Origin of the sequence: Nonomuraea sp. NPDC005501 (genome assembly GCF_040605905.1) — a bacterium.
In the GTDB taxonomy this organism is placed as follows: domain Bacteria; phylum Actinomycetota; class Actinomycetes; order Streptosporangiales; family Streptosporangiaceae; genus Nonomuraea.
Genome location: NZ_JBEXDT010000020.1, coordinates 1 through 57,023, shown reverse-complemented (window position 1 = coordinate 57,023; position 57,023 = coordinate 1). Strand labels below are relative to the sequence as shown.

The following is a 57,023-nucleotide window of genomic DNA, read 5'->3' as shown; positions in this document are numbered from 1 at the left end:
AGATGGCGCTGGGCGTCCTGCGGGCGTTCTCGGAGCAGGGGGTGAAGGTGCCCCACCAGGTGAGCGTCGTCGGCTTCGACGACATCCCGGAGTCGGAGTTCTTCTCGCCTCCCCTCACCACCATCAGGCAGGACTTCGACGCGGTCGGCCGGAACAGCATCGAGGTGCTCCTCCGGCAGATCGAGGGCGAGGGCTCGCAGGCGTGCGAGCGTCTCGTCGTCCCGCCGGCCTTCGTTGCCCGGGCCAGCACGGCACGGGCCTGACCAGACACCTACGACCTAGACCATCGGGGACATCGGGGACACGGAAAGCGGGCGCTCTCGTCAGCTCGCTGATGTTAGCGCTCACATCGAGAAAGAGGGACACCACGTGTTGAAGAGGATCTCGATGCTGGCGCTCGCCGGCCTCGCCGCCGTGACGGTGGCCGGGTGCGGCGGCGGCAGCGGCGGCAGCGGCTCGGGCGGCGGCGACGGCTCGATCACCATGGGCTTCTCCCAGGTCGGCGCCGAGAGCGGCTGGCGGACCGCGAACACGAAGTCCGTGCAGGAGGCGGCCAAGACGGCCGGCATCACGCTGAAGTTCTCCGACGCCCAGCAGAAGCAGGAGAACCAGATCAAGGCGATCCGCTCCTACATCCAGCAGAAGGTGGACGTCATCGCCTTCTCGCCGGTGGTCGAGTCGGGCTGGGACACCGTGCTCAAGGAGGCCAAGAACGCCAAGATCCCGGTCATCCTCACCGACCGGGCCGTCGACTCCAAGGACACCAGCCTCTACAAGACGTTCCTCGGCTCCGACTTCGTCGAGGAGGGCCGCAAGGCCGGCAAGTGGCTGACCGAGGAGTACAAGGACGCCAAGGACACCGTCAACATCGTCGAGCTCCAGGGCACGACCGGCTCCGCTCCGGCCAACGACCGCAAGGCCGGCTTCCAGGAGGCCATCGGGGCGGATCCCAAGTTCAAGATCATCGCCTCGCAGACCGGCGACTTCACCCGCGCCAAGGGCAAGGAGGTCATGGAGGCGTTCCTCAAGGCCAACCCCGACATCGACGTCCTCTACGCCCACAACGACGACATGGGCCTCGGCGCCATCGAGGCCATCGAGGGCGCGGGCAAGGTGCCCGGCAAGGACATCAAAATCATTACGGTCGACGCGGTGCACGACGGCATGCAGGCCCTCGCCGACGGGAAGATCAACTACATCGTCGAGTGCTCCCCGCTGCTCGGCCCGCAGCTCATGGACCTCGCCAAGAAGGTCGTCAAGAATGAGAGCATCCCGGCCCGCGTGGTGACGGAGGAGACGACGTTCACCCAGGACCAGGCCAAGACGGCGCTGCCCGAGCGCAAGTACTGACCGGTGGCCGGGCCGGTCCCCCGACCGGCCCGGCCGCGCAGATCACGCGAACAGGAGGGGGCGCCGCGATGGACGTACCCGCTCCGGTCCTGCGGATGAGCGGGATCGGCAAGCAGTTCCCTGGAGTGAGGGCACTCGACGACGTGGACCTGCGGCTGCTGCCGGGCGAGGTCCACGCGCTCATGGGCGAGAACGGCGCGGGCAAGTCCACGCTGATCAAGGTCCTGACCGGTGTCCACTCCGCCGACACGGGCACGATCGAGCTGGCCGGCCGGACCGTGTCCTTCGCCGGCCCGCTGGAGGCCCAGCAGGCCGGCATCAGCACCGTCTACCAGGAGGTCAACCTCTGCGCCAACCTGTCGGTGGCGGAGAACATCTTCATCGGCCGCGAGCCGCGCCGCCGCGGCCGCATCGACTGGAAGCGGATGCGGGCCCGCGCCGCCGAGCTGCTGAACCGGCTGGAGCTCGACATCGACGTCTCGGCGCCGCTGTCGTCGTACTCCCTGGCGCTGCAGCAGATGGTGGCCATCGCCCGCGCCATCGACGTCGAGGCCCGGGTGCTCATCCTCGACGAGCCCACCTCCAGCCTCGACGCGGGCGAGGTCGGGCAGCTCTTCCGGGTGATGCGGCGGCTCAAGGAGGAGGGCATCGCCATCCTCTTCGTCTCCCACTTCCTCGACCAGATCTACGAGATCTCCGACCGGATGACGATCCTGCGCAACGGCCGGCTCGTCGGCGAGTACCTCACCAGCGAGCTCAGCCAGGTCGGGCTCGTGGCCAAGATGATCGGCCAGGAGCTGGCCGAGCTGGAGCGGCTGCACGGCGAGGCCAGGACCTTCGACCGGCCGCTGGTCGAGGCCCGCGAGCTGGGCCGGGCCGGCGCCGTCGAGCCGTTCACGCTCACCATCCACGAGGGCGAGGTCGTGGGCCTGGCCGGGCTGCTCGGCTCCGGCCGTACCGAGATCGCCCGGCTGCTGTTCGGCGCCGACCACGCGACCAGCGGCGAGGTGGCGGTCGGCGGCGAGACCGCGGCACTGCGCACGCCCCGCGCCGCCATGGCGCACCGCATCGCCTTCTGCTCCGAGAACCGCAAGCGGGACGGCCTCATCCCCGACCTCACGGTCCGCGAGAACATCGTCCTCGCCCTCCAGGCCACCCGCGGCTGGACCCGGCCGGTGCCCCGCGACCAGCAGGACGAGCTGGTGAGCCGCTACATCAAGGCGCTCAAGATCAGCCCGCCCAACCCCGACCATCTCGTGCGGAACCTCAGCGGCGGCAACCAGCAGAAGGTGGTGCTGGCCCGCTGGCTCATCCTGGAGCCGCGGCTGCTCATCCTCGACGAGCCCACCCGCGGCATCGACGTGGGCGCCAAGGCCGAGATCCAGCGGCTCGTCGCCGAGCTGTCCGGCGGCGGCATGGCCGTGCTGTTCATCTCCGCCGAGCTGGAGGAGGTGCTGCGGCTCAGCCACCGGGTCGGCGTGCTGCGTGACCGCAGGCTGGTGGCCGACCTGCCCAACGACGACACCCTCACCACGGACGTGCTCATGGAGACCATCGCGAGCGGGGGACGGGCATGAAGCGACTCCTCTGGCCGCTGCTGATCCTGGTGGCACTGCTGGCCGTCAACCTCTTCTTCACCCCCTCCTTCCTGTCCGTCGAGATGAAGGAGGGGCACCTCTACGGCAGCCTCATCGACATCCTGCGCTTCGGCGCCCCCCTCATCCTCGTCTCGCTCGGCATGACGCTGGTCATCGCCACCGGAGGCATCGACCTGTCGGTCGGCTCCGTGGTGGCGATCTCCGGCGCGCTGGCGTGCCTGCAGATCAGCGACGACGCCGGGGTGTTCACCGCCGTGGTGCTGGCGCTCGGGCTGTGCCTGCTGCTCGGCGCGTGGAACGGCTTCCTGGTGGCCGTCGTGGGCATCCAGCCGATCATCGCCACGCTGATCCTCATGGTCGCCGGGCGCGGTCTGGCCCAGCTCATCACCGACGGCCAGATCATCACGATCAACGACCCGTCCTACAAGCTCATCGGCGGCGGCTACCTGCTGACCGTGCCGTTCGGCATCCTGCTCGTGCTCGTGGTGCTCGGCGTCATGGCGTTCCTGACCCGCCGGCTGGCGCTCGGCATGCTCATCGAGTCGGTCGGCGGCAACGCCGAGGCCAGCCGGCTCGCGGGCATCCGCTCGCGCGGGATCGTCATCACGGTGTACGCGGTCGCCGCGCTCTGCGCGGGCGTCGCCGGGCTCATGATCAGCTCGAACGTGTCCAGCGCCGACGGCAACAACGCGGGCCTGTGGATCGAGCTGGACGCCATCCTGGCGGTGGTCATCGGCGGCACCTCGCTGGCGGGGGGCCGGTTCTCGCTGGGCGGCACCGTGCTGGGCGCGCTCATCATCCAGACGCTGACGACCACGATCTACTCGGTGGGCGTGCCGCCGGAGACCACGCTGCTGTTCAAGGCGCTCGTGGTGACGGCCGTCTGCCTGGTCCAGTCGCCGAAGTTCCGCGACAAGGTGTTCCGCCGTGCCGGGCCCGCGGTCCCGCCGCGCCCGGCGGCCGAGGAGAAGGTGCGGGTGACGGCATGACGACGGCCATCCTCGACCGGGTGCGCGACCGGGGCCGGTCCGTCCCGGCCAAGTACGTGCCGGTCCTCGTGACCGCCGGGCTGTTCGTGGCGATGTTCGTGGCGGGCGGCATCCGCTACGAGGGGTTCGCCAGCGGGCAGGTGATCCTCAACGTCTTCATCGACAACGCCTTCCTGCTGGTGGTCGCGGTCGGCATGACGTTCGTCATCCTGACCGGCGGCATCGACCTGTCGGTGGGGTCGGTCGTCGCGCTGTCCACGATGATCTCGGCCAGCCTCATGGCCGGGCCGGGCTGGCCGCCGTACCTCGTGGTGCCGCTGGTGCTGCTCATCGGGTCGGCGCTGGGGCTGGTGATGGGCTACATCGTGCACGCCTTCGACATCCAGCCGTTCATCGTGACGCTGGCCGGCATGTTCCTGGCCCGGGGCCTGTGCTACACGATCGGCACCGACTCGATCCCCATCGAGGACCCGACGTTCACCGCCTTCGCGCAGACCAGGATCGACCTGTTCGCCGACCTGTGGATCTCGCCGAGCGTGGTGATCGCGGCCGTGGTGGTGCTGGTGGCGGCGTACGTGCTGCACTACACCCGGCTCGGCCGCACGGTCTACGCCACCGGCGGCAGCGAGCAGTCGGCCCTGCTCATGGGCCTGCCGGTGGGGCGGACCAAGGTCGCGGTCTACACGATCAGCGGGTTCTGCTCGGCGCTCGGCGGGGTGCTGCTGTCGTTCTACATGCTCTCCGGGTACGGCCTGCACGCCGTCGGCATGGAGCTCGACGCCATCGCGGCCGTCGTCATCGGCGGCACCCTGCTGACCGGAGGCTCCGGATTCCTGCTCGGCACCGTCCTCGGCGTGCTCGTGCTGGGTCTGATCCAGACCGTGATCAGCTTCGAGGGCACGCTGAGCTCCTGGTGGACCAAAATCTTCATCGGGTTGCTGCTGTTCGTGTTCATCCTGCTGCAGCGTCTATTCTCGGCGCGGCGCCGTAGCTGACCGTTCGTGCGGCGTCTGCCGTACCCGACTGTGGGAGTGTGTGTGAGCGTTAACAATGACCGCTATGTGATCGGCGTCGATTTCGGCACGTTGTCGGGACGCGCCGTGGTGGTGCGCGTCGGGGACGGCGCCGAGCTGGGCACGGCCGTCCACGAGTACGCCCATCGCGTCATCGAGGAGCGGTTGCCCGGCAGTGACGTGCGGCTCGGGCCCGACTGGGCCCTGCAGTCGCCGCACGACTGGCTGGAGGTGCTGAGGACCGCGGTGCCCGAGGCCGTGGCCGCCGCCGGGGTCGACCCGGCCCAGGTCATCGGCATCGGCACGGACTTCACCGCCTGCACCGTGCTGCCGGCGACGGCCGCCGGCACACCACTCTGCTTCGAGACGCCCGAGCGGCCGCACGCCTGGCCCAAGCTGTGGAAGCACCACGCCGCGCAGGCCCACGCCGACCGCATCAACGCGCTGGCCGCCGAGCGCGGCGAGGCGTGGCTGCCCCGGTACGGCGGCAAGATCTCCTCCGAGTGGCAGTTCGCCAAGGGCCTCCAGGTGCTGGAGGAGGACCCCGAGGTGTACGAGCGGGCCGAGCGCTGGATCGAGGCCGCGGACTGGATCGTCTGGCAGCTCACCGGCGTCGAGAGCCGAAACGCCTGCACCGCCGGCTACAAGGGCATCTACCAGGACGGCGCCTACCCCGCCGAGGAGTTCCTGGCCGCGCTCAACCCCGGCTTCGCCGGCTTCACCGCCAAGCTGGCCCACGAGATCTCCCATCTCGGCGGGCTCGCCGGCCGGCTGACCGCCGAGGCGGCCGCCTGGACCAAGCTGCCCGAGGGCATCGCCGTCTCGGTCGGCAACGTCGACGCGCACGTCACCTCCGCCGCGGCCGACGCCGTCCGGCCCGGCCAGATGGTCGCCATCATGGGCACCTCCACCTGCCACGTCATGCCCTCCGACCAGCTCGCCGAGGTGCCGGGCATGTGCGGCGTGGTCCGCGACGGCATCGTGCCCGGCCTGTGGGGCTACGAGGCCGGACAGTCGGGCGTCGGCGACATCTTCGCCTGGTACATCGACAACTCCGTGCCCGCCTCCTACACCCGCGCCGCCGAGGAGCGCGGCCAGACGGTCCACGCGTACCTGACCGAGCTGGCCGCCGCCCAGGAGGTCGGCCGGCACGGCCTGGTCGCGCTCGACTGGCACAACGGCAACCGCTCGGTGCTGGTGGACCACAACCTGTCCGGCGTGATCGTCGGCCAGACGCTCAGCACCCGGCCCGAGGACGTGTACCGGGCGCTCATCGAGGCCACCGCGTTCGGCGCCCGCGTCATCGTCGAGACGTTCGAGGCCTCCGGCGTGCCGGTCGAGGAGTTCGTGGCAGCGGGCGGGCTGCTGAAGAACCACTTCCTCATGCAGGTCTACGCCGACGTGCTGCGCCGCCCGATCTCGGTGATCGGCTCGGAGCAGGGACCGGCGCTCGGCTCGGCCATCCACGCGGCCGTCGCCGCCGGCGCGTACGCCGACATCGAGCAGGCCGCGGCCGCCATGGGCACGCGCCGCGAGAACGTCTACGTGCCCGACGAGGGCCGGGCCGACGCCTACGACAAGCTCTACGCCGAATACCGCACACTGCACGACTACTTCGGGGACGGACGCATGCTGCACACCCTGCGGAAGATCAGGAACGAGGCCGGCGCATGATCCAGCGCATGAGGAGGACGGTCAGCGACCTGCACGCCGAGCTCGTACGCAACAACCTCGTCGCGTGGACCGCCGGCAACGTCTCCGGCCGGATCCCCGGGGAGGAGCTGTTCGTCATCAAGCCGTCCGGCGTGAGCTACGACGAGCTGGGCCCGGAGAACATGGTGCTGTGCGACCTCGACGGCAACCTCGTCGAGGGCGACCACTCGCCCTCCAGCGACACCGCCGCGCACGCCTACGTCTACCGCAACATGCCCGAGGTCGGCGGCGTGGTCCACACCCACTCCACCTACGCCACCGCGTGGGCCGCCCGCGGCGAGGCCATCCCCTGCGTGCTCACCGCGATGGCCGACGAGTTCGGCGGCGAGATCCCGGTCGGGCCGTTCGCCCTGATCGGCGACGACTCCATCGGCCAGGGCATCGTCGAGACCCTCAAGGGCCACCGCTCGCCCGCCGTGCTCATGCGCAGCCACGGCGTCTTCACCATCGGCAAGGACCCCAAGGCCGCGGTGAAGGCCGCCGTCATGTGCGAGGACGTCGCCCGCACGGTGCACGTCGCCCGCCAGCTCGGCGAGCCGCTGACCATCGCACAGGACGACATCGACCGCCTGTACGACCGCTACCAGAACGTCTATGGACAGAGGAGCCCGCGTTGACCATCTGGTTTCTGACCGGCAGCCAAGGTCTGTACGGAGAGGACACGCTTCAGCAGGTCGCCGAGCAGTCCCGGCGCATCGCCGAGGCCCTGCCGGTGCCCGTGGAGTGGAAGCCCGTGCTCACGGACGCCGCGGCCATCCGGCGCGTGATGCTGGAGGCGAGCGCCGACGACTCCTGCGCCGGCGTCATCGCCTGGATGCACACGTTCTCGCCGGCCAAGATGTGGATCGCCGGCCTGGACGCGCTGCGCAAGCCGCTGCTCCACCTGCACACGCAGGCCAACGTGGAGCTGCCGTGGAGCTCCATCGACATGGACTTCATGAACCTCAACCAGGCCGCCCACGGCGACCGCGAGTTCGGCCACATCCAGACGCGGCTCGGCGTCGCCCGCAAGACCGTCGCCGGGCACGTCAGCGACCCGCGCGTCGGCGAGCGCATCGAGGCGTGGGCGCGGGCGGCCGCCGGCCTGGCCGAGGTGCGCACCCTCAAGCTGGCCCGCTTCGGCGACAACATGCGCGACGTGGCCGTCACCGAGGGCGACAAGGTGGAGGCGCAGCTCCGCTTCGGCGTCTCCGTCAACACCTACGGCGTCAACGACCTGGTCGAGGCCGTGGACGCGGCCTCCGACGCCGCCGTGAACGCGCTGGTCAAGGAGTACGAGGAGCTCTACCACGTGGCGCCCGTGCTGCTCGGCGAGCGCAGGGAGTCGCTGCGCTACGCCGCCCGCATCGAGCTGGGCCTGCGCACCTTCCTGGAGGACGGCGGGTTCAAGGCGTTCACCACGAACTTCGAGGACCTCGGCGGCCTGCGGCAGCTTCCCGGCCTGGCCGTGCAGCGGCTCATGGCCGAGGGCTACGGCTTCGGCGGCGAGGGCGACTGGAAGACCTCGGTGCTGCTGCGCACGCTCAAGGCCATGGCGCCCGGCGGCGGCACGTCGTTCATGGAGGACTACACCTACCACCTGACGCCGGGCGAGGAGCTGATCCTCGGCGCGCACATGCTGGAGGTCTGCCCCTCGATCGCCGCGGACACCCCGTCGTGCGAGATCCACCCGCTCGGCATCGGCGGCCGCGAGGACCCGGTCCGGCTGGTGTTCGACGCGGCCCCCGGCCCGGGTGTGGTCGTGGGCCTGGCCGACATGGGTGACCGGTTCCGGCTCGTGGCCAACGAGATCGACATCGTCGCCCCGTCGGAGCCGCTGCCGGCGCTGCCGGTGGCCCGCGCCGTCTGGCGGCCCCGGCCGGACTTCCGTACCAGCACCGAGTCCTGGCTGACCGCCGGCGCGCCGCACCACACGGTGCTGTCCACGGCCGTCGGCGCCGAGGAGCTGACGGACCTCTCCGACATGCTGGGCGTGGAGCTGCTGGTCATCGACGCCGACACCACGACCCGGCAGTTCGCCAAGGAGCTGCGCTGGAACCAGGCGTACTACCGGCTGGCGCAGGGCTTCTGATGACGGCGGGGACGACCGCCGGGCCGACCAACTGGGCGGGCAACGTCGCCTTCCGCGCGCCGGAGGTGCGGCGGCCCGCCACGCTGGACGAGCTCCGGCGCCTCGTCGCCGGGAGCCCCCGGGTGCGGGCGCTGGGCAGCGGCCACTCGTTCAACGACGTCGCCGACACGCCCGGCGAGCTCGTCTCGCTGGACCGCATGCCGTACACGCTGGAGATCCACACCGGGGCGGACGGCGCGGCGCGGGCGCGGGTCGGGGCCGGCATGACCTACGCGCGGCTCGCGGCCGAGCTGCACGCGCGCGGGCTGGCGGTGGCCGCCATGGCGTCCCTGCCGCACATCTCGGTGGCCGGGTCGGTGGCGACCGGCACACACGGCTCGGGTGACGCCAACCGCAGCCTCTCGGCCGCGGTGTCCGGGCTGGAGCTGGTCACGGCCGACGGCGAGCTGGTCTCGCTGGAACGCGGCGACGACGACTTCCCGGGCGCGGTGGTCGCGCTCGGGGCGCTCGGTGTCGTCACGACGCTCACGCTCGACCTGGTGCCGGCCTTCGAGCTGCGCCAGTACGTCCGTGAGGACCTGCCCCGCGACGCCCCGTTCGACGAGGTCATGGCCGGCGGTTACAGCGTCAGCCAGTTCACCGACTGGAGCTCCACCCGGGTGTGGCTCAAGCGGCTCACCGAGCTGCCCGACGGCGACTGGCTCGGCACCCGGGCGGCGGACGGCCCGCGTCACCCGGTGCCGGGCATGCCGCCGGACAGCTGCACCGGGCAGCTCGGCGTGCCGGGGCCGTGGCACGAGCGGCTGCCGCACTTCCGGGCCGACGCGCCGCCGAGCAACGCCGGCGACGAGCTGCAGTCGGAGTTCGCGATGCCGCGGGAGCGGGCGGCCGAGGCGCTGGCCGCCCTGTACGCCGCCGGCGACCGGGTCCGGCCCGCGCTGCGGATCTCGGAGGTGCGCACGGTCGCGGCCGACGACCTGTGGCTGAGCCCGTTCCACGGGCGTGACAGCGTCGCCGTCCACTTCACCTGGATCAAGGACTGGGACGCCGTGCTCCCGGCGCTGCGGCTGGTGGAGGAGACGCTGGCGCCGTTCGACCCCCGGCCGCACTGGGGCAAGCTGTTCACCCGGTGGCCGGAGCCGTCGGAGCGCTTCGGCGCGCTGGTGCGGGCGTACGACCCGGAGGGCAAGTTCGGCAACGACTTCCTCCGGCGGGTGCTGGGGGAGTGAACTGTCGCCGGTCGTACCTGACAGGAGCTGACAGGTACGACCGGCATCCTGGTGCCATGACGGCACACGGCACCTTCGAGGCCGCCGGCTGGAATCCCCAGCCGCCCTTCTCCGAGCAGGACGGCGTCTCTCTCGCCCAGATCACGCTCACCAAGACCTTCCACGGCGACCTCGACGGCACCTCGACCGTCACCATGCTGGCCACGGGGACCGAGGTCGAGGACTCGCGCGCCTACGTGGCGGTCGAGCGGATCGAGGGCACGCTCGGCGGGCGCAAGGGCGGCTTCGTCGTCCAGCACACCGCGGTCAGCGAACGGGGAGAGCCGTCGCTGCGCGTCGCCGTCGTCCCCGACTCGGGCACGGGAGAGCTGCGCGGCATCCGGGGCGAGATGGACATCCACGTCGCGCCCGACGGATCCCACTCCTACACCTTCGACTACCGGCTCTGACCCGCGCCCGCAGTGTCGGGGTCACCTCGCCGCGGCCCCTGACGACATGACGTCCTGGCCGGTTCGGGTGGTGAAGGCACGACGGTAGGCCGACGGGGACGTGCGCATCGTCCGGGAGAAGTGCTGGCGGAACGTCACGGGGCTGTCGAACCCCACCGCCGCCCCGATCTCCTCCACCGGCGCGGCCGTGCCCTCCAGCAGGGGCAGGCTGGCCGCCACCCGCTGGGAGATCACCCACTTGAGCGGGGTCGTGCCGGTGCGCCGTCGGAAGTGCCGCAGGAACGAGCGCTCCGACATGTGCGCCACCCGCGCCAGGTCGGCCACGCTGATCGGCCGGGCCAGGTCGGCCAGCGCCCACTCCATCGCCCGCGCCACCGCGCCGTCGTCCTCCAGCGGGCGTATCGGGGCCTCGATGAACTGCGCCTGGCCGCCCTCCCGGTGCGGCGCGACGACGAGACGGCGCGCCACCGCGTTGGCGATCCCCGGGCCGTGGTCGGCGCGCACCAGGTGCAGCAGGAGGTCGAGGCCCGCGGCGCTGCCCGCGCTGGTCAGCACGTCGCCCCCGTCCACGTACAGGACCGAGGCGTTGACCCGCACCTCGGGGAAGCGCCGCTGGAGCAGGTCGGCGTACTGCCAGTGGGTGGCCGCCTCGCGCCCGTCCAGCAGGCCCGCCGCCGCCAGCGCGAACGCGCCCGAGCAGATCGACACCAGCCGCGCCCCGCGCCCGTGCGCCCTCCGCAGCGCCTCGACCAGCGGCGGCGAGACCGGCCCCCGCACGTCGGGCACGCCCGGCACGATCACCGTGTCGGCCGTGGCCAGCACGTCCAGCCCGTGCGCCGCCTGGACGGTGAACCCGCCGACCGCGCGCAGCGGCTGCGTCGTCTCGGCGCAGACCCTCAGGTCGTACCAGGGCACCCCGAGCTCCGGCCGGGACAGCCCGAAGATCTCCACGGCGCAGCCCAGCTCGAACGGCCCCATCCCGTCGAACGCCAGCACCGCAACGGTCGGCAAAGAAGGGGTGAGCGAGACCGGGATCGGCATGGGCGCATGTTAGCCCGCCCTCCAGAGCGGGAGAAACAGTGCATGCACATATCGGGGGTCCACACCGTTCTTCCTGATCACCGCTACGACCAGGCGGAGATCACCGAGGCGTTCTCCCGGTTGACCGAGGCCGACCGGGACCTCCTGGAACACTTCCAGACCGCCACCGGCGTCCAGGGCCGCAATCTCGCCCTCGCGCTGGAGGACTACGGCAAGCTCGACTCCTTCACCCGCGCCAACGAGACGCACACCGAGATCGCGCTCGACCTCGCCGAGCGGGCCGTCCTCGGCGCCCTCACCAAGGCCGGGCTCTCCCCGGACAAGGTGGACCACCTGGTGTTCTGCTCCAGCACGGGCCTGGCCACCCCGTCGCTCGACGCCCTGCTGGCCCAGCGCGCCGGGTTGCGCGACGACGTCAAACGGGTGCCGGTGTTCGGGCTCGGCTGCGCGGCCGGGGCGGCCGGCCTGGCCCGGCTCAACGACTACCTGCGCGGCTGGCCCGGCCACGTGGCGCTGCTCGTCTGCGTGGAGCTGTGCTCCCTGACCCTCCAGCGCGACGACACCTCCGTCGCCAACCTGCTGGCCGGCGCCCTGTTCGGCGACGGCGCCGCGGCGGTCGTGGCCACCGGGCACGGGGCGGGACCGGAGGTGGTGACCACCCGCAGCAAGCTGTATCCGGGCACCGGGCACCTCATGGGCTGGGAGATCGGCAGGCACGGCTTCCGCGTCGTCCTGGACGACGGGCTCGCCGGCTTCGTCCAGCAGGTGCTGGGCGGCGACGTCAAGGCGTTCCTCGCCGACAACGGCCTGACCCCCGACCAGGTCGGCACCTGGATCTGCCATCCCGGCGGCCCCAAGGTCATCGAGACGATGGTGGAGGTGCTGGGGGTGCCGCCGTCCGCGTTCGCGGTGACCCGGGAGTCGCTGCGGGAGCACGGCAACCTGTCGTCGGTGTCGGTGCTGGACGTCCTCCAGCGGACGCGCGGCCGGCCGGGGCAGTCCGGGCTGCTGATGGCCGTGGGGCCCGGCTTCTCGGCGGAGCTGCTCCTGCTGCACTGGTGATCGCGCCACTGCGGCGCTGGCATGCTGGGGTCATGAACGAGACGCTGCCGTTGATGGAACGCGCCGCCGGTCGTACGGCCGACCTGGTGGAGAGCCTCGGCGAGGAGCAGCTCACGCTGCCGACGCCGTGCGCCGAGTTCGACGTCCGGGGACTGATCGCGCACCTGGAGTGGGGGGCGTCGCTGTTCGAGTCGCTGGCCTCCGGCGGGCCCATGATCCCGCAGGGTGAGTACACCGGCGACTTCCGGGCGCGGGCCGAGCGGATGCTGGCCGTCTGGCGCCGGCCGGAGGCGTGGGAAGGCGTCAGCGCCGGCATGGGGCTGCCGATGACCACGCTCGCCGCGATGTCCCTGTGCGACCTCGTCGTCCACGGCTGGGACCTGGCCGTGGCGACCGGCAGGCCGTACGAGGTGGACGAGGAGGAGGCGGAGCGGCTGCTCGCGTTCGTCGCGGACATGGCGCCGACGGGGCGCAGGATGGGCGCGTTCGGCGAGCCGGTGGAGGTGCCCGCGGACGCGCCCGCCCTGGACCGTGCCCTGGGCGAGCTCGGCCGCGACCCCTCATGGAAGCCGTGACCTGACCCGCTCGGAAGCCTGACCTCCTGGGCCAGAGGGACGCCAGGGGGTGCGGGTGATCCGGCGGTCACGCCCGGTCGCGGCCTGCGGGAGCGGGTGGCCCGGACGACCTGCCGGCTGACCGAGGGCAGGCCGCCCGCCGGACCAATCCGGGGCACCGCCTACTGCGACCACTTCACCGCGATCTCCCGCCCGCCTGATCGGGCCGGTCGGGCGCGGGCAAGGCTTGCGCAACGGTTCCGTCACACGCGGTGGCGCGCCACCCGCCCGTGGACCGCGCCGGGTTTCACTGCGGCTGTGAGCACCACCGCGGTGAGAACCGTTCCCTTCAGCCTGCCGTACGTGAGCGAGCGCGAGCTCGACTACGTCGCGGAGGCCGTCCGCAACGGACGGACCTCCGGCGACGGGCCGTTCACCCGCCGGGCCGCCGGGCTGCTCGCCGAGCTGACCGGGGCGCGCCAGGCGCTGCTGACCACCTCGTGCACGCACGCCCTGGAGATGTCGGCGCTCCTGCTGGGCCTGCGGCCCGGCGACGAGGTGATCGTGCCCTCGTTCACGTTCATGTCGACGGCCAACGCGTACGCGCTGCGCGGCGCCGTGCCGGTGTTCGCCGACTGCCGGCCGGACACGCTGAACATCGACGAACGCCTCGTCGAGGAGGCCGTCACCGAGCGGACGCGCGCCATCGCCGTCGTCCACTACGCGGGCGTCGCCTGCGCGATGGAGGAGATCGGCAAGCTCGCCGACCAGTACGACCTCGCGCTCGTCGAGGACAACGCGCACGGCCTGGGCGGCTCCTACCGGGGCAGGCCGCTCGGGTCGTTCGGCGTCATGGCGGCGCAGAGCTTCCACGAGACCAAGAACGTCCAGTGCGGGGAGGGCGGCGCGCTGCTCGTCAATGACGAGGAGCTGGCCTCGCGGGCCGAGATCATCCGCGAGAAGGGCACCGACCGCAGCCGGTTCTTCCGCGGCCAGGTCGACAAGTACCGCTGGGTCGATCTCGGCTCCAGCTACCTGCCGTCCGACCTGCTCGCGGCGCAGCTCACCGCGCAGCTCGAGTCGTTCGAGGTGATCCAGCGCCGCCGCCTGGCGGTGTGGCGGGCCTACCACGAGGGCCTGGCCGGCTGGGCGGAGAGCAACGGGGTCCACCGGCCAGCGGTCCCCGACGGGTGCGAGCATCCCGCCCACCTCTACTACCTGCTGCTGCCCGACCTGGCCACCCGGCAGGCGTTTATCGGCCACCTCGCCGCCCGCGGCGTGGGGGCCGCCTTCCACTATCAGCCGCTGCACAACGCGCCCGCCGGGATCCGGCACGGGCGCCCGGCGCCGGGCGGCTGCCCCGTCACCGAGCGGGTCGCCGACCGGCTCGTCCGCCTGCCGCTCTTCGCCGGCCTCGGCGAGGAGGACGTGGCGTACGTCATCGACGCCGTCCGGGAATTCGAGGTGCGCTGATGGCCTGGCACGACGTGATCGAGGCGCGGGCCGTCCGGGCGCTGCCCTCGCCGCTGGAGTCGGCCCGGTTCGGCCGCTCCGTCGAGCGCCTGACCGTCGGTGCCGGGTCGGAGGACGCGCTGGACGCGCTCCGCGAGGCCGTGCTGGCGTCGGACGCGGACGTGATCGTGCTGCGTTACCCGGCCGAGCGCGTCGGCTGGTTCGCGGAGCTGACCGGGCTGGGGTCGGGAGCGACCGGCCGGACCGCTCTGTTCGCCGACTGCCTGGTGTACTGGAGCCTGCGCGCGGGGCAGGGCCGGCCTCCCGCGCCGTCGCCCGGCCTCCACACGGCGCAGCTGGGCGATCCTGACGCGGTCGGGATGCTGGTCGCCGACATCTTCGCCGCGTACGGCAACCACTACCTGGCCGATCCGCTCTTCGACGCCGCCGCGGCGTTGGAGGGCTACCAGGAGTGGGCGGTGCGCTCGGCCGCCGAGGGGAACTGCGTGGCGCTCGACGACGGCTCACACGTGCTCGGGCTCACCACGCTGGAGGACGGCGGCCCCCGGACCGAGATCCTGCTCGCCGGCGTGGTCTCCGCCGCCCAGGGCCGTGGCCTGTACGCCCACCTGCTCAAGGCCGTCGAGGACCACGCCGTGGCCCGCGGCGCGGACGAGGTCGTCATCTCCACCCAGAGCCACAACACGCGGGTGCAGCGGGCCTGGGCCAGGTACGGGTTCGCCCCGGTCCAGGCGCACATCACCGTCCACCTGGTGCGGACGGCGCTGCTGCGCCCGGCGGGGCCGTGAACGCCCTGACCCGGCCGCCGGCCGCGCCCCCCGCCGCCCGCCCGCGGCTCGGGCACCGGGTGGCCTACCTGGCGGGCGGCGGCGTGACGGCCGCCCTCTACTACGGCGTCCTCGCCGCGACGCTGCCCGCGCTCGGGGACCGGGTGCCGTACCTCGGCCTGGTGGTGGCGAGCCACCTCGTCACGGTGGTGATCGTTTACCCCTGGTACCGGCTGGTCGTCTTCCCCGGCACCCTTGACGGCTGGCTGGCCGGCTACCTGCGTTTCTACGCGGCCGGGCTGAGCATCCTGACGGCTTCGCTCGTGGGGCTGCCGATCCTCGTCGAGCTCGCCGGGCTGTCCGTGCTCCTCGCCCAGGCGCTGATCATTGCCATGACCTTCCTGCTGAGCTACGCGCTCCACCGGTCCTGGACGTTCCGCCGTCGCGGATCGTCCAGGACCGGCAACCCGCCGCACAACCTTCGGCCAAGCCGCAGCGCGGCGAAGATCCGCTGACCCCGGCCGTTCGTAGCTTCGGACCCGAAACGGTCGATCATCACGGGCCACGCGCTCGTCGCGAAAGGACTCCACGGCGATGAAGGCGCTCGTGCTGGCAGGGGGGAAGGGCACGCGGCTGCGCCCGCTCACCCACACGTCGGCGAAGCAGTTGGTGCCCGTCGCCAACAAACCGGTCCTCTTCTACGGCCTTGAGGCCATCCGCGCGGCCGGCATCACCAGCGTCGGCATCGTCGTCGGCGACACGGGGGCGGAGATGCGCGAGACCGTCGGCGACGGCTCCCGGTTCGGGCTGGAGGTGACCTACATTCCCCAGGAGGCGCCGCTGGGGCTGGCCCACTGCGTCCTCATCGCCCGCGACTTCCTCGGCGACGAGCCGTTCGTCATGTACCTGGGCGACAACTTCCTCATCGGCGGCATCGCCGACCTGGTGGACGCCTTCGGCGCGGCCAGCCACGACGCCCAGATCCTGCTCACCAAGGTCGCCGAGCCGCAGTTCTACGGCGTCGCCGAGCTCGGCCCGGACGGGCAGATCCTGCGGCTGGAGGAGAAGCCGGAGAACCCGCGCAGCGACCTCGCGATCGTCGGCGTCTACACCTTCTCCCCGGCCATCCATGAGGCGGTCCGCGCCATCGAGCCGTCGGCGCGCGGCGAGCTGGAGATCACCGACGCCATCAAGTGGCTCATCGACCACGGCTACAGCGTCCACTCGCACTTCGTCAGCGGCTACTGGAAGGACACCGGGCGGCTGCAGGACATGCTGGAGTGCAACCGGATCGTCCTGGACACGATCCGGCCGGACATCCGGGGGGCCGTGGACGGCGCCTCGGAGATCAGCGGGAACGTCGTCATCGAGCCCGGGGCGTCAGTGGAGGGCTCGGTGATCCGGGGACCCGCCGTCATCGGCGCCCACACCGTGATCCGCGACTCCTACGTCGGCCCGTACACCTCCATCGCCGAGAGCTGCCTGATCCGGGACAGCGAGGTGGAGTACGCGATCGTGCTGCGGGACTCCTCCATCACGGGGATCTCCCGGCTCACGTACTCGCTCATCGGGCGCAACGTCGAGGTGACCAGGGCCCAGGGCATGCCCAACGCCTGCCAGCTCATGGTGGGCGACCACAGCAAGGTCCAGGTGCGGGCGTGAAGGAACGGCCACCGTACCGCGTGGCCTGATCGGGGAGAGGTCATGGAGGCTACGGAGATCCGCCGCACGGTCGAGCTGGAGGACCACCACTGGTGGTACCGCGAGCGGCGTGCCATCCTCGCCCGCGAGCTGCGCAGGCTGCGCCGGCACGGCCCGCCCGGCCGGGCGCTCGACATCGGCGCGGCCGGCGGCGGCAACACGCGGGTGCTCGTGCGGCACGGATGGAACGCGCTGGTCGCCGACTACTCGGAGCTCGCGGTGGAGCTGGCCCGTGAGCGGGGCCTGCGCGCCATCCACGCCGACGCGCGCGAGCTGCCGCTGCCCGACGACGCGTTCGACCTGGTGTGCGCCTTCGACGTGCTGGAGCACATCGAGGAGGACGGCCGCGCCGCCGCCGAGATCACGCGGGTGCTCCGCCCGGGCGGCACGGCGCTGGTCACCGTGCCGTGCGACATGGCGCTGTGGTCGGCGCACGACGTGGCGTCCGGTCACGTCCGCAGGTACACCCGGCCGACCCTGCGCGCGCTGCTCGCCGGGCAGGGGCTCGTCCTGGACCGGATGTGGAGCTGGAACGTCCTGTTGCGGCCCGTGGTCGCCCGCCACCGCAAGAGCAGCTCCGGCTCGGACGTCATGGAGCTGCCACGCCTGGTCAATCTGGGGCTCATGGCGGTGATCACGGCCGAGCGGTACCTCCCGGTGAGGTCGCTCCCGGGGGTCTCGCTGATCGTCCGGGCGCACCGGCCGGCCCACGGTTAGCATGACGTGTCAGAGCCGCTCAGTTACGCAGCGCCATAGTTGCGGTGCCGCCGCGTTGACGTGATCCAAGCGAATGCCCGGTAGGTAGTCGTGCTCGAAATGGGTGAGGACAAGCGCTGCGCGGGCGATGCCACCGATTCTGCCGGGGTCGATGGTGATGTTCTGGAGGGTCCGTCAGCGGCCTTTGAGGAGGGCGAAATCTCGTTCGCCGAGACAGCGCAGGACTCGTAGGAGCCGATTGTAGGTGCGATTGTTCGGGCTGATTGGCTGAGTTCACCTCACTGGGTTGACGTATTGTTTGACATCAGTTAATCGGCCCCCCCGCACGGCAGTCCCCGATATCGCCGAGCCGCTGGTTAGAGTTCCGGAAGGCTCAGCAGAAGGGGGACTGCCGTGCAGGTCGACGCCGAGGCCCTGGACATCGGCAAGGTGCGCCATTCCACGCTGGTCGACTCCTCGGGAACGCGCTACGTGGATTTCCGCCGCTCTCTCACGCCGCGATGGGGGGTGGTCTGGACGACACTGCTCTGCGGGCATCTCGCGCTGGCCGCCTCCGCGGCGCTGGTCGTCGTCATGACCCACGCCACCGGCGCGGGGTGGGCCGCCTCGGCGCTGCTCGCCGTCGCCGGGGGAGCGCTGCTGGGGTTCTGGCTGCACTACCTGATGACGTACCTGCACGAAGGCGCCCACTACAACCTGGCGCCGGGGCGCGAGACCAGCGACAGGCTGACGAACGCGTTCGTCGGGCTGTTCGTCGGCATGAACGTCAAGGCCTACCGCAAGGTCCACTTCGAGCACCACCGGTACCTCGGCACGACCCGCGACCCGGAGCGCAGCTACTTCGCCCCCCTCGACCTCCGCTTCCTGGTCGAGGGCTTCACCGGGATCCGGTTGGTCCGTGCGCTGAAGGGCTATCGCGAGGTGGTGCGCGGCAAGTCCCGCCCGGAGGACGGGCAGGCCGGGGACGGCTCGCTGGACGGCGTGTTCCTCGTCTCGGCGCTCTTCAACTGCTCGGTCATCGCCTGCTCGCTGTGGGCCGGCGTCGTCGTCCTCGCCGCGGCGTGGGCGATGGGGCAGCTGCTGTTCCTGCCGCTGCTCAACATTGTCCGTCAGGTGCTGGAGCACCGCAGCGAGTTCGCCGACGACCTCGCCGACTACAGCGTCGTCCCGCACGGGCCGGTCAACCGGCTCTTCGGCGACGGGCTGTTCGCCACCGTCTTCGGCGCGGCGGGCTTCAACCGGCACCTGCTGCACCACTGGGATCCCAGCGTGTCGTTCAGCCGGCTGAAGGACGTGGAGCGCTTCCTCATGGACACCGACGTCGCGCCGCTGCTCCAGCGGCGGCAGACCACCTATTTCCGCACCTGGCGGCAGCTGGACAGGATATGAACGCACACACCGACATGGTCCCCGGCCGGGCGCCGGAAGCCGGATCCACCGGCACCCGCACGAGGTGCCCGGCGTGTCAGGAGACCGGGGCCGCCCCCTGGGCGTCGGCCCGCGACGTCGAATATCGCACGAGCGACGAGGAGTTCCCCTTCTACCGCTGCGCGCGGTGCGGCGCCCTCTTCCTCGACCCCATGCCGGTCGACCGGCTCGCCGAGATCTATCCGGCCAACTACTACGCCTACGCCTCGGACGAGCAGTCGTTCGCCCACCGCGTCAAGGACCGGCTCGACGCGCTGCGGCTTCGGCGCATCCTGTCGGGCCTGTCCGGCGCGGACCTGAAGGTGCTCGACGTGGGCGGGGGAGACGGCTGGCAGCTCGACGTGGTCCGCGGCCTCGACGCCCGGGTGTCGTTCACCCAGGTCGTCGACCTGGACCCGGCCGCCCGGGACCGGGCCGTGGCGCGGGGGCACCGCTTCTTCTGCGGACGCGTCGAGGACTTCTCGACCGAGGAGCGCTTCGACCTCATCCTGCTGATCAACCTGATCGAGCACGTGAGCGATCCGGGCGAGGTGCTGAGCACGCTGCGCCGCCACCTCACGCCGCAGGGCGTGATCCTCGTCAAGACTCCCAACACCGACAGCATGGACGCCCGCCTGTTCCGGCATCGCGACTGGGGCGGCTACCACTGCCCGCGGCACTGGGTGCTGTTCGACCGGGCCAACTTCACCAGCCTGGCGCACGCGTGCGGCTTCACGGTGAGCCGCTTCGCCTACACCCAGGGCGCCCCGTTCTGGAGCACCAGCATCCTGGCGGCGCTGGCCCGCCGCGGGTGGGTGACGGTCACGGCGGAGCGCCCGATGACCCGGCACCCGCTCTTCCCGTTCCTGGCCGCCGGCTTCGCCGGCTTCGACCTGGTGAGGGGGCTGCTCGGCGGGCGGCCGTCGCAGATGTTCGTCGAGCTCGTCCCGGCGCGGAAGAGCGCCGGCCGCTGACGACCGCCGGGAACGACGCGGGGACGGTACCTGGTCGGTGCCGTCCCCGCGGGCGTTGCCGGGCTAAGCCTGGCCGCTGTCCTCCTGCGCCAGCCACCAGGGGGTCGCCCGGCCCCACGTGATGGTGCGGGCCAGCCCCTCCCGGAGGTCCGTCGAGGCCCGCCAGCCGAGCACCTCGTACGCCTTGCGGGCGTCCGGGATCCGGCGGCGCAGGTCCTGGTAGCGCGGGCCGAGCCGCGCGCCGGTGTCGAGCGGCACGGCCGCCGGTCCGTCCCCGGCGAGTTCGAGGATGAGCCGTACCACCTCCCCCACCGTGGTCTCCTCCGAGCTGCCGATGTTGAAGCACTCGCCGTCGGCCTTCTCGCTAGTGCCCGCCGTCAGTGTGGCGTCGATGGCGTCGTCCACGAACGTGAAGCACCGGGTCTGGCCCCCGTCGTCGTAGACGATCGGCGGCAGCCCGCGCAGCGCCCGGTGGATCGTCCGGCTGACGACGAAGGCGGGCCGCTGGCGCGGGCCGTACACGTTGAAGTAGCGCACGATCGTCGCGCGCAGACCGCGCTGCCGCATGAAGGCGAACGCCAGGTGCTCGGCCAGAGCCTTGCTGGAGGAGTAGCTCCACCGGTCGACGGCCGTGCTGCCGAGCACCCGGTCGTCGTTCTCCGCCCACGGCACCGCCGGGTTCTTGCCGAAGACCTCGCTCGTGCTGGCCAGCACCACCTTGGCGCCGGCCCGTTCGGCCAGGTCGAGGACGTTCCTCGTGCCCATGAGGTTGACGTCGATGACGTCCAGCGGCTCGTCGAGGTAGCGGTCCACGCCCACCACGGCGGCGAGGTGGTAGACGACGTCGACGCCGGGCTCGATGGCGGCGGCCAGCTGAGCGCGGTCGCGGATGTCGCCCGTGACGTGCTGGGGCGCGTCCGGGCCGGAGATCAGGCCGGGCGGCGGGGCGCCGTGGTCGAAGACCGTGGTCTCATGGCCGTCGGCGACGAGCCGCTCAACCAGATGGCTTCCGACGAATCCGCTGCCGCCCGTGACGACCACTCGTGCCATGGCGTCTACCGTCCGATCCCGCGGTAGGCGAAGCCCAGCTCGCGCAGCCGGGCGATCGTCTCGCACGGGTAGTAGGCGCGCCCGTCGATCACCACGCAGGACGCGGCCACCTGCACGCGGATCCACGCAAGGTCCAGGTCGTGGAACGGCCTGTGCCAGGCCAGCACCGCCAGGCAGTCGGCGTCGCGCACCGCCTCCTCGACGGACGCGCACGGCCGCAGCCCGAAGATCTTCTCGGCCTCGTCCTCGTCCACCAGCGGGTCGTGCAGCGCGACCTGGGCGCCGGCCTCCCGCAGCGCCGCGACGACGGGCTGGGTGGGCGTGGCCCGCAGGTCGCCCGTGTTGTTCTTGAACGCCAGGCCGAGCACCGCGATCTTCGCCCGCTCCGGCGTGCGGCCGAGCTTGGCCAGCTCCTCCACGATGAGGCCGAAGGTGTAGTGCGGCATGCCGTCGTTCACCTCCCGCGCCGCGGGAATCGTGCGCAGCGCGAGGCCGCGCTCGCGGGCCGAGCGCCACACCATCCACGGGTCCTTCGTCAGGCACGAGCCGCCGACGCCTACGCTCGGCAGGAGGATGTTGACGCTCCCGCTGCCCTTCTTGATCGAGTTGGCGGCGCTGATCACGTCGAGCACGTCGACGCCGACCGTGGCGCACACCTGGGCGAGCTCGTTGGCCATCGCGATGTTGTGGTCGATCCACCAGTTGTCGGCCAGCTTGACCATCTCGGCCGTCTCCAGTGACGCGCACCGGATGATGTCGACGCCCAGGGCGCGCCGCCAGAACTCCGCCGCGGCGTCGGTGCTGTCGTCGCACCAGCCGCCCACGACGAGGGGGAAGGTGCGCAGCTCGTTTAGGGCGTTGCCCTCGGAGAGCCGCTCGGGGCAGAAGGCCAGGCCGAAGTCGGTTCCGCAGGTCAGGCCGGAACGCTCCAGCAGAGGGACGACGAGCTCACGCGTCATCCCGGCGGGGACGGTGCTCTTGAACACCAGCAGCTGGCCCGGGCGCAGGTGCTTGCTCAGCTCGTCGCAGGCGCCGCGGAGCTGGAGGTCCATCAGCACGCCCTGGTCGCGGACGGGTGTGCCGACCGTGACGATCACCACGTCGGCGGAGGCGAGCGCCGCGTACTCCGTGGTGGCCCGGAAGGCCCCCGTGCCGGTCAGGCGGGAGACGAGCTCGGGCAGCCCCGCTTCGCTGAGCCGGCAGTGTCCGCCGCTCAGCTCCTCGACGAGTGCGGCGTCGGTGTCCACGCCGACCACGTGGACGCCGTTGTCGGCGAGGGTCGCTGCTATACACGATCCGACATATCCCAGGCCGACGACTCCGGCCGTGATGTGTTCCTGAGCGGGCAAGAAACGCACACTCACTCCATTCGACGGGTGTTTCACCGAGCCGGTGACATTTCCTCAGCACAAACGACCCCGGCCGATATTTCTCCCTCCGTTCCTAACCCGTCGCATTTGGCGCGGGCCGTGACGGCGCGCGTCCGGCGGATTCACGGGCGATAGCTTGGCCCGTCGGTGGAGAACCGATGACGCAATGGCGCCGGTACGGCTAAGGGGCGTTGCGCGCCCCGGCGCCGCTGCTCTGCCGGGGCAGCCCGACGGGGCCGGCGAAGCCGACTCGTTCCCGGATCACGTAAGTGGGGTGTCCCATTCCGCTGCCGTGAATGCGGCCGACGTATTCGCCGAGGACGCCGATCGCGATGAGCTGCGCGGCCGAGAACAGCGAGACCATCGAGGCGATCGTGGTGAACCCGGCGACCGTCGTGCCGCCCGTCGCGAAGTGCCACAGGACGGCCACGCCCAGCGCCAGGCCGACCAGGCCGACGAAGAAGCCGAGGTAGCTGGCCAGGCGCAGCGGCGCCGCGCTGTAGCCGAGCACCATGTTCGCCGTGTGCCGCACCAGCAGGGGCAGCGAGTAGTTGGAGCGGCCGTGCCGGCGGTGGCTCATCTGGACCGACACCGAGCCGACACGGGTGGTGGCCCAGGACAGGGCCACGTCGATGGAGGCGTGCGGGCCCGACAACCGCGCGAAGCCGTCGCGCAGGTGGGTGCGGAAGGCGCGGAAGGCGCTGATCTTGCGGGCGCCGCGAAAGCCCAGCGTGGCCGACATGCAGGCCTTCACCGAGCGGGAGGCGAAGCTGCGCAGGACCCCGTGCTCCTCCACGTGCGGCACGCCGTAGACCAGGTCGAGGCGGTCCCCCTCCAGCGCGGCCAGCAGGTTCGGGATCTGCTCGGGCAGGTGCTGCAGGTCGTCGTCCATCGTGACGACGACCTGCGAACCCGCCTCCCTGATGCCCGCGACAAGGGCGTTGTGCTGACCGTAGTTGCGCGACAGGTGGATCGCCCGGACACCCTCGACCCGCTCGGCCAGGTCCGCGGCGGCCGGCCAGGTGTCGTCCGGACTTCCGTCGACCACGAGGATCACCTCGTACCGGACGTTCAGGTCACGCAGGACCGAGACGAGCCTGGGCACCAGCACCGGGAGCGTCCGCGCTGATCGGTAACACGGGATGACCACCGACACTGACTCCGACATGGATCCTCCGATATCTCGGCGAAGGCGCCCGCAGGGGACGCGCGTTCGCGGAACGGTCCTCTGCGCCAGGGGCTCTGGCGGTCATCGCATCACACGGCCGGTACGGCCGCCATGGCGGGACGTGGCCCATTGCGTTCTTCTTGGTGCGGTATTAACCGAAGCGGGTGGCGTGGCTCAGTCGGCGTCGAAGGTTGTACGAGAAATGCCCGGCCTGTGTGTTGCAGGGCGCTGTATAGGTTGTAGAACGCTATACAGCCGGTGTTGGCGTCGACGTGGACCGATGTGTTGAATTGCAGAACACCTGGTGCCATCCGGACGCGGTCTCGCCGGTGAGGTGGTCGCCGATGTCTCCACGGCCCGCACGCGGATCGTGGTGTTCCCGGCGGTCACGCCCCGGTCGCGGTTCGCGCTCGCTTGAATCACTCACCCGGCCACGCGACGACGGGAAACCGTCGATACGCATGGAGGTGGTTGCAGTGAAATTACGCCCTTCGGTGGTGGGTGTCGGACTTGTCGCGCTGCTCGCGCTCGCGGCCTGCGGGGGTGGGCCGCCGGGCTCGCAGGCCGACTCCGCCGCGCGCGCACCCGCCCGGACGGAGGCCGGACAGCCGGCCCCCGCCAAGCCCCGCGCCACCCGCCTCGACGCGAAGCCGGAGACCGGGGCCGACACCCGGGAGGACACGGTGGAGGCCCAGATCTCGACGTTCGCCCTGGACGTCGACACCGCCTCGTACGCCTACGCCCGCCGCACCCTGGGCGAGGGGCGCCGGCCCGAGCCGGCCCGGATCCGGCCCGAGGAGTTCGTCAACGCCTTCGGCCAGGACGACTACGCCGAGCCGGCCGGCGACGGGTTCACCGTCCACGTCGACGGCGCCCGCATGCCCGGCTCCGACACCGCGGTCGTCCGGGTGGGCCTGCGCACCCGCGGGTCCGACGCCGCCTCACGCCGCCCCGCCGACCTCACGTTCGTGGTCGACGTCTCCGGGTCGATGGCCGAGCCCGGCCGCCTCGACCTGGTCAAACAGGCTCTCCACACGCTGATCGACCAGCTCGCGGCCGGCGACCGGGTGTCGGTCGTGGCGTTCAGCGACACCGCCGAGACCGTCGTCCCGATGACGCCGCTCACCGCCCGGCCGGAGCTGCACGCCGCCGTGGACCGGCTGGCCGTCCAGGGCGGCACGAACCTGGAGGCCGGGCTGGTGACCGGCTACCGGCAGGCGGCCGGGGCGTTCCGCGCCGCCGCCACCAACCGCGTCGTCCTGCTGTCCGACGGGCTGGCCAACCAGGGCGCCACCGCCTGGCAGGCCATCCTGGACCGGGTCAAGGAGTACGCGGGCCGGCAGGTCACGCTGCTCACCGTCGGCGTCGGCCGGGAGTACGGCGACGAGCTCATGGAGCAGCTCGCCGACAACGGCGACGGCGCCGCCGTGTACGTCAGCACCCGGGAGGAGGCCGAGAAGGTCTTCGCCGCCCGCCTGCCCGCCACCATCGAGCTGCGCGCCCGCGACGCCAAGGCGCAGGTCGTCTTCAACCCGTCGGTCGTGGAGAGCCAGCGGCTGCTCGGCTACGACAACCGGGCCATGTCCGCCGGGGAGTTCCGCGACGACGACCGTGACGGCGGCGAGATCGGCCCCGGCCACGCGGTGACCGCCCTCTACAGCGTGCGGCTGAAGCCGGGCGCCACGGGGCAGCTCGCCCAGGCGACCGTCCGCTGGCAGGACCCCGACACGCGTGCCCCCGCGGAGGCGGGCCGGGCGGTGGACGTGGCCGCGCTGGCCCCCTCGATCTGGGAGAAGGCGCCGGTCCGGCTGCAGGTGGACGTGACGGCCGCCGCCTTCGCCCTGTACCTGCGCGACCGGGACGCGTTCGGGCTCGACCTGCCGGTGCTGGGGGAGCACGCCAGGCGGCTGGCCGAGGCGGCGGAGGACCCGATGGTGGGCGAGCTGGCCCGCCTCATCGACCAGGCCCGGACACTCGGCTGACCGCCGCCCGTCCCCCTGGACGGGCGGATCCGCGGGCCGCCGGCCGTGCGCGGCGGCCCGGGGAGTCCGATACACTGGTGCACGCACCACGGGGCTATAGCGCAGTTGGTAGCGCGCCTCCATGGCATGGAGGAGGTCTGGGGTTCGAATCCCCATAGCTCCACCCCGGAGTGTTCACGAGATCCCGCCCGATCACCTCGATCGGGCGGGATCTCGTCGTCTCAGGGCCGAGGCGGCAGCCCTTTCCCTCAAGCCCGTCAGTAGGCCTCCACCTCGATGACCCGGCTGAAATCGTTGGCGCCGTTGGAGGCCCGGGTGAGGATGCGGACCGCGTCCGCCGAGACCGGGGCGAAGTCGGAGCGGACCACGCCCGAGGTGTTGCCCCGCACCTCCGCCACCGTCTGCCACTGCCCGCCGGTCCGGACCTGGACGTCCCAGTCGCGCAGGCCGTACGTCGAGGCGGGGTAGCGGGCGGTGTCGATGGTGTACAGGTCCACCCGCGACAGGGTCCGCTCCTGGCCGAGCGTGATGTCCAGGGTGTCCGGCCACGTCCGGGAGGTGGCGTCGTTCCAGCCGTTCCCGCCCGCCCAGCCGTCGGAGCTGCGGTCGCCGTCCACGACGCTGCACGCGGGGTAGTTGCCGCCGGTGTGGGCCGACGACGCGGTCACGGTACGGCGCAGCGCCACGTTGCCGCCGTTGTCCAGGCCGGCGAGGTCCACGACGGTGATCGGCACCGTCAGGCTTTCCGAGCCGGTCCGCAGGGTCAGCGGGTACTCGCCGAGCGGCGCCTCCGGCGGGATGCCGATGAGCAGCTTGACGCCGAGCTCGTAGCCCGCGGGCAGGTAGCTGGAGATCATCGGCCGGGAGGCGGTCAGCGGCGGCTTGATCTCGGCGAACAGGTCGGCGTAGACGGCCTTGCCGCCGCCGTTGCGCAGACCGGCCTCGATCCACGGCGCGCAGGCCGGGTCGACGCCCGCGGGCACCTGGAGGCGCTCCGCGCCGGCGACGGGCGTGATCCGGCCCGTGCGCCCGCGCTCACGGGAGGGCCGCAGGCGGACCTGCGGCTCGGGCTGGGACTGCGGGGCCAGCGCCGGCTCGGGGGTCCGCACGGCCGGCTCCGGGGGTTCGCCCGCGTCGGCGACGGCCGCCACCACGGGGCCGGACAGGAGCCCGAGCGCGAGGATCCCGGCGGCCAGTCGGTGTCTGTTCACGGTCATCTCCTTCCTCACGCCACGTTCAGGCCGGGCCGGCCGTCGACGGTGACGAAACTGGCCTTGGTCTCCACCGGCGCGCCGGGCCGGTCGATGTAGGGGACCACCCGGTAGTCGGTGCGCCAGGCTTCAGGGGTCACCTCGCAGCTCACGTAGCCGCGCTGGTAGCCGGAGAACCTGATGTGCGGGTTGACCGGGTCGGACCCGCCGGCGGGGACGCCGGTCGAGGCGCTGCCGTTGCCGCCGCTGGTGACGGAGGTGCAGACCAGCTCGACGCCGATGGTGGGGGAGGCGGGGTCGTTGAAGTCGGCCTTGAGCTCGCCGGCGAGGTTGTAGTGGATGTCGCCGGTGAGCACGACCGGGTTGGACACGCCGCGCTCGACGATGCCGTTGAGCACGCGGTCCTTGGCGGCCTTGTAGCCGTCCCACAGGTCCATGCTGAGCTTCTGCGCCGGTCCGGGGTCGAAGTCGAGCTGGCACATGGCGATCTGCTGGGCGAGGACGTTCCACTTGGCGGGCGAGCGGCCGAGGCCGTCGAGCAGCCACTTCTCCTGCTCGTCGCCGAGCATGGTGCGGGAGGGGTCGAGGCGTTCGGCGCAGTCGATCTGCTGCCCGTCGCCGCACACCTGGTCGGATCGGTACTGGCGGGTGTCGAGCACGTTGAACCGGGCCAGCCTGCCGAAGTCGAACCGCCGGTAGAGCCGGCTGTCGGGCCCGTCGGGGAGCTGCGGTAACCGCAGGGGCAGGTTCTCCCAGAAGGCGCGGTAGGCGTTGGCCCTGATCACCAGGAAGTCCTGCTCGGTGACGTTGCCGCCGGGGCCGACGTCGCCGGCGTAGTTGTCGAGCACCTCGTGGTCGTCCCAGGTGACGATCCAGGGGGCCGCGTGGTGGGCCGCCTGCAGGTCCGGGTCGCTCTTGTAGAGGCCGTACTGGATGCGGTAGCGGTCGAGGGTGTCGCACTGGACGCGGAAGGGGTCCGGCACGGGCGTGTTCCGGCGGCCGCCCGTGGGCACGATGCCGTACTCGTAGATGTAGTCGCCGAGGTGGAAGACCACGTCGGGGTTCTCCGCGGCGAGGTGCCGGTAGGCGGTGTAGAAGCCGTCGGGCCACGACGCGCACGACGCGAACGCGATCTTGAGCCGGTCGGCGGTGACGGGCGCGGTCCTGGTGCGGCCGACCGGGCTGATCTCGCCGCCGGTCCTGAACCGGTAGAAGTAGTCGCGTCCCGGTTTGAGCCCGCGCACGTCCACGTGCACGGAGTGGCCGTACTCCGGTGTCGCCCAGGCGTCGCCGTGCCGTACGCGACGCTTGAACTGGTCGTCCTCGGCCACCTCCCAGGAGACGCGAATGCGGGTGTACGGCATGCCGCCGAGCGGTTCGAGCGGGCGGGAGGCGAGGCGGGTCCAGAGCACGACGCCGTCGGGCAGCGGATCTCCCGAGGCGACGCCGAGCTGGAAGGGGTAGTCGGCCGAACGGGAGACGGTGGACTCCGCCGTCCACGGGTCGGCCAGGCGGGTGGTGAACGCCAGCGCGAACGCGGCGCCGGTCATGCCGAGGAAGCCTCGGCGGGAACGGTCGAGAAGGTGGCCGGCGAGCCGCCGATCGTCGTCCATGCGTCTCCCAGGGGGGAGGGCGGGAGAGGGGGTCTCCCACGGGGGGCGGAACGGGAGTCGATCTGCTGCAGCTCCCAATTCTTAGCAAGAGTCATGTGGTTTTAACCAGATCTTGCGTTAACTTCTCGGATGAACTAACAGTGAAAGGTGGGGGCGGGCCCGGTGCCCGCGCGGCCGCCGGGCCCGCTGCGAACCGGCGGCCTGACCCCGCGGCGTCAGCGCGCCTGGAGGCGGACCTTCGGCACCGGCTGGGCGCGGCGGGCGGCCTCGGCCTTCAGCCGGCGCCTGAGCTGCCTGCCGTGGCCGAGAAAGGAACGGGTCCGCAGGCGGCGGTCCTCGGGCAGGCTCCAGTCGGGCAGCGCGCGGTCGATCGCGACGGTCAGCCGGTCGTCGCCAGGGGCGGTGGCGGTGCCGAGCAGCACGACGTTCTCCTGCCACCGCATGCCGGGATCGTGCCGGTGGAAGGTCAGGCACACCGGTCCCGGCCCGACGGTCACACCGGCGGGGAGGCGCAACTCGTACCCGGTCGCGGTGGCGGAGAAGGCACGCGCGGGCACGGTCACGGGCAGGCCGTCGGCCACCGCCGACACGGTCGGCCGGCCCAGGTCGCGGGCCCGGCGGGCGTACGGGCGCCAGTCGGCGGGCGGAGCGGAGCGGCCGGGCAGGCGGGGGCCCGACGGGGCCGGGTCGGAGGCGGGGGCCGTGGTGCCGGGCGGGCAGGTCCAGGTCAGCGGGTCGCGGGTCAGGTCGCCGCCGGGCCACCAGGTGATCCGCTCGGGTGTCACCTCGACGTAGATCCGGGCGAAGTACCAGGTCAGGCACCTGACCAGGAACCGCGGCAGCCCCGAGAAGGCGTCCGGGACCTTGGCCTGGGAGTCGCGGACGTACCGGTCGGTGTTGGCCTGCAGGTCGGCGTCGCGGACCGTGGCCTGGCCCTGCACCAGCACCACCGGGTCACCCTCGAACAGCAGGGCGACGCGCGGATCGCGGCGCGCCCGCTCGGCCTTGTCGGGATAGGTCAGGCCGGTGCTGACGTCGATCGTGCCGCGGGGACCGGTGTACGGGGTGACCGGCCAGGTGATGGGCCGCTCGTCGCGGGTGAGCGAGGTGTAGGCGCACACCATGGAGCTCCGGAACGTCGGGGAGGGGGGCGTGAGCGTCATGACCGCACACGCTGATGACGGGTCCTTGGGCCGCTCTTGGGGCCGAGCCTCCAGAGCCGCCCAAGAGCGGGGAGCCACCATGGCGGCATCCCTCCAGGACGACAAGGAAGACGACCATGCGAACCGCCGCCCACCCGAACGTGCCGCAGATCACGCTTCCCGGCCAGGCCGCCGCCGCGCCCGGGCCGCTCGACATGAGCAACATGTACCTGGCGCACTTCGGCTTCCGCCGCGACCTCGGACACCTGATCACCGCGGTCGGCCGGGTCCGCCTCGACGACCGCCGGCGCGTCACCGCCCTGCGCGAGCACCACGCGTGGGTGCTGTTCGTGCTGCACCACCATCACACCGCCGAGGACGAGACGATCTGGCCGCTGCTGCGGGAGCGGGCGCCGCAGGCGATCGGCACGATCGACGCGCTGGAGGCCGAGCACGCGGCCTGCGACCACTGGATCCGCGAGAGCACCGAGGCCTTCCAGGCGTTCGACGCCGGCCCGTCCGAGCCGGGGCGCGAGCGGCTCATGGTCGCCCTGCGCGCGCTGGCCGACACCCTGGGCGCGCACCTGGCACACGAGGAGATCGACGGGATCCCGCTGATGATGGCCCACATCACGCCGGAGGAGGACGCGGAGACGCACAAGACGATCAGCAAGCAGTACGGCCTCCGCGGGCTGGTCACGCTGCTCGGCTGGATCACCTCCGAGCTGCCGGCCGAGGTCGAGGCCCACCTGCGCAGGACGTCCCCCAAGTCGTTGCTGCTGCTCAGCACCGTGGCCGGCGGTCGCTACCGCAGGCGCGCCGCCTACCTGTGGGGCTGAGCCAGCTCCCGCTCCACGCCCTCGGCGTGCTCGGCGTGCCGCCGCGCCGCCTCGGTGTCGCCCATGGCCTCGGCCAGTTGCGCCAATGACCGGCTGACCGGCCACATCAGCATGCTCAGCCCGGCGATCCCCATCCGGTCGGCGTACGGCGAGGCCGCCGCGTAGAGGTCGGCGCAGGCCCTGCGGTCGCCCAGCGCCGCCCAGACCTCGCAGCGGACGACCAGCCAGAACAGGTAGACGAACGTGCGGGGGATCGGCGGTTGCCGCTCCCACGGCCCGAGCACCCGCCGGGCCTCCTCCAGCCGGCCGCTGACCACCAGGTAGTGGGCGTACCCGTCCAGGTTGAACCGGTCGAGCTGATCGTGGGAGATGTCCTGCGGCGGCTGCACCGCGTCCGCCGCTCCGCGGCGCAGGCGCATGAGCGCGACCTGGTACGTGGCGCCGGCCGTGGTGGTCTCCACTCCCCACATCGAGGTGGTCCGCTGCTCGGCGGCGGTGGCCGCGAGCAGCGACTCGGCCGCCTCCAGGTCGCCGCGGTTGACGAGGACGCCGAGCCGCAGCCAGTTCAGCATGATGCGCAGGTACGGCATGTGCGTACGGCCGATCAGCCGCTCGGCCTCGGCCAGCACGTCCAGGGCCTCCCGCACCCGGCACAGCTCCAGCAGCGTGCCGCCCTGGCAGGTGAGCCCGATCGTGCGCAGCTCGTCGTCGCCCGCCTCCAGCCCGGCGCGGGCCATCTCCTCGCCCGCCCCCAGCCGCGGGAGCACCGAGTCCGGGTCGAGCAGCGCGTAGTAGCGGGCGAACAGCACCCGGCCCAGCAGCGTCGCGTCGTTCTCCTGGCGGGCCAGCCGCACCGCCTCAGCGCTCCACCGGTCCCGCTGCGCGGGGTCCCGCCCCGGCTGGTAGTACGACTGGAGCGCCAGGCAGGCCAGCACCCGGGCCCGGGCGGACGGCTCCAGCCCCTCGTCGGCGGCCAGCTCCGTCAGGTCCGCCATCAGGTCGGCGTCGTGGTCGCCGTAGACCTTCCAGGGTTGCAGGATGCGCCCGCCGTACCCGGTCGCGGCCTCGATCCAGCGCCGCCGGTCGCCCGCCTGCTTGGCCAGGCGGCGGATCCGCGTCAGCTCCGCCTCCTGCCCCAGCGAGTCGCCCGCCCCGAACCTGGCCTCGGCCAGGGCGGACAGCAGGTCCATGCGTTCGGCCTCGCCCAGCTCCGGGTCGTCCTCGGCCACCCGCTCGGCCCGTTCCAGCAGCTCGACGGCCGCGTCGTACGCGCGAAGCCGCTTGGCCTCCTCGGCCGCCCGCCACGCCGCCCGCCAGGCACGGGCGGTGTGGCCCGCGGGGATCGCCTGGAGCCAGTGGTGGGCGGCGGCGGACAGCCGGTCGGAGGACGAGCCGCCGGTTCGCGACTCGATCGCGGCGGCCACGGCGGCGTGCAGCCGGGCCCGGCGCAGTACCGGCACCACCTCGGTGAGCGCCTCCTGGACCAGCGCGTGCACGAACAGGAACCGGCCGGGCCGCCCCTCCGCGACCAGGTGGGCGGCGATGGCCGGCTCCAGCCGGTCCAGCGCCGCGTCCAGGTCGAGCCCGGCGGCCTCGGCCACGATCGCCACGTCGAACTCGCGCCCGGCCACCGCCGCCACCCGTAACAACGCGGCCGACGCCTCGGGCAGCCGGTTGACCCGGCCGAGCACGACGTCCCGCGCGCCCAGCGGCAGCGTGCCGTGGCCCGGCGATCCGGCTTCCAGGTAACGCATCAGCTCCGTGACGAAGAACGGGTTGCCGTTCGTGCGGTCCCTGAGCGCCGACACGTCCGTGCCCGCCGGGGTCAGCTCGGCCAGGTCGGCCGCCGAAAGGCCGGACAGCGGCAGCCGCACCGCCTGCCGGCGCGACAGCGCCTCGAACGCCTCGGCCAGCGCGCCCTCCGGCGGCGGCCAGTCGCGTGCCGTCCCCACCAGGGCCAGCCTGCCGTCCAGCACGTACTCGGCCAGGTAACTCAGCAGCCGCAGCGAGGACCGGTCCGCCCAGTGCAGGTCGTCCAGCACCACCAGCACCGGCCGCCGGCCCGCGGTCAGCGCCCGCGCGGCCGCCTCGTAGGTGCGAAACCGCGCGCCCTCGGGGTCGGTCCCGGTCGCGGAGCCGATTCCGGGCAGGTTGGCGCGCACGTCGGCGGGCAGGGGCGGCAGCGTTTCGGCCAGCCGCTCCAGCACCGTCACCCACGGCCAGAACGCCGGCGCGCCCTCCGTCGCCGCGCACCGTCCCACCGCGACCGTGAAGCCCCGGGCGCGGGCCCGGCTCACCAGCTCCTCGGCCAGTCGCGTCTTGCCGATCCCCGGCTCCCCGGTGACCAGCGAGAACCCCGGCCGGCCCGCCGCCGCCGCTTCCAGCAGCCCGTCCAGCGCGGCCAGCTCCTCCTTCCGGCCCGTGATCCCCTGCCCGGCCACCCGCGGCTCGGGCGGCGGCCGGTGGGGGAGCAGCGCGGGGGACTGTCCGAGGATGTCGCGTTCCAGCTCGCGCAGCTCCTCGCCCGGGTCGATGCCGAGCTCCTCGGCCAGGATCCGGCGCGCCGTGCGCAGCGTTTCCAGGGCCTCGCCCTGGCGGCCGCTCCGGTAGAGCGCCAGCGCCCGCAGCGCCCACAGCCGTTCGCGCAGCGGGTGCTCGTACGTCAGCGCCTCCAGCTCGCCCAGCAGCTCGCCGTGGCGGTCCTGCTGGATGACGGCGCTCACCCGCAGCTCGCGGGCCCGCTCCCGGGCCTCGGTGAGCCGCGCCCGGACAGCGGCCACGTGCGCCTGGTCGTCCAGGTCCTGGTACGGCTCGCCACGCCACAGCGCCTGCGCCGCGGCCGCCAGCCGCTCCGCCTCGGCGGGCTCGGCCGCCTGCTCGGCCTGCCCGACCAGGCGCAGGAAACGCGTGGTGTCCACGTGCTCCTGATCGATGGCCAGCGTGTAGCCCACCGGCCCGAACGTCAGCAGGCTCCGCGCCCTGGCGCGGCGTCCCGGCTCCAGCAGGCGGCGCAGGTTGGACACGTACGAGTGCAGCGACGCCTGCGCCTCGGCCGGCGGCTCCTCGCCCCACAACCGGTCGATCAGCGTGGCCGGGGCCACCGGCCGGCCCTCCGCCAGCACCAGCACGCTCGCCATCGCCCGCAGCTTCAGCGAGCCGATCCGAAGCGACCGCCCGTCGTCGCCGACGATCTCCAGCGGGCCCAGCACGCGGATGTCCACAGCCCTACCACTCTCCTGAAGTGCCCTGATCTTACGACACGAGAGAAGTCGGGGTTGTTCTCAGGTGGGCGCCGCTCCTCGCCCACCATGGTCACCCGCGGTGCGCCAGCGGGGCGAGGCCGGTCAGCTCCGTGTCCGCGGCCACGACCGTGCCGTCGGAGCCGGTGCGCAGGAAGGTCGGGAACGCCTTGACGCCGACCGACTCCGCGATCCGCAGGGCGTCGTCGCCGGTCACGACGCCGGCCACACCGCTCAAGAGATCCAGCAGGTCGCCCGCCTCGGCGGGATCGCCGGTGACGACGGCCAGGGCGCCGCCGTTCTCGTCGCGGGCCGTCTCGGCGAACTCCGGCGCCCGCTCGTGACACGTGTCGCACCCGACGTCGAAGAAGCCCACCAGCCGCGCACCGGCCGCGCCCTCGGGCAGCGCCCGCCCGACCAGCACCGTCGGGTCGTACGCCAGGGGGGTCATCGGCCCGCCGGCCAGGCGCTGCAGCTCGGCGGTGTGCTCGCGCAGCCGCCGGAGCACGCCCATCATGAGCAGCAGGTTCAGCAGGCACAGCACGCCGACGAGCACGACTGCGGCGATCAGGAAAGCCATGGGGTGACCTCACATCAGACGGTGGACAGCTCCATCAGGTCGCCGGCACGCGCGGCGGTGGCGCGCCGGCGGCGGGCCTGGCGCCGGTCCGGCGGCGGAGGCCCGCCGCCGGACCGGTGCGACAAGGCTCAGGCTCCGCAGGTCCTGAACACGTAGCAGGATCCGCAGGCGGTCCTGCCGTTGATGATCGTGCAGAGCTTCCTGAAGTCGGAGCGCTCCCTGCAGTAGCAGTGAACGTAGTACTCGTAGGCGGCCTTCGCGGACGTCTTCGGGACCAGCTTCTCGAGCATGCGGTCGCCGAGCCTGCCCAGGACGTTGGACATGGATCCACGCTCCTTCCGTTGCGATGCGGTCAGGCCAAAAAGCTATTTGGGGGGCATACAGCGACTCATACAGTTGCGCTACAACCGGCCCGTGAGCAGCCGCTCGAGGGCCGGATCGCGGCGCAGCGCGCGGTCCGCGAACAGCTCCCCGGCCCGGCGCGCGTCCGCATCGGCGCGCGGGTCGGCCATCGCCGAGCGGACCCGGGCGAGCTGCCGCGCCCCGGCCGCCTGGCCGTACGCGTCGCCGATCCGCGCGGTCAGCTCCAGGACGCGGACCAGGTCCGCCTCGGCCGCGGCCGGGTCGCCCTGGCGCAGCAGGATCTCGGACCTGGCCAGCAGCGCCTCCCACTCGTCCTCCCGGTTGCCCGTGTCCCGGCAGCGGGCCAGCGCCTCGTCCAGCGTCGCCAGGGCCCTGTCCCGCTGGTCCAGCAGCCCGTACGCGCGGCCGAGCGCCGCCAGCGTGATGCTCTCGCCGTACAGGTCGCCGTCGGCGCGCCGGACGGCGAGGCAGTGCTCGAACCGGTCGGCCGCCTCGGCGTGCCTGCCCAGCCGGAGCAGCACCTCGCCCAGGTCGTGGCCAACCAGCCCGAGGCGGCTGGACCCGCGGGCCTCCAGCAGCCGCAGGCTCGCGGTGATGTGGTCGAGGGCCGCGCCGAGGTCGCCGGTCCTCATGCTCAGCCAGCCCAGGTTGTGCAGGGCCAGGCCCTCGGACTCGCGGTCGTCCACCTCGCGCCAGAGGCCCAGGGCGCGGCTCATGAGGTCGCGCGCCGCCTCCGCCTGGCCGCCCCGCCACTCCAGCAGCCCCAGCGTGACGAGCGTGGCCGCCTCCGTGGCGCGGTCGCCCTCGCGTCGCGCCACGCTGATCGCCAGGCGGGAGAGGGTCTCCAGCTCCCGCCAGTGGCCGCCCTTCATCGCCGCGGACTTGACCAGCGGCATCAGCTCCGTGACGAAGCGCGCGACGTCCGGCTCACCGCGCGCGGCCTGCGCGGCCGCCGCCACCAGGCAGCGCAGCTCCGTGTCCAGCCAGCGCGCGGCCGCGACCGGGCCGGACAGCAGCGGCCCGGGTTCGCGTCCCCCGCCCCTGCGGCGCCCCCCGCCGCCGCGCAGGTGCGGTTGCAGCAGGTCGTGCGTCTGCCGGCAGAGGTCGAGGTACGCGTCGAGGGCGCGGCGCAACGCCCGTGCCCGCTCCCTCGGCGGGTCGTGGGCGGCGGCGAGCTCGGCGGCGAACAGCCGCAGCAGATCGTAGACGCGGAAGCGCCCGTCGCCCACCGGCTCCAGCAGCCGCGCCTCGGCCAGCTCGTCCAGTGCCGCCTCGGCCGCCTTGTGACCCGTGCCGGCCATCGCGGCGACCGGCTCCACGCCCATCTCCGGCACCTCCAGCACGCCGAACAGGCGGAACACGGCCTGGGCGGCGCCCGTCAGCGTGCCGTACCCCACCTCGAAGCAGGAGCGCAGGCTCAGCCCGGCCGCCTGGAGCTCGTCCAGCCTGCCCCGCTGGTCGCGCAGCCGCTCGCCGAAGCGCGCGAACGACCAGTCGGGCCGCGCCGCCAGGCGGGCGCCGGCGATGCGCAACGCCAGCGGGTGCCCGCCGCACCAGCGGGCGATCTCGGCCGCCGCCTCCGGCTCGGCCGCCAGGCGCGCCTCCCCGGCCAGCGCGGCCAGCATCCGCACGCAGTCGGCCTCGCCGAGCAGCCCGACGGCCACGGGTACGGCGTCCACGGTCGTCAGCGCCGCCCGGCTGGTGACCAGGACCGCGCAGCCGCCTCCCGCCGGCAGCAGCGGCGCCACCTGGGCCGCCCCCACGGCGTTGTCGAGCACGACCAGGACCCGCCGGCCCGCCAGCGACGACTGGTAGAGCGCCGCCGCCTCGGCCGGGGCGGCCGGGACCCCGTCCGGAGCCACCCCGAGAGCGCGCAGGAACCGGCCCAGCGCCTCGGCCGGGCTCAGCGCCGGCAGCCCGGGGGAAGAGCCCTGGAGGTCGACGTAGAGCTGGCCGTCGGGGTAGTGGTCGGCGACGGCGTGGGCGGCGCGCAGCGCGAGCGCCGACTTGCCGACCCCGCCGGGGCCGTGCAGCGCCAGCACCGCCGGGCCGGCGCCGGACTCGGGGGCGGCGGTCAGCACGGTTCGCAGGCGGGCCAGCTCCGCCGTACGGCCGACGAACACCTTGGGCGCGAGGGGAAGCTGGCGCGGCCCGAAACCGCCCGCGCACCGGGCCTGGACGCATCCGGGGCCCGCCGCCGGCTGGAGCGGGCCGGGGAGGAGCGGGCCGGGGGCAGCAGGGGAGGGCTCGGGAGGAGCGGGCGTGGCGGGCGGGGGAGGCGCCAGGAGGCTCGCGTCGCGGCGCAGCACAGCCTGGTGCAGGCGCAGCAGGTCCGGGCCCGGGTCGATGCCCAGCTCCTCGGCGAGCACCCGGCGGGCCACCGCGAACGCCTCCAGCGCCCCCACCATGTCGCCGCTGCGGTACAACGCCACCATGAGCTGCCCGTGGAGCCGCTCGCGCAGCGGGTACTGGGCGACGACCTCGCGCAGCCGTCCGACCGCCGCCGGGTACCGGCCGAGGGCGAGCTGGATCTCGGTGTGCTCCTCCACCACCCCCAGGTAGCGGTCGGTGAGGCGGGCGACGACCTCCCGCAGGGTCGGCCCGAGCGGCACGTCCTCGGCCGCCATCCCCTCCCACAGGGACAGGGCCCGGCTGTAGGCGTCCAGCGCCGCCCCCAGGTCGCGCCGGGCCAGCGCCCGGCCGCCGTGCCCGGACAGCTCCTCGAACTGGAACAGGTCGAACTCCCCCGGCCCCACCCGCAGCAGGTAGCCGGCCTCGGAGGTGACCAGCCGCTCGGCCGCCGGGTCGGCGGAGGGCGGCAGCAGCTTGCGCAGCTGCGTGAGGTACGTGCGCAGGTTCGCCACGGCCGAGCGGGGCGGACGGTCGTCCCAGACCTCCGTCACCAGCGACCGGATCGGGACGACGTGACCGGCCCGCGCCAGCAGCATGGCGAGCACGGTGCGTTGCTTGGGCGCCGTGATCCTGACGGCCGAGCCGCCGGCCTGGATCCGCATCGGGCCAAGAAGTCGGAACTCCACAGGCGTGCCCTCCGCTCCGCTCTAGAGAGAGCTCCCGCCCAGCCGGCGCAGCGCGACCCCGAGCAGGCTGCCGGCGTGGAAGAAGCCGCGCTGCCGGGAGTCGACGCTCTGGGGGCCGTTGTCGCCGAGGACCACGAGCGCGCCCGCGGGCACCCGCTCCTCGGCGTCGCCGCCGGGTACGCCGGGTGGCACGGGGTCGCCGGGCAAGGCCACGGCGCGCTTGATGTTCCAGCGCCGTCCGTCCGCCCCCGGCGGGCCGGGCAGGATCCGCCCGGCGGGATCCGGCGGCGGCTCCAGCACGACGACGTCGCCTCGGGACACCTGGTCGATCGTCCGCCGCCGTACCAGGACGCGGTCGCCGTCGTCGAGCGTCGGGGCCATGCTGGGCCCCTCGACGGTGACCACCACGTAACGCCGGCGGGCCAGGAGGGCTCCCACGACCGCCACGGCAACACCGGCGAGCAATCCGCCGTTGATCAGCTTCATCGCGCTCTTCCCCGGTCGAGCCAGAATCGATCTTTGTCAGGAACGATCTCCGTTGGTGCGCGACGCTGTCAACCGCTGAAGGGGGGACCTCGTCCGGGCCGGGCCGGAGCCCGAGGTCAGATGCGCCAGGAGCGCGCCCGCGGCCGGGTTGGCGGGGGCGGGGGAGCGGCCTGCCAGCACCACGGTCCTCGGCGGGTCGGGCTGGCGGATGCGCACGCTCGGCAGGCCGGCCCACTCGGCCACCTGCCGCGGGACGATGGCCACGCCGATGCCGGCCCGTACCAGGTCAGCCAGCAGCCGTATCTGGGTGACCTCGCAGGTGATGCGGCGGTGCAGGCCGCATCCGGCGGCCAGGCGGTGCACGCTGGTCTCCAGCCCGGTGCCGGCGCGGAAGTCCACGAACGGCTCGGCGACCAGGTCCGAGAGCAGGGTGCGTCCGGCGCCCGCCAGCCGGTGCTCGGGCGAGGTCATGAGCACCAGCTCCTCCTGCCAGGAGGCGAATCCGGTCAGCCCGCCGGGCAGGGCGGAGTCGTCCAGGGCGAGGTAGGCCAGGTCGATCTCGCGGGCCAGGAGGGCGTCCAGCAGGCCCGCGGTGGTGGCGTCGATGACGGAGATCTGGATGCCGGGCCAGACGCGGTGGAAGGCGGCCAGCTCGGCGGGCAGGTCGACGCTGGTGAGCGTCTGGATGGTGCCGATGGCCACCCGCCCGGAGGTCAGGCCGGTCACCGCCGAGACCGCCTCGCGCGCCGACGCCTCCTCGGCCAGCAGCGCCCGCGCGGCCGGCAGGAAGGCCGCGCCCGCCGGGGTGAGCACGGGGCGGCGCCCGGTCCGTTCGAACAGCTCTGCGCCCAGCTCGCGCTCCAGCTTGCGGATGGAGGCGCTGAGCGCGGACTGGACGATCACCTCGGCCCGCGCGGCGGCGGTGAAGCTGCCGTGCGTGGTGACGGCGACGAAATGACGGACCTGGCGGATCTCCACCCATCTACGATAGCGATGGCTGGTAGCGAAAGAGTGTGTTGGACCGATGGTAGGGGGCGGGGTCAGGCTGGTGGCGTGAACCGAGTTCCGCGCCTGTGGGCGCTCGCACACGCACCGGACAGCCGCCCGTGGCTGCGCCCGCCGGCCCGCGGCCTGCTGAGACTCATCTCCTTCGTCCGCATGCTCGCCCTGACCGACCACCAGGCCTTCCTGACACAGTGACCACCCGGGATCATCGGGCGATGGTGAGTCGGGAGAGCTCGGCGGGGGTCAGGGTGAGGGCCGCGGCGGCGGCCGAGTCGCGGATCGTCTCCGGGCGGCTGGCGCCCGGGATGGGGATGATCACCGGGGAGCGGGCCAGGAGCCACGCGAGGGCGACGCGCTGCGGGCTGACCCCGCGCTCGGCCGCGATCTCGTGGAACGCGGCGAACCGCGGCGCGGGCCGCTGCTCCCGGGAGGGGCCGTCCAGGGAGCTGCGCGACAGGCCGCCGAGCGGGCTCCACGGCAGGAACGCGAGCCCGAGACGTTCGCACAGCTCCAGCTCGGGCTCGCCGTCGCGGACCGCCGGGGAATAGCGGTTCTGGACGGAGACCAGGCCGTCACCGAGGATGTCGCGGGCCTCCAGGATCTGGGCGGTGTCCACGTTCGACAGCCCCGCCATGCGGATCTTGCCCTCGTCGAGGAGGTCGCGCAGCGCGCCGACGGAGTCGGCCCACGGGACGTCCGGGTCGGGCTTGTGGAGCTGGTAGAGGTCGAGGGTTTGCACGCCGAGCCGCCGCAGCGATCCCTCGCAGGCCCGTCTCAGCTGCTCCGGCGTGCCGGTCACGGTCCAGGAGCCGTCCCCGGGCCGGCCGCGCCCGCCTTTCGTGGCGACGAGCACGCGGTCGCGGTCGCCGCCGTAGGAGGCGAGGGCGCGGGCGATCAGCTCCTCGTTGTGGCCGGTCTCGCCCGCGTGCCAGTGGTACGAGTCGGCCGTGTCGATGAGCGTGACGCCCGCGTCGAGGGCGGCGTGGACGGTCGCCACGGCCCGCGCCTCGCCGGGGCGGCCCTCGATGGACAGGGGCATGGCGCCGAGGCCGATCGCGCCGACGTCCGTGTGGCCGAGGCGGCGGCTCCGCGTCGCTGCGGCGGGTGGAGGACTCGTGCTCATGTCAGGCCGCCTTCAGCTCGTGGAGGGTCGTGGCGACGGCCTCGGGAAGCCAGTCGGCGGTGGTCGTGAACGCGAAGCCGTGCCGGGAGGCCAGCCCGTTGTCCATGGCGTAGTGGCGGTCGAAGGAGAACGGCGACGCCTCCTCGCCGGGGCTCACCACGCGGTACACCGGCGTCCGGCCGGTCCGGGCCGCGACGGCGTCGCACAGCTCGGTCACGCCGAGCGGCCCGTGGGAGCAGGCGTTGAGCGCTCCGGTGTGGTCCGTGGACGCCGCCCAGGCCAGCAGCCCGGCCATCTCCTCGTCGTTGGTGAAGGAGGTGCGGAACGGGTGGCGGTGGACCGCGACGGGCCGGCCGGCGAGGATCCGCTCGGCGTAGTGCCGGAGCCGGCCGGTGAAGTCGTGCGCCCGTAGGCCGAGCACGTGGGCGGCGCGCACCGCGAGGAACGCGAACGGGCTCTCCCGGGCCAGCACCGCCTCGGCCCGCCGCTTGTCCTCGGCGTACCGGACGGCCTCGGCGGGCAGCCGGGAGCCGCGAGGCGCCGCCGGAGCACCGTCCGCCGGCCACGAGGACGGGTCCAGCGCGCTCTCCGGCACGAGGACGCCCGGTGGGGCGGGGGTGACCAGTCCGGACGTGGCCGGGTCGTACACCTCCATGGTGGAGGTCATGACGTACCGCGGCGTGCGTCCTCCGAAGACCCGCCGCGCGACCGCCGCCTGCGGCGGCGTGTAGCAGACCTGGTCCACCACCACGTCGAACGTCCGCGCCCCGAGGGCGGCGCTCAGCGCCTGCTCGTCGTCGCGGTCGGCGACGACGTGCGCGACGCCCGGAGGCGGTGGGGCCGAGCCGCGGTTGACCACCGTGACGGCGGCGCCCGCGTCGCGGAGCCGTTCGAGGAGGCGCAGTCCGAAGTAACGGCTGCCGCCGATGACGCATACGCTCTTCACGGCACAGAGCCTGCCGGGACGCGGCGGTGAGCAGAAGTGCCGATCCGCTTACCAGGCCGTTAGGAGAACTGTTGATCGACGTGCAGCGGCTCCGGGTCCTGCGCGAGGTGGCCCGGCACGGCAGCTTCAGCAGGGCCGCCGCCGCGCTGATGTTCACGCCCTCGGCGGTGTCGCAGCAGATCGCCGGCCTCGAACGCTCGATCGGCGCGCCGGTCGTCGAGCGCAGCACGCGCGGCGTGGTCCTCACCGAGTCGGGCCGCCTGCTCGTCGAGGCGGCCGAGGTGGTCTTCGCCGAGCTGCGCAGCGCGCAGGAGCGCATCGACCGGATCGCGGCCGGCCGTCCCCGGCTGACGGTCGCCACCTTCAGCAGCGGCGGCCGGCGCCTGCTGCCGGGGGCGCTCACCGCGTTCGTGGCCGCCCACCCCGACGTCGAGGTGAACGTGCTGGAGCGCGAGCCGGAGGACAGCCTGCCGCTCGTGCGCGAAGGGGTGGCCGACCTCGCCCTCGCCTACCACTTCGACGGCCCGCTGCCGCTCGTCCACGGCGACCGGCCGGCGCTGGAGTGGACGCCGCTGATGGACGACCCGCTGTCGGTGGTCCTCCCGGTGGGGCACCGGCTGGCCGGCCGCGAGACCGTCGACCTGGCCGACCTGGCCGGCGAGCGGTGGGTGCTCGGCTGCACGAAGACGGAGGCGTTCCTGCGCCGGTACGCCGCCGGGGCCGGGTTCGAGCCGGTGTTCGCCGGGAGCACCAGCGACTACTTCTTCGCCCAGGCGCTGGTGGCCGCGGGCGTGAGCGTGTCGCTGATCCCCGAGGTCGCGCTGGACCGCTCCGCCGACGGTGTCGCCGTCGTGCCGATCCGGCCGCCGGGGCCGGTCCGCCACCTGGGGGTGGTCACCTCGCGGCGCGCGGCGGACCCCGGCCCGGTCGAGGATCTCGTGAAGCTGTTGTTCCGGGCCGCGGGGCGGGGCTGACCCGGGTCAGGCGCGCTCGGGATGGCGCTGCCGCACGGGGGTGAACAGCGCGGTCAGTGCCAGCACCAGGCAGGACGCGCCCGCGAAGACGAACACCGTCGTCGCGCCGTACGTCCCGGCGCCCCAGCCGAGAACGGCCGCGCCCACCGGGCCGAGCGAGAAGTGGATCGTCCAGAACGCCGACGTGACGCGGCCCAGCAGGTGCGGGGGCGTCACCTGCTGCCGCAGCGACATGGAGCAGATGCCCGCCAGGCTGACACAGGCGAGGTAGAGCGCCATGATCGCGGCCACGCCCCACACGGAGCCCGCGAGGCCGAGTCCCAGGATGGCCAGCCCGGACACGACCTGGGCCCCGATCCAGGTCGGCCCGAACCCGAGCGAGCGCCGCACCCGTGCCACCAGCATCGAGCCGACCATCGTGCCGGCCGCCCCCACGCCGAGGACGAGGCCCACCACCGAGTCGGCCTGGCCGAGATCGTGCTTGAGCCGGAAGATCACGATGTCCGTCAGCCCGAGGGTCATGAAGATGAAGAACGACAGCAGGACGGTCAGGGTGCGCAGCACCGGCTGCCGGACGAGGAACTCCGCCCCGGCCAGCAGCTCCCGCCACGGCCGCCGCTCGGGCGCGGTCCCGGCCTCCTCGGTACCGGCGGTCCCGGCAGGCCCGGCGGTCTCGGCCGGCTCCACGGCGTAGCGGGAGGCGCCGGTCAGCAGGACGCCGAGCGCGGACAGGCCGAAGCTGGCGGCGTTGATGGCGATCGCGGCGGTCGCGCCCAGATGGCCGGCCACCACCCCCGCGAGGGTGGGCCCGAGGATGCCCGCCGCGGCGGCCGTGGCGTACAGCATGCCGTTGGCCTCGGTGACGCGCTGTTCGCCGGCCAGACTGCGGACCGAGGCCACGTACGTGACCTGGAAGACCATGCCCACGCCCGCGGCCGGCGGCAGCAGGGCGTACAGGAGCCACACGTGCTCGCCGAACGCCCAGACCACCGGGATCGTCGCGTACAGGACGAGCCGGACGACGTCGCAGATGACGAGCAGCCGGCGGCGGTCGAACCGGTCGGCCAGCACGCCCGCGAACACCCCGGCCGCCACGGACGCCGCGCCCGACACGCCGGTGAGCACGCCCATCTGCGTGACGGACCCGGTGACGTTCAGGACGAGCAGGGGCACGGCGATGAGCGCGAAGGAGTCGCCGGCCACCGACAGCGTCTGCGCGCACCAGAAGATCAGGAAGTCGCGGTCCCGCCACAGGGAACCGGTCGCCTGCCGCGTCTCAGCCCGCAACGATCATCCTCCGCCTGTCGCGCTCGGCGGTGGCCTGACGGGTCCGGGATGATCGGTACGTGCCGATCCGGAGGGAGATCACGCGGATGAGGCTATCCCTCCAGGTTGGCGGCACGCCGCTCATTTTCGGCGCTCGGGCCGCGAAGGGTCCGGGCGCCTTTCAGGCGGGCCGGAAGGTGTGGCGGTAGGCCAGGGGCGCGACCCCGACGGCGGCGTGCAGGTGCTGGCGCAGCGACACCGACGTGCCGAACCCGGAACGCCGCGCCACCTCCTCCACCGGCAGGTCGGTGGTCTCCAGCAGCCTGCGGGCGTGCTCGACCCGCTGCCGGGCCAGCCACCGGGCCGGGCTCATGCCCGTCTCCTCGCGGAAGCGCCGGGTGAAGGTCCGCACGCTCATCCGCGCGTGCTCCGCCAGCGCCTCCAGGGGCAGATCGGCGTCGAGGCTCGCGAGCATCCAGGAGCGGGTGGCGGCGGTGCCGTTGCCCGTGGCGTCGGGCAGCGGCCGGTCGACGTACTGCGCCTGGCCGCCCTCCCGCCACGGCGGGGTGACGCAGCGGCGGGCCGCGCGGTTGGCCACCTCGCTGCCGTGGTCGCGCCGCACGACGTGCAGGCACAGGTCGATCCCGGCGGCCACCCCGGCCGAGGTCAGCACGTCGCCGTCGTCCACGTACAGGACGGACGGGTCCAGCCGCACGCGGGGGAACAGCGCCGCGAACCGGGCCGCCTCCCGCCAGTGGGTGGTCGCCGGCCGGCCGTCCAGCAGCCCGGCCGCGGCCAGCACGAACGCGCCCGTGCAGATGGACATGACGCGGGACCGGCCGCGCAGCGCGTCACGCAGCTCGGCCGTGATGGTCCCGTCCTTCATGACCCGGCCGGCGTGGATGCCCGGCACCACGACCGTGTCTGCGGTGTCGAGCACGTCGAGGTCGTGGTCGGGCACGACGCTGTAGCCGGCGCTGCACCGTACGGCCCGGCGGCCGGGCGAGCAGGTCACCACCTCGTACAGCTTCTCGCCGGCCGCCGTCTCCGCGGCCCAGAACACCTGCCCCGGGACCCCGAGGTCGAGCGGCGCGAAGTGGTTGAGAACGAGGACCGCCACCCGGTGTGCCATGGCCCGATTCTTTCACATGATGGCTTTCCGGCCACTCGCGGCCATGGCGCCGGTCCCTCCAGGATGGGGCCCATGACCTTGAGCACCACCCCTGCCGGCACGCGCGGGCTCCACCGCGCGTGGTTCGTCGCGGCCGTCGCGTTCGTGGCGATTCTCGGCGCCGCCGGTTTCCGCGCCACCCCCGGCGTGCTGATCACCCCCCTCCAGCAGGAGTTCGGCTGGACCAAGGGCACGATCTCGCTCGCCGTGTCGATCAACCTGGTGCTCTACGGCCTGACCGCGCCCTTCGCCGCCGCCCTCATGGACCGCTTCGGCATGCGCCGCGTCGTGGCCGCGGCCATGCTGCTCGTCGCCGCCGGCAGCGGCCTGACCGTCCTGATGACGGCGAGCTGGCAGCTCCTGCTGCTGTGGGGCGTCCTCGTCGGCCTGGGCACCGGGTCGATGGCGCTGGTCTTCGTCGCGACCGTCACCGACCGCTGGTTCGTCCGGCACCGCGGCCTGGTCACCGGCGTGCTCACGGCCGCGGGCGCCACCGGGCAGCTGGTGTTCCTGCCCGTGCTGGCGCACCTGGCGCAGGGGCCCGGCTGGCGGGTGGCCTCGCTGACCGTGGCCGGCTCCGCCCTGGCGGTGGTGCCGTTCGTGTGGTGGCTGCTGCGCGACCGGCCCGAGGACGTGGGCACCACCGCCCTGGGCGCCGAGCCCGGCGCTCCGCTCGTCCGGCCGGCCGCGGGCAACGCGGCGCTCCGGGCGCTGTCGGTGCTGCGGTCGGCGGCGCGGACCCGGCCGTTCTGGCTGCTCGCGGGCGGCTTCGCGATCTGCGGTGCCAGCACGAACGGCCTGGTCGGCACCCACTTCATCCCCGCCGCGCACGACCATGGCATGGCCGAGCCCACCGCGGCCGGCCTGCTCGCCGTCATCGGGATCTTCGACGTCGCCGGCACGATCGCCTCCGGGTGGCTCAGCGACCGGATGAACCCCCGGGTGCTGCTCGGCGTCTACTACGGGCTGCGCGGGCTGTCGCTGATGGTGCTGCCGAGCCTGTTCGCGGCGACCACCGAGCCGAGCATGCTGATCTTCATCGTGTTCTACGGCCTCGACTGGGTGGCGACCGTGCCGCCGACCGTGGCGCTGTGCCGGCAGGTCTACGGGGCCGACGGCGCGATCGTGTTCGGCTGGGTGTTCGGCGCGCACCAGGTGGGCGCGGCCATCGCGGCCGTCGCCGCCGGCCTGACCCGGGACCACCTCGGCGCCTACGACCTCGCGTGGTACGGCTCCGGACTGCTGTGCCTGGCCGCCACCGGCATGTCTCTGGCCATCCGGCATGCTAGGGGGCGATGAACGACTCCGATCCGAACGACTCCGATCCGAACGTCTCCGATCTGATGGTCCTGCCCCTCGTCGTCAGGATCGAGCGGGCCGCGCCCCCCGAGCGCACCGACGCGCTGGAGGCGGCCGCGATGGCCGTGCTGAGCCTGCTCGACGACCCGGGGGAGTGGGCGGACGAGCTGCACGCCTGGCAGTCCACCGGCAAGATCCGCAAGGTGGTGCGCAGGGCCAGGGGCGCCGAGTGGCGCAGGGCCGAGGCGCTGCCCGGCCGTACCGTCGGGCACCGCACGGCCGAGGTGCGCGTCCACCCTCCCGTGCCGCTCGACGCGTGGCCGCGCGACCTCGCGCGGCTCCAGGTGTCCGGCACCGAGCTGACCGACACCCGCGAACTCCGGCCGGTCGAGCCGCCGGTCCTGTGGGCCAACCCCGGGCTGTCCATGTCGGCGGGCAAGGCCATGGCCCAGGCCGGGCACGCCGCCCAGCTCGCCTGGTGGGCCAGCAGCCCCGCCGAGCGCGACGCCTGGCGGGCGCGGGGCCTCACGGTGAGCGCCCGCACGGCGGCCCGCGACGACTTCGCCGCCCTGGTCGCCGCCGGGCTGCCCGTGGTCCGCGACGCCGGGTTCACCGAGATCGAGCCCGGGTCGTGCACGTTCGTGGCGGAGGCGCCGTGGCTGTACGGGCGCGTGTCCCAGCCGTAGCCGGTGGTGGTCCGCGTGTGGCTTCAGCGGGGGACGGTGTGGACGTCGGCCAGCACCCCGCCGGCCGGCGTGATCCGCGCGGGGGACGGGCTGTCGTAGACCACCATGAGCCGCCCGTCCCTGAGGACCGCGAGGCCCTCCGGATGGTCGCAGCCCACCCCGTACGGCAGGTCGGCGACCGTCTCCAGCTCGTCCGCCGGCACCACGTCGCCCGCGTGCCGCACCCGCCAGCGCACCACCCGCACCGGCCCGTCGAGGCTCATGCTCGGCCCGGTGAGCAGCAGCAGGTCGCCGTCGTCCACGGCCAGGTCGCGCACCCCGAGGCCGCCGAGGTCGAGGAAGTGCTTGCGGACCGGCCCGTCCAGCCGCAACCGCTGGTCGCCCGCCTCCACCGGCCGGATCTCCAGCACCACCGCCCAGCCGCGCAGCACCGGCCCGCGCAGGCCCAGGTACACCCGCTCGCCCACGACCGCGACGCCCTCGATGTCCAGCCCGTTGTCCTTGCCGGGCAGCGCCAGGAACGGCGCCAGGTGCGGGTCGTCCGCCAGTCGCGCCGCGAGGTTGTCGGCGCCCGACAGGACCGAGCCGGGCAGCGGGGCGTTGGCGAGCGGGTCCAGCGGCAGTTTGGCCAGGACGAACCGGTTCTCCTCCCTGACCACCGTGGCCAGCCGGCGGGCCGCCTTGGCCGGGTCCTTGGACTTGACCCGCCGCCGCTTCAGGCTGTGCGAGCCGACGGCCCACAGATGGCCGTCGGCGCGGGCCAGGCCCTCGATGTCGGCCTCGTCGTGCCGCCCCGCGGGCAGGGGCACGTAGTCGGCCAGGAAGAACGTGCGCTGTCCCGCGTACCGCTCGCCCGTCCACACCAGGTGCTCGACGGTCGCGGTCTCGTCGCCGGCCACCCAGAGGCCGGTCTCGTCCTGCAGGAGCGCCGAGAGGTTCGTGTGCGTACGGGCCTCGCGCGAGGCCGGGTCGAATCGGAGCTCCACCTGTTCCACGGGGCCATGATTTCACTTCGGTCGCTTCTCCAGCGGAATGGCGGGATATGTCGTACGCTCCCGTCGTGCTCGAAGGGGATGACGGGACCAAGCGTTCCGATGTGACTACTGTTGCGCGCTCGGGACCCCCTGCCTCTCCGCCCAGGCGCTCCCGCATCGGCGATCTGCGGATGCGGGACGTGTACCGGGGGCTGGCCGTGCTCGCCGCGGCGGCGGCCGTCGCCGCGGGGGTGGTCTTCGTGCTCCCGCAGGGGCCGGACGAGGTCGCCGCGGGGCCGGTCGCCGCGCCACCGGCCCAGCCGTCCTCGTCCGGCGCCGCCCCGCCCCAGGCCACGCCGACCCCGTCATGGACCTGTTCGGCGCAGGAGTGCTCGGCGTCGGTCCCCCCGGTCGTGGTCACCCTCGTGGTCACGCCCGAGGCCACCGCCTCCGCCCCGGACGAGCCGGACCCCGGTCCGAGCGGGGTCTCGGCGACCGGCCCCGCCACGACCACCCTGACCACGTCGCCGCTCGCGGCCACCGGCCGGCCGATCCCCACGCCCGGCACATCCCTGGCCCCCGGCTACACCGCCATGGAGGCCCTGTACGCCGACGCCCGCATACCCCGGCTGCCCGCCAAGGCCCACCGCGTCGCCCTCAAGGTCGCCCTCAAGGCCGCCGCCGGCCGTCCGGCCGAGGACCGGCGCTCCGGCCTGGCCGTGCCGAGGCTCGGCAAGCCGTGGAAGACGTACGGTGCGGCGCCGTTCACCACCCGGCAGGTGCTGCCCGTGGCGCGAGGGACGCGAGCGCGCGGCATGTTCGTGACCTGCCCGCTGCCCATCGAGACGCAGAAGGCGCCGCGCGACAGCGCCCTGCTTGCCGCCCGCTGGACGCTCAACCACCACCCCGAGGGAGCCACGATCAGCTGGCTCGCCTCCCAGCCGGTCAGGAACGGCTGGATGCTGATGTACCGGGTGAAGTACGGCAGGCACAGCTCCCGTGCGGCCGTGGTCGTGCTCGACGGGGGAATGCGGAAGCCCGGTCTGGCGTTCGTGACAGTGCCCGACACGCAGCGGAAGCGATGGGGAGATGTGACCCGGGCCATTTCCGGGGTTCGTGTCCTAGGGTAAAAGGATCATGTATGCGGCGATTTGGGGAGTGACGCCGTGGAACGCTCTGGAACGCCGCAGGCCCCCGAGAAGGGCAAGACCAAGCCGCCATGGCGGGCCGAGGGCCTGCCGGGCACGCCCGGGGGCCGTCCCAAGATCAACTGGTGGCGGTTCGCCGTCACCCTTCTGGTGGTGTACGCAGCCTTCTTCCTGGTGTCGTCGTTCTTCGACAACAGCCAGGTCGAGACCGTCTCCTACACGCAGTTCACCCAGCAGGTGACCGCGAAGAACGTCAAGGAGATCTACGCCACCGGCCTGTCCGTCGAGGGTGACCTGAGGACCCCCGCCAAGGACCCCGACAGCGACAACCAGACCTACACCCAGTTCCGCACCGAGATCCCCGCCTTCGCCGACACCGACCAGCTCTCGCAGCAGCTCCAGTCGTCCGGCGTGGAGATCAAGGCCGAGCCCATCAACGGCGGCCGCGGCTTCTTCCTCAACCTCCTGCTGTCGCTGCTGCCCGTGCTGCTCCTGGCCGGTCTGTGGATCTTCATCATGCGCCGGGGGGCCAGCATGATGGGCGGCGGCGGACTCGGCGGGCTCGGCAAGTCGAAGGCCGCCAAGCCGGTCGAGGCCGGTCAGGTGCGGGTCACGTTCGACGACGTCGCCGGCATCGACGAGGTCGAGAACGAGCTCGTCGAGATCGTCGACTACCTCAAGGACCCCGGCAAGTACCGCCGGCTCGGCGCCAAGCTGCCCAAGGGCGTGCTGCTCGCCGGCCCTCCCGGCACGGGCAAGACCCTGCTGGCGCGGGCCGTGGCCGGCGAGGCCAAGGTGCCGTTCTTCTCCGCCAGCGCCTCCGAGTTCATCGAGATGATCGTCGGTGTGGGCGCCTCGCGTGTGCGAGACCTGTTCGAGGAGGCGCGCAAGGTCGCGCCGTCGATCGTGTTCATCGACGAGATCGACGCCATCGGACGGGCCCGCGGCGGCGCGGGCGGCATCGGCGGCCACGACGAGCGCGAGCAGACGCTCAACCAGATCCTCACCGAGATGGACGGCTTCTCCGGCGCCGAGGGCGTGATCGTCATCGGCGCCACCAACCGGCCCGAGATCCTCGACGCCGCCCTGCTGCGGCCCGGCCGCTTCGACCGGACCGTCCAGGTGGGGCTGCCCGACGCCGCCGGCCGTACCGCCATCCTGGAGGTCCATACGCGGAGCGTCCCGCTCGACGGCACGGTGGTCCTGGATCAGATCGCCCGCACCACTCCGGGCATGACCGGCGCCGACCTGGCCAACCTCGTCAACGAGGCGGCGCTGCTCGCCGCCAAGCGCGGCAAGGAGAAGGTCACCAGCGGCGACTTCGCCGACGCGCTGGAGAAGCTCCAGCTCGGCGCGGCGCGCAGCATCGTGATGCCCGAGGAGGAGCGCACCCGCACCGCCTACCACGAGGCGGGCCACGCCCTGCTGGGCATGCTCCAGCCCGGCGCCGACCCCGTGCGCAAGATCTCGATCATCCCGCGCGGGCGGGCGCTCGGCGTCACGCTGTCCACTCCCGACACCGACCGCTACGCCTACGACGAGCGGTACCTGCGCGGCCGCATCGTCGGCGCGCTCGGCGGGATGGCCGCCGAGGAGGTGATCTTCGGCGTGGTCACCACCGGCGCCGAGAACGACCTGGAGCAGGTCACCATGATCGCGCGCGGCATGGTCGGCCGCTGGGGCATGTCGGAGAAGGTCGGCCCGCTGACCATCCTGCCGTCCGACGGCCAGCAGCCCCAGGCCTCGCCCGCCACGCTCGCGATGGTGGACGAGGAGGCGCGGCGCATCGTGGACGAGTGCTACATCCGGGCCCTCGACCTGCTGCGGGAGAACCGCGACAAGCTGGAGGCCATCGTCGCGGCGCTGCTGCAGCACGAGACGCTCGACGAGGCCGACGCCTACGCGGCGGCGGGCGTGGGCCGCGAGCGCCAGCCGATCGAGAGCTAGCCCGTTCAGGGCTGGTTTTTCCGAGTCTTAGCAGAAAAGGGACAGTAGCCGGGTCCGGTCAGGGGAACGCCTCCGCAGAAGGAACGGGGGACTCTCATGACCCTGACCGATGAGATCCTCGACCGGCTAGGCGACCCGGGCCTGGAGCAGTTCGCCGGGATGCTCGGCACCTGCACGGCCACGACGCGCACCGTGCTCCAGGCAGTGACCGGCACGATCGTCGGCGGCATGGCCCGCAACGCCTACGACCCCGACGGGGCCGAGGCGCTGCGCGCCGCGCTGGAGGACCATGTCGACGCCGACCCCTTCAACAGCGACATAGCGTCGCTCACGCGCGACGGCCAGAGCATCCTCGGCCACGTGCTCGGCGCGCAGGGCACCGAACAGGCCGCCGTCGAGCTGGCCCGTCTCGCGGGCGCCGACCCGGCCGTCCTCATGAAGACCCTTCCGCTCCTCGCGCCCATGGTGATGTCCGTGCTCGCCGCTCATGCCGCCGAGCACGACATGGACGCCCGGGACGTCGCCGTCGTCCTGCGCCGCGAGCAGGCCGCGCTGCCCGCTCACCTGGCCGCCTTCGTCGCGGGACTGCTCGACAGCGTCTACGGCCCTCCGGCGCCGCCCCGGGCCCGCACCAGGCCCCGGCCGCAGGTCGACTGGTGACCGGTAAGCTGGAACAGTGATCGTTCTGGCCTCAGCCTCTCCCGCCCGCCTGGCTCTTCTGCGCAGCGCCGGGCTAGACCCCAAGGTGATCGTCAGCGGGGTCGACGAGGAGGCGTACTCCGCCTACTCGCCCGCCGCGCTCGCCCTGGAGCTGGCCAAGGCCAAGGCCGCGGCCGTGGCGGGCGGGCTGGACGAGGGGCTGGTCATCGGCTGCGACTCGATCCTGGAGCTCGACGGCAGGCCGTACGGCAAGCCCGCCTCCGCGGAGGAGGCCGCCGAGCGGTGGCGCATCCTGCGCGGCCGGACGGGACGCCTGGTCACCGGCCACTGCGTGATCGACGTGGCCGCCGGCCGGGAGGTCGCCGAAGTGGGCACCACCGTCATCCGCTTCGGGCAGCCCACCGACGAGGAGGTCGCCGCCTACGTCGCCACCGGAGAGCCGCTCGGCCTGGCCGGGGCGTTCAGCATCGAGGGCCGGGGCGGCTGGTTCGTCGACAGCATCGAGGGCGACCACGGCAACGTGCTGGGCATCTCCCTGCCGCTGGTCCGGCGGCTGTTCGAGGATCTCGGCTACGCGGTGACGTCGTTCTGGCGCTAGCCTGCCGGGCATGCGATCAGTGCGCGACTTCCTGGCGGGCGTGGGCTTCTTCTTCCAGGGTGTGGGATGGGTCGCCCGGCACGGCCGGTGGTGGCTGTTCGGGCTGATCCCCGCGTTCATCGCCTTCGCCGTCTACGTGGCCGGGCTCGTCTACCTCGGCACCAACGCCGCCGGCCTGGCCGAGTGGCTGACGCCGTTCGCCGACACGTGGTCGTGGCGCGACGCGTTCCGGGTGATGGTGCAGGTGATGCTCTTCCTGGGCGGCCTCGCCCTGGCGGTGATCACCTTCACGGCGGTGACCCTCGCCATCGGCGAGCCGTTCTACGAGAAGCTCTCGGCGGCCGTGGACGAGGTGCCCGGGGAGGTGGAGCAGCCGTGGTGGCGCACGCTGCCGCGGTCCATCAGGGACAGCCTGGTGACGCTGGGCTGGGTGCTGGTGTTCAGCGTGCCGCTGTTCTTCCTGGGCTTCATCCCGGTGGTCGGGCAGACGGTGGTGCCGGTGCTGGGGGCGGCGGTGTCGGGCTTCTTCCTGTCGGCGGAGCTGACCACGCTGTCGCTGGAGCGCCGCGGATACGCCCGCAAGCAGCGCTTCGCCCTGTTGAGGGGGCGTAAGGGGCTGTCCCTGGGGTTCGGGGTGGCGGTGTTCGTGCTGTTCCTGGTGCCGTTCGTGGCGGTGGTGGCCATGCCCGCGGCAGTGGCGGGCGCCGCCCTGCTGGTACGGACGGAGCTCGCGGGGGGCGACGTGACGCGGGCCTGACCAGGGGGTCACGCGCCGGCCGCTGTCCACAGCCTCGGTCCGCCTCCTACGGCTCATCCCCAGAACACCGTTCGGCCGTTCGGCCGCCCCTCACCACCCGGCACCCTCGTCCCCATGACGACCGACACCTCCGAGCCCTGCCTCACCCTGACCGGCCCCGCCGACATCCTCGCCGCCGTCCCCTACCTCGTGGGCTTCCACCCCGACCACAGCCTCATCGTGGTCGGCCTCGTCCAGGGCCGGGCGAAGGTGGCGGTCCGCTGGAACCTCCCGTTCCCGCCGGGCACGCTGGCCCCGCTGTCGCGCCTGTGGGAGCGGGAGCACGTCGAGCGGATCATCGTCGTCGGCTACGGGCCGGGGGAGCAGGTCACCCCGGCGATCGACGAGGCGAGATCACTGGCGGCCCGGGCGGGGGTGGAGGTCGACGAGGCGCTGCGGGCCCATGAAGGGCGCTACTGGTCGTACGTGTGCGACCTGCCGCAGTGCTGCCCTCCCCAGGGCATGCCGTACGACCCGCGCGCCAGTCGCGTCGCGGCCGAGGCGACGGTGCGCGGCCTGGTGGCCCTCCCCGACCGCCGATCCCTCGAACGCACCATCGCCCCGCTCACGGGCCCCGTCCGCCTGGCGATGCGGCGCGCGACATCCGACGCGGTGGCGGAGCTGCGGGCCGGGCTCACGGTGTCCGGCGACGCGGACGCCTTCGCGGGAGCGTTCGTCTCCGCCGGCCTGGAGAGGGTCCGCGCGGCCCTGGCCACGCACGCCGCCGGGGACCGCCTCGACGACGCCGTGGCGGCCCGGCTCGGCCTCGACCTCGCCGTCGTCCGCGTGCGCGACGAAGCCTGGACCCTCATGGACGGCACCCACCTCGGCCTCTGGAAGGACCTCACCCGCCGCCTGGAGCCCCGCTTCGTGCCGCCCGCCGCGTCACTGCTCGCCATGGCCTGCTGGCGCTCGGGCGACAGCACCCTGGCCACGATCGCCCTGGAGCGAGCCCTCACCATCGACCCCGGCTACTCCATGGCCAACCTGCTCATGCACGCCCTGCAGAGCCTGCTCTCCCCGGACACGCTCCGGGGCCGCCTGCCCACCCCGGCCGAGCTCGACACCGCCATGGGCCCCGCCCACTCCGGCTGGCTCCTCCCCCTCCTGGCCGCCCTGGAGGAGGAGGAGCCTCACGCCGCCTGACCTCCCGGCGCCAGCACCTTCATCCCGGCAGCAACAGGCCCATCCCGGCAGCAGCAGGTCCATCCCGGTAGCAGCAGGTCCATCCCGGTGGCAACCGGTCCAGGACACGGCTCACGCTCGCCGGTCCGAGCGTTCTGCCGGCTCACGGTCGGGCTCGGAGGGCTCAGGCCGAGGGGGTGATCGACCGGCCCGTCCGCAGCACCAGCTCGCCGATCTCGGGAAGCACGGCGTCCGCGACCTTGATCTTCCGCTCGATCAGCCCGTTGGCGTGGAACAGGTCGGCGGCGTGCTGCTGCTCGGCCACGAACTCCTCGCCCACCGGCTGCAGTCCCCACGGACGGGTGCGCAGGGCGTGCTCCCACGCGTCGAGGTCGCCGTCGAACAGCGCCGCCGCCTCACGCGGGCGCTCCTCGGTCCAGCGGTCGGCCTCCTGCAGCGCCGTCACGATCCGGGCCAGCTCCTCCGGCTGCTCCCGCGCGAAGTCGCGGCGGGTGAACCAGAGCGAGCGGTGACTGAACAGGCCGTCCGTCTCGACGAGCGTCCTGGTGCGCGACTCGACCGGCGTCAGGTACGGGTACGAGCCCACCCAGGCGTCCACGTCGCCGTTCACCAGCAGTTCGGCGGCGTTGCCGTAGGCGTCCACGGGCACGATGTCGCCCCAGCCGAGCCCGGCCCGCTCCAGCGCGAGCAGCAGCAGCGTGGTCTGCCACGAGCCGTGGCCGAGCGCGACCCGCTTGCCCTTCAGCTCCGCCACCGAGCCGATCGGCGAGTCGTCCCGCACGACCAGGCGGCCGTTCTCGACGCGCGGCCCCGAGATCGCCACGTACACGATGTCGTGGCCCTTGGCCTGGGCGGTGACCGGGGGAGTGGAGCCGGTGCCGATGAAGTCGTACCCGCCGTCGAACAGGTGGTCCCCGTGCGCCGAGGGCAGCGCCCGGGTGGGGTCCACGCGTTCGCCCCGGCCCAGGGCGTCGAGGTCCACCCACTCCACACCGGGCAGCAGATCGCGGTGGCGGGCCACCCACAGCGTGTTGTTCTGCGGGAAGAAGCCGACTCTGGTGGTCATGACCTACGTCCTTTCAGGAGTGGCAACACATGGCGGCCCACGCGGCGGGCCTCTTCGAGATGGGGGATGCCGGCCAGGATGAAGGCGTCCACGCCGAGGTCCAGGAGCTGGTCGAGTCGCTCGGCGACCTGCCGGTAGTCCCCGACCAGGCCGAACGCCGGGCCGTCGCGGAGCGCACCGAACCCGCCCCACACGTTGGGCGCGACCTCCAGCCGGCGGTAGTCGTCACCCACGTCGGCCAGGAAGGAGCGACTACGCCGCACCCCGACAGAATCGCCCTGCTGCCGCCCGGCGGAGCCCGGCACCACAGCAGCGGAGTTGGGGCCGGCATCGGTGGAGTCCTGCCGTACGGCGGCGGGGTTCGGGCCGGCATCGGAGGAGTCCTGCCGCCCGCCGGCGGGGTTCGGGCCGGCACTGGCGGAGTCCTGCCGCGAACCGGCGGAATCCTGCGGCACGCCGGCACCGGCGGAGTGCACGGCGGCGGGGGTGCCCTGCCGGTCGTTGTGCGCCGTGCTCGGGCGGGCCTGCCAGCCCTGCCTGATCTCCTCCCATGCCTCCTCCTCGCTCTCCCGTGCGAGCAGGTCCACGCGCACGGCGAACCGGGGCGGCGTGTCGCTGTGCGCGCGCACGGCGTCGAACTTCTCCTTCAGCGCCTCGAACGGCTCCAGCCACGACAGGTAGTAGTCGGCGTGCCGACCGGCGGCGGCGATGGCGGCCGGGGAGGAGCCGGAGAAGAAGATCTCCGGGAACGGCTGGCCGGCCAGCTCCTCGGGGAGCCCGGCGTTCTCGACCTGGTAGAAGCGGCCGTGATGGGTGTGGCCGCCCGCCCAGACGCCCTTGAGCACGTCGAGGAACTCCGAGGTGCGGGCGTAGCGGTCGTCGTGGTCGACCTTGTCGCCCCACCACAGCTGCGCGGGCCCGCCGCCGCCGGAGATCACGTTGTAGACGATCCGGCCGCCGGTCGCCCGCTGCAGCGTCGCCGTCATCCTGGCGGCCTGGACCGGATGCAGGAATCCGGGCTGGAAGGCGACCATGAAGCGGTACGACGTGGTCTCGCGGGCCAGCGTCGCGGCGGCCGCCCAGGGGTCGTCGGTGTGCGGGAAGTTCGGCAGGAGCCCGCCGACGAAGCCCGACTCCTCGGCCGCCCTGGCGACCTCGGCCATGTAGTCGGCGTGGCTGTAGCCGTCGTCGCGGCCGTCCCTGACGCCCGGCGCCGTGCCGCCGGGGGCGAAGCCGCCGCGGCTGCGTACCCGGCGGCGCAGCGAGGGCTGGTCGCCTTCCATGTGGATGCGCCAGTAGATGTCAACCGGCAAGAGCCCGCTCCTTCACGTGCTCGCCGAGGCGGTAGACGTCCTCGGTGTGGACGAAGAACTCGCTGACGCCCCGCCGCGCGTAGTCCTCGACGCTGTGCTCGAAGCGGCTGTGCTCGAAGCGGCTGTGCTCGAAGCGGCTGTGCTCGAAGCGCCTGTCGTCCAAGCGACTGTCCTCCGAGCGGTCGGGCGAGGGCAGGCTCATGCCGTACCGCAGACCGGGCAGCTCGGGGACGAGGGCGTCCAGGTCGTCCTCAGGGGAGAAGACGTGCACGTCCGCGTGCCGCCGCGACAGGGCCAGCGCCTCGGGCGAGGTGCCCGACAGGTGAACCTCGGGGAAGGGCGGCACGGACAGCGGCGGCGCGAAGCCACCCGCGGCCACCTCGTAGAAGTCGCCCCGGAAGTCGAAGGGCCCGCGCCAGACGCCCTTGGCGACGGTCAGGAACTCGTCGGCACGGGCGTAGCGCTCGGCGCCGGTCAGGAAGTCGCCCTGCGCCCTGGCCACCGCCGGGTCCAGGTCCACCGCGAGCCGCCAGCCCAGCCGGCCGGCGGCGAAGCGCTGCAGGGAGGCCGAGAGCTTGGCCGCGTAGACGGGGGTGGCGACGCCGGGGTGGAACTCCGCGACGACGCGCAGGTGGCGGGTGCGGCGCAGGGCGTTCGCCGCGACGGTCAGCGACTCCTGCCCGCCGGGGTCGAACGGGACCAGCGCGCCCGCGAGC

The 57,023-nt window shown here is 73.0% G+C and carries 52 protein-coding genes and 1 tRNA gene (1 of these 53 running past the window's edge); 32 read left to right on the top strand and 21 right to left on the bottom strand.

Going from position 1 to position 57,023, the window contains the following annotated elements; translation table 11 throughout:
* The 10 genes from ABZS51_RS13390 to ABZS51_RS13345 form a co-directional block, all read left to right on the top strand.
* Positions 1-263: the 3' end of a LacI family DNA-binding transcriptional regulator gene (locus ABZS51_RS13390; RefSeq protein WP_355439735.1), read on the top strand. It extends 721 nt beyond the left edge of the window; only the last 263 of its 984 coding nucleotides appear in the window; the start codon falls outside the window, past its left edge; its stop codon occupies positions 261-263.
* Between the two features lie 106 nt (positions 264-369).
* Positions 370-1,350 carry an ABC transporter substrate-binding protein gene (locus ABZS51_RS13385; RefSeq protein WP_355439637.1) on the top strand — a complete coding sequence of 327 codons (981 nt, stop codon included), beginning with the start codon at positions 370-372 and terminating at the stop codon, positions 1,348-1,350.
* Positions 1,351-1,418: 68 nt separating this feature from the next.
* Entirely contained in the window at positions 1,419-2,927 is a 1,509-nt protein-coding gene (locus tag ABZS51_RS13380; protein ID WP_355439635.1) for a sugar ABC transporter ATP-binding protein, read from the top strand.
* Positions 2,924-3,937, top strand: a complete 1,014-nt coding sequence (locus ABZS51_RS13375) for an ABC transporter permease (protein WP_355439632.1) — start codon at positions 2,924-2,926, stop codon at positions 3,935-3,937. The genes ABZS51_RS13380 and ABZS51_RS13375 overlap by 4 nt, the downstream gene beginning before the upstream one ends.
* Complete coding sequence (gene yjfF, locus ABZS51_RS13370; RefSeq protein WP_355439629.1) at positions 3,934-4,932, top strand: galactofuranose ABC transporter, permease protein YjfF; 999 nt, start codon at positions 3,934-3,936, stop codon at positions 4,930-4,932. Before ABZS51_RS13375 ends, yjfF begins: the two co-directional genes overlap by 4 nt.
* A gap of 42 nt (positions 4,933-4,974) precedes the next feature.
* Positions 4,975-6,624 carry a ribulokinase gene (gene araB, locus ABZS51_RS13365; RefSeq protein ID WP_310711680.1) on the top strand — a complete coding sequence of 550 codons (1,650 nt, stop codon included), beginning with the start codon at positions 4,975-4,977 and terminating at the stop codon, positions 6,622-6,624.
* Complete coding sequence (locus ABZS51_RS13360) at positions 6,621-7,280, top strand: L-ribulose-5-phosphate 4-epimerase (protein ID WP_310711679.1); 660 nt, start codon at positions 6,621-6,623, stop codon at positions 7,278-7,280. Before araB ends, ABZS51_RS13360 begins: the two co-directional genes overlap by 4 nt.
* Positions 7,277-8,734: an L-arabinose isomerase gene (araA, locus tag ABZS51_RS13355; protein WP_355439624.1), complete on the top strand. Its 1,458-nt coding sequence runs from the start codon at positions 7,277-7,279 to the stop codon at positions 8,732-8,734. The genes ABZS51_RS13360 and araA overlap by 4 nt, the downstream gene beginning before the upstream one ends.
* Positions 8,734-9,963 carry an FAD-binding protein gene (locus ABZS51_RS13350; RefSeq protein WP_355439620.1) on the top strand — a complete coding sequence of 410 codons (1,230 nt, stop codon included), beginning with the start codon at positions 8,734-8,736 and terminating at the stop codon, positions 9,961-9,963. Before araA ends, ABZS51_RS13350 begins: the two co-directional genes overlap by 1 nt.
* A gap of 56 nt (positions 9,964-10,019) precedes the next feature.
* Positions 10,020-10,412 (top strand): DUF3224 domain-containing protein, encoded by a 393-nt coding sequence (locus ABZS51_RS13345; RefSeq protein ID WP_355439617.1) that lies wholly within the window; start codon positions 10,020-10,022, stop codon positions 10,410-10,412.
* Between the two features lie 21 nt (positions 10,413-10,433).
* On the opposite strand, the gene ABZS51_RS13340 is transcribed toward ABZS51_RS13345, so the two are convergent.
* On the bottom strand, positions 10,434-11,453 hold the full coding sequence (locus ABZS51_RS13340) for a helix-turn-helix domain-containing protein (protein WP_310711675.1): 1,020 nt from the start codon (positions 11,451-11,453) through the stop codon (positions 10,434-10,436).
* A gap of 42 nt (positions 11,454-11,495) precedes the next feature.
* Between ABZS51_RS13340 and ABZS51_RS13335 the strand changes: the two genes are divergently transcribed.
* The 9 genes from ABZS51_RS13335 (at position 11,496) to ABZS51_RS13295 (ending at position 20,108) form a co-directional block, all read left to right on the top strand.
* Positions 11,496-12,515, top strand: a complete 1,020-nt coding sequence (locus ABZS51_RS13335) for a 3-oxoacyl-[acyl-carrier-protein] synthase III C-terminal domain-containing protein (RefSeq protein WP_355439614.1) — start codon at positions 11,496-11,498, stop codon at positions 12,513-12,515.
* 32 nt (positions 12,516-12,547) lie between these two features.
* Complete coding sequence (locus ABZS51_RS13330) at positions 12,548-13,090, top strand: TIGR03086 family metal-binding protein (protein ID WP_355439611.1); 543 nt, start codon at positions 12,548-12,550, stop codon at positions 13,088-13,090.
* Positions 13,091-13,387: 297 nt separating this feature from the next.
* A complete protein-coding gene (gene rffA / locus ABZS51_RS13325) occupies positions 13,388-14,542 on the top strand; it encodes a dTDP-4-amino-4,6-dideoxygalactose transaminase (RefSeq protein ID WP_355439608.1) in 1,155 nt (384 codons plus the stop codon).
* Positions 14,542-15,330 carry a GNAT family N-acetyltransferase gene (locus ABZS51_RS13320; protein ID WP_355439605.1) on the top strand — a complete coding sequence of 263 codons (789 nt, stop codon included), beginning with the start codon at positions 14,542-14,544 and terminating at the stop codon, positions 15,328-15,330. Before rffA ends, ABZS51_RS13320 begins: the two co-directional genes overlap by 1 nt.
* Positions 15,327-15,824, top strand: a complete 498-nt coding sequence (locus tag ABZS51_RS13315) for a GtrA family protein (protein ID WP_355439602.1) — start codon at positions 15,327-15,329, stop codon at positions 15,822-15,824. Before ABZS51_RS13320 ends, ABZS51_RS13315 begins: the two co-directional genes overlap by 4 nt.
* A gap of 79 nt (positions 15,825-15,903) precedes the next feature.
* On the top strand, positions 15,904-16,971 hold the full coding sequence (locus ABZS51_RS13310; RefSeq protein WP_355439599.1) for a glucose-1-phosphate thymidylyltransferase: 1,068 nt from the start codon (positions 15,904-15,906) through the stop codon (positions 16,969-16,971).
* 42 nt (positions 16,972-17,013) lie between these two features.
* Entirely contained in the window at positions 17,014-17,727 is a 714-nt protein-coding gene (locus ABZS51_RS13305) for a class I SAM-dependent methyltransferase (protein ID WP_355439596.1), read from the top strand.
* A 393-nt stretch (positions 17,728-18,120) separates the two neighbouring features.
* On the top strand, positions 18,121-19,116 hold the full coding sequence (locus ABZS51_RS13300) for a fatty acid desaturase (RefSeq protein WP_355439593.1): 996 nt from the start codon (positions 18,121-18,123) through the stop codon (positions 19,114-19,116).
* Positions 19,113-20,108: a methyltransferase domain-containing protein gene (locus tag ABZS51_RS13295; RefSeq protein ID WP_355439591.1), complete on the top strand. Its 996-nt coding sequence runs from the start codon at positions 19,113-19,115 to the stop codon at positions 20,106-20,108. The genes ABZS51_RS13300 and ABZS51_RS13295 overlap by 4 nt, the downstream gene beginning before the upstream one ends.
* Before the next feature lie 63 nt (positions 20,109-20,171).
* Here ABZS51_RS13295 and ABZS51_RS13290 read toward each other — a convergent pair whose 3' ends face one another.
* From ABZS51_RS13290 to ABZS51_RS13280, 3 genes are all read right to left on the bottom strand, one after another.
* Positions 20,172-21,158: an NAD-dependent epimerase/dehydratase family protein gene (locus ABZS51_RS13290; protein ID WP_355439588.1), complete on the bottom strand. Its 987-nt coding sequence runs from the start codon at positions 21,156-21,158 to the stop codon at positions 20,172-20,174.
* 5 nt (positions 21,159-21,163) lie between these two features.
* Positions 21,164-22,516, bottom strand: coding sequence for a nucleotide sugar dehydrogenase (locus ABZS51_RS13285; RefSeq protein WP_355439585.1), 1,353 nt, complete (start codon positions 22,514-22,516; stop codon positions 21,164-21,166).
* A 193-nt stretch (positions 22,517-22,709) separates the two neighbouring features.
* Positions 22,710-23,696, bottom strand: coding sequence for a glycosyltransferase family 2 protein (locus tag ABZS51_RS13280; protein WP_355439582.1), 987 nt, complete (start codon positions 23,694-23,696; stop codon positions 22,710-22,712).
* Between the two features lie 497 nt (positions 23,697-24,193).
* Between ABZS51_RS13280 and ABZS51_RS13275 the strand changes: the two genes are divergently transcribed.
* Positions 24,194-25,678 (top strand): von Willebrand factor type A domain-containing protein, encoded by a 1,485-nt coding sequence (locus ABZS51_RS13275; protein ID WP_355439580.1) that lies wholly within the window; start codon positions 24,194-24,196, stop codon positions 25,676-25,678.
* A 90-nt stretch (positions 25,679-25,768) separates the two neighbouring features.
* Positions 25,769-25,841, top strand: a tRNA-Ala gene (locus tag ABZS51_RS13270).
* A 94-nt stretch (positions 25,842-25,935) separates the two neighbouring features.
* On the opposite strand, the gene ABZS51_RS13265 is transcribed toward ABZS51_RS13270, so the two are convergent.
* From ABZS51_RS13265 to ABZS51_RS13255, 3 genes are all read right to left on the bottom strand, one after another.
* A complete protein-coding gene (locus ABZS51_RS13265) occupies positions 25,936-26,889 on the bottom strand; it encodes a discoidin domain-containing protein (RefSeq protein WP_355439577.1) in 954 nt (317 codons plus the stop codon).
* A gap of 14 nt (positions 26,890-26,903) precedes the next feature.
* A complete protein-coding gene (locus ABZS51_RS13260; RefSeq protein WP_355439574.1) occupies positions 26,904-28,502 on the bottom strand; it encodes an alkaline phosphatase D family protein in 1,599 nt (532 codons plus the stop codon).
* A 215-nt stretch (positions 28,503-28,717) separates the two neighbouring features.
* Positions 28,718-29,665, bottom strand: coding sequence for a hypothetical protein (locus ABZS51_RS13255; protein ID WP_355439571.1), 948 nt, complete (start codon positions 29,663-29,665; stop codon positions 28,718-28,720).
* Between the two features lie 116 nt (positions 29,666-29,781).
* Between ABZS51_RS13255 and ABZS51_RS13250 the strand changes: the two genes are divergently transcribed.
* Complete coding sequence (locus ABZS51_RS13250; protein ID WP_355439568.1) at positions 29,782-30,483, top strand: hemerythrin domain-containing protein; 702 nt, start codon at positions 29,782-29,784, stop codon at positions 30,481-30,483.
* Here the strand turns inward: ABZS51_RS13250 and ABZS51_RS13245 are convergent.
* The 6 genes from ABZS51_RS13245 to ABZS51_RS13220 form a co-directional block, all read right to left on the bottom strand.
* Positions 30,468-33,704, bottom strand: coding sequence for a BTAD domain-containing putative transcriptional regulator (locus ABZS51_RS13245; protein ID WP_355439565.1), 3,237 nt, complete (start codon positions 33,702-33,704; stop codon positions 30,468-30,470). The genes ABZS51_RS13250 and ABZS51_RS13245 overlap by 16 nt on opposite strands.
* A gap of 91 nt (positions 33,705-33,795) precedes the next feature.
* A complete protein-coding gene (locus ABZS51_RS13240; protein ID WP_355439562.1) occupies positions 33,796-34,302 on the bottom strand; it encodes a hypothetical protein in 507 nt (168 codons plus the stop codon).
* Positions 34,303-34,430: 128 nt separating this feature from the next.
* Positions 34,431-34,625, bottom strand: a complete 195-nt coding sequence (locus tag ABZS51_RS13235) for a hypothetical protein (protein ID WP_355439559.1) — start codon at positions 34,623-34,625, stop codon at positions 34,431-34,433.
* Between the two features lie 78 nt (positions 34,626-34,703).
* Positions 34,704-37,679, bottom strand: a complete 2,976-nt coding sequence (locus ABZS51_RS13230; RefSeq protein WP_355439556.1) for a BTAD domain-containing putative transcriptional regulator — start codon at positions 37,677-37,679, stop codon at positions 34,704-34,706.
* 45 nt (positions 37,680-37,724) lie between these two features.
* Entirely contained in the window at positions 37,725-38,189 is a 465-nt protein-coding gene (gene lepB, locus ABZS51_RS13225; protein WP_310711662.1) for a signal peptidase I, read from the bottom strand.
* Positions 38,190-38,225: 36 nt separating this feature from the next.
* Positions 38,226-39,167 (bottom strand): LysR family transcriptional regulator, encoded by a 942-nt coding sequence (locus ABZS51_RS13220; RefSeq protein ID WP_355439552.1) that lies wholly within the window; start codon positions 39,165-39,167, stop codon positions 38,226-38,228.
* Positions 39,168-39,242: 75 nt separating this feature from the next.
* Between ABZS51_RS13220 and ABZS51_RS13215 the strand changes: the two genes are divergently transcribed.
* The gene (locus ABZS51_RS13215; RefSeq protein WP_355439549.1) at positions 39,243-39,389 is read left to right on the top strand and encodes a hypothetical protein; all 147 of its coding nucleotides are present in this window, start codon (positions 39,243-39,245) and stop codon (positions 39,387-39,389) included.
* A 10-nt stretch (positions 39,390-39,399) separates the two neighbouring features.
* Here the strand turns inward: ABZS51_RS13215 and ABZS51_RS13210 are convergent, their stop codons facing one another.
* Together ABZS51_RS13210 and ABZS51_RS13205 are read right to left on the bottom strand one after the other, a co-directional pair.
* Positions 39,400-40,317: an aldo/keto reductase gene (locus ABZS51_RS13210; RefSeq protein WP_355439546.1), complete on the bottom strand. Its 918-nt coding sequence runs from the start codon at positions 40,315-40,317 to the stop codon at positions 39,400-39,402.
* A gap of 1 nt (position 40,318) precedes the next feature.
* Positions 40,319-41,263, bottom strand: coding sequence for a reductase (locus tag ABZS51_RS13205; RefSeq protein WP_355439543.1), 945 nt, complete (start codon positions 41,261-41,263; stop codon positions 40,319-40,321).
* 80 nt (positions 41,264-41,343) lie between these two features.
* On the opposite strand from ABZS51_RS13205, the gene ABZS51_RS13200 reads away from it, so the two are divergent.
* Positions 41,344-42,237 (top strand): LysR family transcriptional regulator, encoded by an 894-nt coding sequence (locus ABZS51_RS13200; RefSeq protein ID WP_355439732.1) that lies wholly within the window; start codon positions 41,344-41,346, stop codon positions 42,235-42,237.
* A gap of 6 nt (positions 42,238-42,243) precedes the next feature.
* Here the strand turns inward: ABZS51_RS13200 and ABZS51_RS13195 are convergent, their stop codons facing one another.
* Together ABZS51_RS13195 and ABZS51_RS13190 are read right to left on the bottom strand one after the other, a co-directional pair.
* Positions 42,244-43,524 carry an MFS transporter gene (locus ABZS51_RS13195; RefSeq protein ID WP_355439540.1) on the bottom strand — a complete coding sequence of 427 codons (1,281 nt, stop codon included), beginning with the start codon at positions 43,522-43,524 and terminating at the stop codon, positions 42,244-42,246.
* Positions 43,525-43,684: 160 nt separating this feature from the next.
* Positions 43,685-44,635: a helix-turn-helix domain-containing protein gene (locus tag ABZS51_RS13190; RefSeq protein ID WP_355439537.1), complete on the bottom strand. Its 951-nt coding sequence runs from the start codon at positions 44,633-44,635 to the stop codon at positions 43,685-43,687.
* A 72-nt stretch (positions 44,636-44,707) separates the two neighbouring features.
* On the opposite strand from ABZS51_RS13190, the gene ABZS51_RS13185 reads away from it, so the two are divergent.
* Both ABZS51_RS13185 and ABZS51_RS13180 read left to right on the top strand, forming a co-directional pair.
* A complete protein-coding gene (locus tag ABZS51_RS13185) occupies positions 44,708-45,973 on the top strand; it encodes an MFS transporter (protein ID WP_310711655.1) in 1,266 nt (421 codons plus the stop codon).
* On the top strand, positions 45,970-46,659 hold the full coding sequence (locus ABZS51_RS13180; RefSeq protein ID WP_355439534.1) for an aminoacyl-tRNA hydrolase: 690 nt from the start codon (positions 45,970-45,972) through the stop codon (positions 46,657-46,659). Before ABZS51_RS13185 ends, ABZS51_RS13180 begins: the two co-directional genes overlap by 4 nt.
* A gap of 23 nt (positions 46,660-46,682) precedes the next feature.
* Here ABZS51_RS13180 and ABZS51_RS13175 read toward each other — a convergent pair whose 3' ends face one another.
* On the bottom strand, positions 46,683-47,654 hold the full coding sequence (locus ABZS51_RS13175) for a DUF3616 domain-containing protein (protein ID WP_355439531.1): 972 nt from the start codon (positions 47,652-47,654) through the stop codon (positions 46,683-46,685).
* Positions 47,655-47,824: 170 nt separating this feature from the next.
* On the opposite strand from ABZS51_RS13175, the gene ABZS51_RS13170 reads away from it, so the two are divergent.
* The 6 genes from ABZS51_RS13170 (at position 47,825) to ABZS51_RS13145 (ending at position 53,928) form a co-directional block, all read left to right on the top strand.
* Positions 47,825-48,763 (top strand): hypothetical protein, encoded by a 939-nt coding sequence (locus tag ABZS51_RS13170; protein ID WP_355439528.1) that lies wholly within the window; start codon positions 47,825-47,827, stop codon positions 48,761-48,763.
* Positions 48,764-48,799: 36 nt separating this feature from the next.
* Positions 48,800-50,728, top strand: a complete 1,929-nt coding sequence (gene ftsH / locus ABZS51_RS13165) for an ATP-dependent zinc metalloprotease FtsH (RefSeq protein WP_310711651.1) — start codon at positions 48,800-48,802, stop codon at positions 50,726-50,728.
* A 96-nt stretch (positions 50,729-50,824) separates the two neighbouring features.
* On the top strand, positions 50,825-51,388 hold the full coding sequence (locus ABZS51_RS13160; protein WP_355439525.1) for a DUF937 domain-containing protein: 564 nt from the start codon (positions 50,825-50,827) through the stop codon (positions 51,386-51,388).
* Between the two features lie 16 nt (positions 51,389-51,404).
* The gene (locus ABZS51_RS13155) at positions 51,405-51,986 is read left to right on the top strand and encodes a nucleoside triphosphate pyrophosphatase (protein WP_355439523.1); all 582 of its coding nucleotides are present in this window, start codon (positions 51,405-51,407) and stop codon (positions 51,984-51,986) included.
* 10 nt (positions 51,987-51,996) lie between these two features.
* Complete coding sequence (locus ABZS51_RS13150; protein WP_355439520.1) at positions 51,997-52,743, top strand: EI24 domain-containing protein; 747 nt, start codon at positions 51,997-51,999, stop codon at positions 52,741-52,743.
* Positions 52,744-52,857: 114 nt separating this feature from the next.
* Positions 52,858-53,928, top strand: a complete 1,071-nt coding sequence (locus ABZS51_RS13145) for a DUF4192 domain-containing protein (RefSeq protein ID WP_355439517.1) — start codon at positions 52,858-52,860, stop codon at positions 53,926-53,928.
* A gap of 163 nt (positions 53,929-54,091) precedes the next feature.
* Here ABZS51_RS13145 and ABZS51_RS13140 read toward each other — a convergent pair whose 3' ends face one another.
* The 3 genes from ABZS51_RS13140 to ABZS51_RS13130 all read right to left on the bottom strand — a co-directional run.
* The gene (locus ABZS51_RS13140) at positions 54,092-54,994 is read right to left on the bottom strand and encodes an ABC transporter substrate-binding protein (protein ID WP_355439514.1); all 903 of its coding nucleotides are present in this window, start codon (positions 54,992-54,994) and stop codon (positions 54,092-54,094) included.
* On the bottom strand, positions 54,991-56,307 hold the full coding sequence (locus ABZS51_RS13135; protein ID WP_355439510.1) for an LLM class flavin-dependent oxidoreductase: 1,317 nt from the start codon (positions 56,305-56,307) through the stop codon (positions 54,991-54,993). Before ABZS51_RS13135 ends, ABZS51_RS13140 begins: the two co-directional genes overlap by 4 nt.
* Positions 56,297-57,023 (bottom strand): LLM class flavin-dependent oxidoreductase (locus tag ABZS51_RS13130; RefSeq protein WP_355439507.1); only part of this gene is annotated, 727 nt, incomplete at its 5' end. The genes ABZS51_RS13130 and ABZS51_RS13135, both read right to left, overlap by 11 nt.

Coding starts and splice junctions, on each gene's coding strand:
- ABZS51_RS13380 (WP_355439635.1), top strand. CDS start 1,419: ATGGACGTACCCGCTCCGGTCCTGCGGATGAGCGGGATCGGCAAGCAG.
- ABZS51_RS13375 (WP_355439632.1), top strand. CDS start 2,924: ATGAAGCGACTCCTCTGGCCGCTGCTGATCCTGGTGGCACTGCTGGCC.
- yjfF (WP_355439629.1), top strand. CDS start 3,934: ATGACGACGGCCATCCTCGACCGGGTGCGCGACCGGGGCCGGTCCGTC.
- ABZS51_RS13360 (WP_310711679.1), top strand. CDS start 6,621: ATGATCCAGCGCATGAGGAGGACGGTCAGCGACCTGCACGCCGAGCTC.
- ABZS51_RS13350 (WP_355439620.1), top strand. CDS start 8,734: ATGACGGCGGGGACGACCGCCGGGCCGACCAACTGGGCGGGCAACGTC.
- ABZS51_RS13345 (WP_355439617.1), top strand. CDS start 10,020: ATGACGGCACACGGCACCTTCGAGGCCGCCGGCTGGAATCCCCAGCCG.
- ABZS51_RS13340 (WP_310711675.1), bottom strand. CDS start 11,453: ATGCCGATCCCGGTCTCGCTCACCCCTTCTTTGCCGACCGTTGCGGTG.
- ABZS51_RS13335 (WP_355439614.1), top strand. CDS start 11,496: ATGCACATATCGGGGGTCCACACCGTTCTTCCTGATCACCGCTACGAC.
- ABZS51_RS13330 (WP_355439611.1), top strand. CDS start 12,548: ATGAACGAGACGCTGCCGTTGATGGAACGCGCCGCCGGTCGTACGGCC.
- ABZS51_RS13320 (WP_355439605.1), top strand. CDS start 14,542: ATGGCCTGGCACGACGTGATCGAGGCGCGGGCCGTCCGGGCGCTGCCC.
- ABZS51_RS13310 (WP_355439599.1), top strand. CDS start 15,904: ATGAAGGCGCTCGTGCTGGCAGGGGGGAAGGGCACGCGGCTGCGCCCG.
- ABZS51_RS13305 (WP_355439596.1), top strand. CDS start 17,014: ATGGAGGCTACGGAGATCCGCCGCACGGTCGAGCTGGAGGACCACCAC.
- ABZS51_RS13295 (WP_355439591.1), top strand. CDS start 19,113: ATGAACGCACACACCGACATGGTCCCCGGCCGGGCGCCGGAAGCCGGA.
- ABZS51_RS13290 (WP_355439588.1), bottom strand. CDS start 21,158: ATGGCACGAGTGGTCGTCACGGGCGGCAGCGGATTCGTCGGAAGCCAT.
- ABZS51_RS13280 (WP_355439582.1), bottom strand. CDS start 23,696: ATGTCGGAGTCAGTGTCGGTGGTCATCCCGTGTTACCGATCAGCGCGG.
- ABZS51_RS13260 (WP_355439574.1), bottom strand. CDS start 28,502: ATGGACGACGATCGGCGGCTCGCCGGCCACCTTCTCGACCGTTCCCGC.
- ABZS51_RS13255 (WP_355439571.1), bottom strand. CDS start 29,665: ATGACGCTCACGCCCCCCTCCCCGACGTTCCGGAGCTCCATGGTGTGC.
- ABZS51_RS13250 (WP_355439568.1), top strand. CDS start 29,782: ATGCGAACCGCCGCCCACCCGAACGTGCCGCAGATCACGCTTCCCGGC.
- ABZS51_RS13240 (WP_355439562.1), bottom strand. CDS start 34,302: ATGGCTTTCCTGATCGCCGCAGTCGTGCTCGTCGGCGTGCTGTGCCTG.
- ABZS51_RS13235 (WP_355439559.1), bottom strand. CDS start 34,625: ATGTCCAACGTCCTGGGCAGGCTCGGCGACCGCATGCTCGAGAAGCTG.
- ABZS51_RS13230 (WP_355439556.1), bottom strand. CDS start 37,679: ATGCGGATCCAGGCCGGCGGCTCGGCCGTCAGGATCACGGCGCCCAAG.
- lepB (WP_310711662.1), bottom strand. CDS start 38,189: ATGAAGCTGATCAACGGCGGATTGCTCGCCGGTGTTGCCGTGGCGGTC.
- ABZS51_RS13210 (WP_355439546.1), bottom strand. CDS start 40,317: ATGAGCACGAGTCCTCCACCCGCCGCAGCGACGCGGAGCCGCCGCCTC.
- ABZS51_RS13190 (WP_355439537.1), bottom strand. CDS start 44,635: ATGGCACACCGGGTGGCGGTCCTCGTTCTCAACCACTTCGCGCCGCTC.
- ABZS51_RS13185 (WP_310711655.1), top strand. CDS start 44,708: ATGACCTTGAGCACCACCCCTGCCGGCACGCGCGGGCTCCACCGCGCG.
- ABZS51_RS13180 (WP_355439534.1), top strand. CDS start 45,970: ATGAACGACTCCGATCCGAACGACTCCGATCCGAACGTCTCCGATCTG.
- ABZS51_RS13170 (WP_355439528.1), top strand. CDS start 47,825: ATGCGGGACGTGTACCGGGGGCTGGCCGTGCTCGCCGCGGCGGCGGCC.
- ABZS51_RS13160 (WP_355439525.1), top strand. CDS start 50,825: ATGACCCTGACCGATGAGATCCTCGACCGGCTAGGCGACCCGGGCCTG.
- ABZS51_RS13150 (WP_355439520.1), top strand. CDS start 51,997: ATGCGATCAGTGCGCGACTTCCTGGCGGGCGTGGGCTTCTTCTTCCAG.
- ABZS51_RS13145 (WP_355439517.1), top strand. CDS start 52,858: ATGACGACCGACACCTCCGAGCCCTGCCTCACCCTGACCGGCCCCGCC.
- ABZS51_RS13140 (WP_355439514.1), bottom strand. CDS start 54,994: ATGACCACCAGAGTCGGCTTCTTCCCGCAGAACAACACGCTGTGGGTG.